The following is a 57,671-nucleotide window of genomic DNA, read 5'->3' as shown; positions in this document are numbered from 1 at the left end:
TTATTCTGAATGGTTCATGTTTTTGAACTCTTCGAATACTTTTACTTTTGAAGCATTATTTTGATTTGAGATACCATGAATTATGAGGCAATATGCAACTTCCCATAATTGATCTTATGTCGCATTAGCGCGAACCATGTATTGAGTGTACTCGTACATCGGTAACACATTAGATCACTCCCATGGGTGACAGGTTTTGGGCGCCTCGAATGGGTTTGCTGTTTGAGGTATTTTTCTAAAAACGACCGCGCTATCCGCTGCAATCTTTCCCTAAATTCAAAGATACTCATAATGTGAGTCCATAAGGGAAAGGATTTCCGCTACTATCGCTTGGCGTGGAAATTTTTGGTTTAATAAGGTTGAACGACGAAATTTATTTCGTACCACAAGTTTTTTTCTTAATGTCTTCACAAAGGTACGAGCCAACGAGCCGCTCCGCATCACACTGAAACTTTGCAGAAGCTTTGGCATCTGTCGTACCGGAAAGCGTAGATGATCTTTCTGAACAAAAAGCATACGACTGGTAGACAACAAGGGAACATGCTAAGTAGTCTAAATCGGCCCTTTCGCAAGCCTCGTAAGACGGGTTGGTTTTTGTACAATGGGATAGTAGAACCAAAAAGAATACTGAAACAATCAGGGAACGCACTGTCTCGTTTAGACAAATTTGGCCTTCAATCAGTTTTAGTTTTTTTCTCCAGTTTGGCATTTGCCTCCACATAACGAATCTGCGGATTCAGTTTCATCTGCAATTTCAATTTCTCCAATCCTGGATCACTAGTGAACTGAATTATGTAAGTAGGTTTATTTTTGATAATCATTTCCAAATGGTAGCTACCAAAACCTTTCAGGAGTTGATTCCATACTTCACTTGTTAACTCGATTTCCGTACCAACAATATATTCCCCATTCCCGTTATATTGCGAAATCGTCACTGGACTTGTTGGTTTTTTCCTCTCTTGCATCTCAGCTCTCATCCCTTCTGAACAACTAAAAAAAAGAATGAAGATACAAAATAGAGAAACCCTATTGAAGTGTAGCAGTAACACCTGTCACCTGATTCAGATGTTTCACCGAAGCATTTGCATTGATTGACTTACCATATTTAGAATTAGAGGCAATGGATGCGGTTGCAGAGCCTCCATCAATCAACTTTTGAATAACTTCAGTATGGTTTAATAAAGGGTTATAAGCGCGGATGAGTGCAACTACTCCAGCTACGTTCGGAGTGGCCATCGATGTTCCATTATAGAGACCATAGTTATTATTGGAAGGTGCCCATGCATAGAAAAAAAGTTTACTGACAAACATTCCACCCCAAGTAGTCTCATCTGAATTTGAATAATATCGGTATCCAATCGTACAATGAGTATTCCCAATACAGTTAGTTAAGAAATCGGTTTCATAATAGCTTACGAAAGGTTTTTCATCTTTTTCACAAAAAAACGAAGTGGCATTGTCATTTGGAAAAACCTGATTTTTGAAACTTAGATAAGAACTAAGGAATGGATGAGTATTACCTGGACCATACATTGCAAGTCCGTAGTCATTGCAGATATTGCTTGATGAATTTCTTTTAGCCTCCGCTACAACTTGGTGAGAAACTGTAATGTTAGTTGCTCCACTTGGTAGAGCGAAAGTTTTGTACGTACCTATTCCCATACTAGGATCAAGTTCAGTTGCATAAACATTCGTTTGAGTAAAAGCCCAATTAAATAATGTACAATCATTTGGGATCGTAAGAAGATTATAACCTGAACAATTTCTATTAACCCAAGAATAATTGGAAACTCCTCCGCTACCAGTCATTAACCAACCAGAATATCCGTTAGCGGCTTCATCAGACTTTAATTCTGTTCCAAATATACTATAAATATTTGTACCAGGGGCACCAAAGTCTACGGAACGATTATTCTCATTTGTTGTTGTATCGAAATTAGAAAAGTCAGCAAGTTCATAATTCTGGTCTAAGGCAGCAATGCAGATTAAGTTTGTATTCGTATTTTTACAAGGATACGAAGCACCAGTTTTTAAGTCTCTGGTTTCGTTACCCGCAGCAACCACAACAAGTACATCGCGAGTTCTTGCAAACTCAATCGCTTCATTGACTGCAGAGCTATCGTCGTTCCCTCCCAAACTCATATTAATTACTTTGGCACCATTGTGGACAGCAAAGTGTATACCTTGAGCAATAGAAGCGTTTGTTCCGACTCCACTCGCATCTAAAACTCTAACAGACATCAGTTTTGCTGATTGGCAGACTCCAGTAATTCCTTTGTTATTATTGCCAACCGCCCCTATTGTACCAGCAACGTGACTACCATGACCGTTTTCGTCTTTGGGATCATTGTCACCAGAGACAAAATCCCATCCATGATTTTGGCATCCACCACCAATATTGATCCCATCTTTATCCTTACAACTTACTGAACCATCCCACATATTCGCAGTTAAATCTTCATGGTTGTAGTTGATTCCTGTGTCTAACACAGCTACAATGATGGAACTACAGTTTGTAGATATATCCCAAGCGCCCAGAACATTCATATCTTTTCCAGAAGTACCAGGGTTATTGGTTGCGTAAGAAGGGCTCGAAATAGGTTGTCCAGAATTACTGAGTCCCCATAGTTTAGCGAAGTCAGTATCATTTGGAGTCGCTGCATGTGCATAATAGTAGTAAGTCGGTTCTGCATATTCAACTGACGGATCACGATTTGCACGAACCACAGCTTCTTCTACTGTTTCTGAACTCGCAATTTTTACCTTCGTAAAGTGTGCCCTTTTACTGACTTGTTCTACATTAAAACCTAGTGATCTTGAGCGAGAAAAAAGTTCATCATTTGGGATATGTTGTTTAAATTTGATAACAATTTCATCAGGTGCAAAGTGAGACCGACGGGATTGGGCTGAATTTGACACTAGGTTTGCTAATGAACTTTTAGATCGAAACGGTTGAGATAAAAAATTTTTCTCAACTGGATCTGAAATAATGACTGTTGATCCAACTAGGACAAGGATACCTAATATTTTTAATTTAGAATTGCGACTTATTATTGTTTTCATTTAGTTTTAACTTCCATTGCATTATGTAGATGGCACATTTATCGAAATTTGTGATGAAGGAATTCCACCCGTTGTATTGTATTTCCCGAAAGCATAGACTTTGATATACCAAATCCCATAAGTATTTACTGAAATGACTTTTGTGGTAGGTGTCGTTCCACCAGTATTTGCAACCGTATCACAGAAAATTGTTGTTCCATTCACATCGGAAGGGTTAAAGTCAACGGCCTTACTATAACAAACCTTATATCCACCATCAGTATCATTTGGTGCCTTCTCTTTTGCTCCTATCCAAGATACAGAGACTGCGGAACTCGCTTTTCCCGTTCCTTCCACTGTGATATCTGCTGAAGAAGCAACCCCATTGTTTCCATTATTACTTGTTACTCGCACTACCGCTGTTTTCGCACCATTTGCGGATGGTGAGAAGGTTACAGTAAAGCTCGTACTTTGTCCGGGAGTGAGTGTTGTCGATCCAGGAGCACTTGTAATGAACTGGTCCGTATCTCCGCTTTGTTCGTTTACTGCAAGCCCAGTCAGAGTTGCCGTTCCATTATTTGTGATGGTCACTGACTTTGCGTTGGAAGTTGTACCTGGCCAAAAAGCTCCAAAAGTTGGAATCGTTCCACCAGAAGTAAACGAACTAGAGTTATGCGAAATCGCGATGTTAGGCTCTGGTTTTATAGTAGCAGTTCCATTGAGTGTAAAAAGGAAATTGGATGGAGTCGCATTCACTGTAATCGTTGTTGATTTCGCCGTTGGAGTTGAATTGGCAGGTGAAAAGGTAACATTGAAAGTAAACGAACCATCCTTTGCTAAGGAAGATCCGTTCGCAGCTGATACTGCGGAAACTGTAAATTGTGTGTCTGAACTTTCCACCATAGGATTTCCCAGTGTAGAAGCAAGGCTTCCTGTATTGCGAACGGTAAATTGGATTGCCGATCCGGAAGATTTTTCTTCTACACTTCCCATATTAAAACTTCCATTGCTTACTATTTCTGTGGCTGATTGAGAAACTTCTAACCTAGCAGCAGGCGCACCTGCAGTTGCTGTAAAAGTCAGTTGGAATGCCGAAAGAGCTGGATCTGAAGTCTCCAAACGAATATTTGCGGTCTTTGATCCTTGAGTTGAAACAGGCTTAAATCGTAAAGTAAATGTAACGGAAGTATTTGGAGCTAACGTACTTTGGTTCGGTTGGGTTAATTGAAAATCATCCTTATCAGTGCCACCTAACGTAACAATCGGTGATCCAGGGAGCGACAGAGTGGCAGTGCCTTTGTTGTGAATGGTAAGTGAAGCCAATTTTCCATTCGTTGTATTCATAGGCTCTGATCCTAAGTTAATGGTTGCCCCACTTTCACGGACAACACCAGAATAAGTAATTTCTAACTTGGGGGCAGAAACATCTGTACCTCCACCACCTAATCCCATTAGGGCAAAAGCAGCTCCTCCACCCCCGCCGCCACCACCAGGGCAACCGATTGTCAATAATGGAATAAATGTCAGGAATATTAGTAGATTCAAGTTTTGATTTATAGGCAAATTACGCATACTGGTTTATCTATACTTTTTTTATATGGAATTCTATCAATCGTACCTTCAGTTAGCTGGTGACTGCAGACCGCTAAAAATGTTTTTATAAGGGATTTAGAACGTTCATTCTGGTTTGTAACAAAAATTTTTTTTTTAGGCCCAGAGAAGTCAATTCCGTCGCTCAAAATGGTTACTTTTGAATGGGAGTTCAGTCTTCTTCTGGAGGACTGACAATTCCTTTTTTAGGGATTTCCTTACGATGACGAATGTCATTTTCGCACTCCAAATGCCTGTAAGACGAGAGGGAGGGAATGGTTTTGTCAGTCATTTCGCTATGATCGAGATCGTATTCCCAGTATTTGGTGCGATTCCCTTGCCAATCATAAGGAACTGTTTTTTGAAATAAAAACTCACGATTAATTAACGTCTTTGTATGATGAATTTCTAATATTAGATTACCTCTAAAAAAGTTTGGGATCGGAAAAAAATACAAACATCCAACCAGTAACATTTCTTCGCGATATTCCGATTTCGAAGAAAGAGGCAAAAAAAAAGGTTCCTTTGGTTTTGCGAGTGGAAGTGGATAGATACGTAACCGTTGTTTTGTGGATTCTTGGTTACTTTCGAATGTTAAGTTCACAGGAATTTCTTCAACATTTCCTATCGATTGGTCTTTTCCTCGAACCAATCTTAAAACTAAATAACTCTCTTTATCTTCTAAGTTTGTGGGAGAAATTGGGATACTTTTCTCTTTCTCTAATATAGAATACGTTATACAGTTTGAGTCAAAAAGAAATAGAAAAAGTAAAAAACCAAAGGAGAAAGATCGATTCATCCAACTTACTGATTGCATTCTCTTTTGTTTCATGTTAAAATCAAGTATGGTATACTACTTAATTCTCACAACCATTCCTGTAGCCATCATTTCGGCATTTTTAATCCATTGGTATACGTTACAAGGGGAAACAAATCCACTCAAACGTTTAGAACATTCCCGTGGAATCTATCTGGGATTTTCCTTTCAAATCCTACTTTTTGCATGGTTATTATTCCAACTGGGCCATGCTAAGTTTTCTTATCCTTTATACGCCATTGGATTTTCCTTTTTGGGAGATTGGTTCAACCTTCAATTTCCAATTGCCAAAAAACAAATGGAAGACCCAGTCCTTGGTGGAATTTTTAGTTTTGCCATTGCCCAAGTTTTCTTTTTGTTATCCTTTTGGAAATTAGCCACTTGGAATGAAATTTATAATGGTGTTTTGCCTTATGCCGTAACCATTGTTTTATTGATTTTACCTGCACTCATTTTTTATTTTAGAGTCTACAATCCCAATCGTTCCAAATGGGTCATGGCATCTGCTTTTGTTTATGGATTGGTTTTGTGTTTTTTTGTATCTTTATGTTTTAACGCCTATCTAGTGTTTGGTGGAGTTTGGATTTATTTAGCCATTGGAGCCGGTTTTTTCCTCCTCTCTGATGCTGTAATGGGAGAAACAACGATCAATGGAACTAGGCACCCTAGGTGGGAATTTCAAGTTCCTTGGGTCACCTACCTGATTGCCCAAAGTTTTTTACTCGTGGGATTCTTTTTGGTTTCTCATACAAGGCATTTAGCTTAGAGAAAACGAAATTAGGATCTATTTGTTTTTTAGAATTTAATTTCAGTAATTACGACAACTCATTGTTTGGTGAAACAAGTTTGGATTGTTCCCAGGCAATGATCATTCGTTTTCGGTTAGGATTCCACCTATATCCGCCAAACAAACCTGAAGTTTGGATCACTCTATGACATGGAATTAGGTAGGCAATGGGATTTTTACCGATTGCGGTTCCCACAGCCCTTTGTGCAGATGGTTGTCTTATGGATTCAGCTATATCTCCATAAGTACAAAGATTCCCCATTGGAATTTTTAATAAAGATTTCCAAACTTTAAATTGGAATTCTGTTCCATAAAGATAAAGGGGAATGGGTGTTTCTGGAATTAGAAATTTCTGAAAATAGTCTTTTATCTTTTTGTGTTCCTCTGAACTTCCTTCTTTCCAAATCGCATTCGGAAATTCTTTTTTTGTATCTGAGATTCCTTGTTCTAATGTATCAATAAATTGAAGAGACTGAATTCCTCGTTCCGATGATACTAAAAGAATTTCTCCAAAAGAAGACGGAAATACTTCGTATTGCAAAATCAATCCTTCGCCTCCTCGTTTGAATTCACCAGGAGTCATTGCTTCCAATTTAACAAATAAATCATGTAACCTTCCTGTGCTTGACAATCCGAGAGAATACGTTGTATCCAAAAGATTTGATTCTTTTAACAGATGTTTGGCGTGAGTTACAGTCACAAATTGTAAAAACTCCTTTGGTGAAACACCGGCCCAAGTCCGAAATACTTTTTGAAAATGAAAGGGACTTAACGAAACTCGTTCGGCCAAAACATCTAAATTCGGTTGTTCTTCAAAATGTTCCAAAACATATTCGATGGAGTTTTTGATGATTTCGTAGTGTTTGTGATTGGAATCCACAAGGAAATCTTAACGAATTCGATGGATCTTGGAAACCCGATTCTTGTGATTTCAGAAAATAAAATACAAATTGTTTGATTTTTTCTTTAGGAATCCCATCCTCTTCCATAAGTATAAAAGTGTCACCTCCTTTGGATCCATTCCCCGTACTCACCGCCTTACAATCCATTGTCGATTCTATCCAAACAAATCCTGTCACCATCTTAGATGCTCCGCCAGGGACAGGAAAAACAACGGCTCTCCCGATAGAACTTTTGCGAGCGGGTGTTTCCTCTGGGAAAAAAATCTGTATTTTAGAACCTAGACGAATTGCGGCAAAAAGTGCCGCAAAAAGGATCAGCCAAACTTTAAACGAAAACCTAGGTGATACTGTCGGTTACAGAGTTCGGTTTGATACAAAAATCGGGGAAAATACAAAAATTGAATTTCTGACAGATGGGATTTTAACTAAAATTCTTCTCTCTGACCCGGAAATTAAAGATTACGGACTCATTGTCTTTGATGAATTTCATGAAAGGCGAATGGATTCTGATCTTTGTTTTGCTTTGGTTAGACGAACCCAAGAGGTCTTTCGCGATGATTTAAAAATCCTTGTAATGTCAGCCACTTTAGACGGACAAAATTTTGAATCACTAGGGATCCGGTCCAAACCAATTGAAGTTCGGGCGACCACCTACCCTCTGGAAATTTTCCACATGGGAGATTCCAATAAAAATTCAAATCAAAGATTATTGGATTTAATTCCTAAAGCCGTAGAACAAACAGAAGGTGATATCCTTGTTTTTTTATCAGGTAAAAAAGAGATTCGCGATTTAAGGAACAGTTTGGAATCCATCCCTGGAATCAAATCTAACGCAACTGTATTAGGATTATACGGTGATATGGATTTAGCCGACCAAGAAAAAATCTTTTTACCTTCTTTGCCTGGGAAAAAGAAAATCATTCTTTCGACAAATATTGCCGAGTCTTCCGTTACCATTCCAGGTGTCCGCGTTGTATTTGATTCCGGTTATGAAAAACACCTTCACTTTGATTCTGAATCAGGTGTTTCTCATTTAATCAAAGAACGGATTAGCTTAAGTAGCGCCAAACAACGTGCCGGGCGAGCGGCAAGAGAAGGAAAAGGTTTGGTTTACCGACTTTGGTCAAAGGAAGAAGAACAATCATTTTTAGATCGGACCAAACCGGAGATCCTATCTGGAGATATTGACCGTCTGGTTTTAGAAATTAAGTCCTGGGGCGAAGAAATCCAACAGTTATCTTTTTTAGATCCGCCAAACAAAGGATCGGTGATCCAAAGTACAACCAGATTGAAACTTCTAGGTTGTTTAGATTCCCATGAAAACCTTACCAATATAGGAAAAGAATGTTTAAGATACCCTCTACCGATACGGCTAGGGAAAATATTGGCCATCCTACCCCAAGAAAAAGAAAATCTAATCGCCGACGTAGTCTCGTTAGTTGGAAAAGAAAGTTCAGGAATAGAAGCAAAAAACTTTTCAGAAGAGACTTCAGCCTATCCCTTTTCCTATGAGTTAAAGGCAGTTTATGAGCAAATTTTGCGTATTTACAGGGAAAAAACTGACTTTTCTGTGATAAAACCAGATCAAAATCGACTTTATTATTTGTCCTCTGGATTCCCGGATCGGATTGCAAAAGGAAAAGTGGCAGGAGGGAAAAGTTTTAAACTTTCTAATGGGAAACTCGCCTCCTTAAACACAACGTCCATCCAAATCCCAGAATATATTATAGTTTTAGATACTTTTTCTTTCGGCCAAGAAATTTTTATCACTCAGTATCTGCCAATAGAAGAAACAGAAATTGAGAAATATTTTTCCGAGATCATATCAGTGAAGGTTACTTCAGAAAAAAGAACCAACCAAAGAGGAGAATCTTTTCTTTTAGTCAAAGAGGAAAGAAGATTAGGAGATTTGGTTTTAGATTCCAAAGAAACAAATCATCCAAACCAAGAGATACTGGGTTTGGCACTGGAAGAATATTTAGTTAAATCTTCCTTAGAGGAAGAATGGAAAAAAAATCCAGAATTAATGCAATTCTACAACCGTGTGAAATTTTTAGAACAACATGGAGTTCTAAACACAAAAACAGATTTCCATCATTTGAAAGAAAATTTCAAAGAATGGTTATTTCCTTTTATTAATTTTGATTCAGGAAAACTGTCATTAGACAAACTCCCTTTTTTGGAAGCATTCAAAGCCTATGTGGGATATGAAAATTTGAGTTTGATTGATTCAGAGGCACCAATCTCCATCCAAGTTCCTTCCGGTTCTAAGATCCAATTGAATTATGATGGAATCGAACCCGAACTTCACGTCAAATTACAAGAGTTATTCGGTCTAAAATCCTTACCAAAACTTGCGAATGGGAAGGTAAACATTCTCATTCACCTACTCTCCCCTGCAAGAAGGCCTGTACAAATTACCAAAGATTTAGAAAGTTTCTGGAACCAGGGATACCATGAGGTAAAAAAAGAATTAAAAGGAAGGTATCCGAAACACCCTTGGCCAGACAAACCTTGGGAAGCGGTTCCTACCAAACATTTAAATCACACCAAACGTTCGTAAGTAGAGACCCAACCTTTTTTGTTCACAAAAAATTTGATTTTGCAACTAGGACAGAGATAATCTCCCGCTAGTTTCCAACGCAGGAGAGTTTGGCACTCAGGGCAATGGATGGTTTTTTCTTCCGACTTGGGGGTAAGTTCATTGGCGGGAGTTTCGTTTAAAATCAGAGATTCTAAATAATGGATACAATCAGGTTCCGTTGGATGTAAAACGAGAAGGGAAGAAACTTCCTCGGAAACGGGAGCTGCCAGCCCAAATCCTGCCACATGGGAGCCTGTTTCTTTGCAACGTTCGGTAATCTTTCTGATAAATTCCAGACCCACTTCCGTTACTTCTTCGACTTCCGAAAAATCAAGGCAAAAAAGAGAGGGGGAAAGAGTTTCCTCCTTCAGTTTTAAATAGAGTTCGGAGCCAATTTCCGCCGAAAATGTTCCCGCTAAGCGGAAAAGAAGTGATTTCAAACAGGTTTTTCCTCTTTTCTATTCTTCGGAAGAGATTCTGTATTTACAAGGAATTTTGTTCCAAATACCTTTATTTATCAGATATGAAATCGATTCCGAGACGATACTGGGTTTTTCCTGTAGACATACTCTTTATGTTCTTGTCGTATTTTCTCGCACACCTTGTGCGTTTTGAAAATATACGATTTTTAGAAAGTTATCCAGACTTCTGGGTTTGCGCCACAATCGTTGTGGTTTCTCGCAGTTTGGTTTTTTTATTTTCCGGAATTTACAGATCTCTCTGGTCTTATGCTTCCTTACACGATCTACTAGCGATCATCAAGGCAACGGTTCTTTCGTCTCTCGTTTCCACTCTTGCCCTTCTATTTTATAACCGCTTCTACCAACTCTCAAGGATGGTTCCCATCTTAGATACACTCATCTTACTCGGATTCTTATGTTTGCGGAGTTTGAGTTGGAGAATGTTAAGAGAACAAATTTTTAGCTCTGAAAAATCTAAACATGGGACTCCTATCATTCTTGTGGGTGCTGGTAAACTGGGAAGTTCTTTCTTAACAGAGATCAGGCGAAATGTTGACTTAGACTACCAACCCATTGGATTTTTAGATGACAACCTTTCCAAAAAAGGTGGGTACATCCAAGGGGTTCCCATTCTTGGGTCCACAGATGAAATTGGTAAGGTTCTTGTCCAATACGGTGTCAAAAAAGTGATTATGACCGTTCCTCAACCTGACGGACGTGTGGTGAGTAAACTGAAAAAAGAATGTGAAGGTGCCGGTGTTGATTTTAAAATTTTACCAACGTTTGGTGAATATCTATCGGCAAAACCAAACATCACACAACTTCGTGAAGTACAAGTAGAAGACCTTTTGGGTAGACCCACGGTTGATTTAGAAATTGAATCCATTCGGTCATATTTGGAGAAACGAGTCATCCTAGTCACAGGAGCTGGTGGTTCCATTGGTTCAGAAATTTGTAGGCAAGTGGCGCTTTTTAAACCAAGTGTACTTGTCATTTTGGATGCCGCCGAAACTCCGTTATACGAAATTGATTATGAACTTAGAAAAAGTTTTGCCGATTTAAATATTGATATTCGGCCTGTTGTGGCAGATGTAAAAAACCTATCTCGTATTTCTGCCGTTTTTGAAGAACACCGCCCTTCTGTAGTGTTTCATTCCGCTGCATACAAACATGTACCAATGATGGAAATCAACCCATCAGAAGCCGTTTTAAACAATGTAATGGGAACTAAAAATGTAGCAGATGTTTGCCGCCTTATTGGTGTCGATCGTTTTGTTCTCATTTCTACAGACAAAGCTGTGAATCCTGTAAACGTTATGGGAGCCTCAAAACGTGCCGCAGAAATTTACTTACAACATATTTCTCAAAATTCTAGAACCAAATTCATTACCGTTCGCTTTGGAAACGTACTCGGTTCCAATGGAAGTGTGATCCCACGTTTCAGAGAACAAATCAAACGTGGTGGTCCCGTGACTGTGACTCATCCAGATGTCATTCGGTATTTTATGACCATCCCAGAAGCCACACAACTCGTGTTACAAGCTGGTAGTATGGGTGAACATGGCGAAATTTTCCTTTTGGATATGGGTGAACCGGTCAAAATTTTATCTTTAGCAGAAGAGATGATTCGTCTTTCCGGTTATACTCCTCACAAAGACATTGCAATTGAGTTTTCTGGGCTACGTCCAGGAGAAAAGTTATACGAAGAACTTCTCTTAAACCAGGAAGGAATTAAAAAAACACACCATCCAAAAATTCGGATTGCTGCCCCTTTAGAAAACTACAACCTACTTCTTTTCCAGAACAAATTAAACCGATTGTTTTCTCTTGCAAAAGCCAATAAAAATAGAGAAATTTTCGCTGCTTTCAAAGACATTATCCCTGAATATAAAATCCACGACGAATACATCGAGTGGGAAAAAACTTCACATGGTAAAAGGAATTTATGAGCCAAAACCTCACGCAGGAAGAAATCACAACATTACGTGAGTTTAAACGAGATTTATTCAATCTTTATTGGGAACGGTTTGGAGTATTTTATATCCATGTAATGCCTCATCCAAAATTAGAAATTGGAAAACGTGGTTTACTCAATGCAGAAAAAGAATCTGGCATCGTACTCGTGTTTGGTGACAAAGCGGTAAAAGTATTAGATAGCAAACCTGATTATTTATTTGCAGAACTTCAATTTGGATCGGCTTGGGAACCTACTGTGATTCCTTGGGATGCTGTATTTCGAATTTACGACAAGTTTCAAAATTCAGCAACGCAACTCAGATTTTTACAAGTGGAAGTGGCACCTGGTGCAGAAGAATCCAATGCTAAACCAAAAGTGACAAAACCTGAGATCACAGGGGATGGGAATGTAATACGTGTTGATTTTGGAGGGAAACGAAACGAATGAATTTTTTTACCATCACTAGAGGAGACCTCGACGGTTTTTTTGGTCTCATGGTAGACAACCTCATCCAAATTTTGGTTCTTTCTGCCCTTTGTATCGGAGTTTGTGGTTTCCCCCTGATTTTTGTTACCTCTGTAGTTTTACCGGGAGCTGCCGTTTCCTTACTCGTTGGAAATGTATTTTATGCATGGCAGGCTTGGAAATTAGGGCAAAAAACGAAACGAACAGATGTTACAGCAATTCCTTATGGAATCAATACAGTTTCCCTTTTTGCTTTTGTGTTTTTTGTTATGTTTCCCACCTATCAAGCTACAGGTGATTATATCTCTGCTTGGAAAGCGGGTCTACTCGTTTCCTTTATCTCTGGCTGTATTGAAGTCATTGGCTCTTTTGTTGCTGCAAAAATTCGTAAATATACGCCTAGAGCAGCATTACTCTCTGCTTTAGCAGGAATCGCCATCACTTTTATCTCGATGGACTTTTTACTTCGCACCTTCGAAAGACCGATCATCGCCTTTATTCCGCTAGGTGTTATTTTATTACAATACTTTGGGAAGGTACGTTTTCCATTTGGCATTCCCGGCGGATTACTTTCCGTTTTAATTGGAATCCTATTATCTTTCCTTTCTGGTTTTTGGGGAGATCCCATTTACAAACCGGGAGCCATCGAAAGTGGATTAGAAACTTTGGGGATTTATTTCCCAAAACTTTCCCTAAGCCCCCTACTCGATACACTAACCTACGCCAATATAAAAGCCTATTTTTCAGTCATCCTTCCTATGGGAATTTTTAATGTGATTGGTTCTCTTCAAAACATTGAATCAGCGGAAGCCTCAGGAGATAGTTTTGATACGAAGACTTCATTACTTGTGAATGGTCTTGGGACACTAGCGGGCACTGCCTTTGGTTCTCCATTCCCCACAACCATTTATATTGGTCACCCAGGTTGGAAGGCACTCGGAGCTAAACATAGTTATTCGATGCTTTCTGGCGTATTTATGACTTTCGTAAGTTTATTTGGACTTATGGGACTCATCCAAGCTCTCATTCCCATAGAGGCAGGAATGGCCATTGTCCTCTGGATAGGAATTGTGATCACAAGCCAAGCTTTCCAAGCAATTCCCAAACACCATTCTCCTGCTGTAGTAGTGGGACTTTTACCAGCCTTTGCTGGTTGGGCAGTCCTTATCATCCAAAATGTTTTTATCTTTTTAGATGGGAAATTACAATCAACCTTGCAAGAGTTAGGTGTAAAACAAACCATCCATTTTTCTTTATCGGACATTCCTCCTCATTTGACTTTTCTTCCTTATGCGTTAAGCGGTGTACTTGCCTTGTCACAAGGATTTCTCATCACTTCCATGATATGGTCGGCGATGGTAGTTTTTGTTTTAGAAAGAGAGTGGAATAAAGCTGCCATTTGGGCAACGATTGCCGCAATCCTTTCTATGATCGGCTGGATCCATGCTTACGAATTGCAAGGGAATGCCATTCTCAACCGGTTTACAGAATTAGCAAACTTTGACTTTCCGATTGCCTATTTATCCCTAACGACCTTATTTTTATTGGTTTGGTTCCTGGATGCAAAAGGAAAAGCAGGAAAATTAGAACATTAATTTGCTTGTAATCTTTTGATGAAACAATTACTGTTTCAGTCTAAAGAGTAGGTCTTACAAAGGACCATAAGGAGAACAATTTCCTATGACTTGGATCAAACGAATCGGTTTTTTCCTGTTAACTAATATATTGATTATGACTACTATCTCCATCGTGACCACATTACTTGGTTCAATGGGATTTAGTATCCGCGCCTATGGTTTAGATTTAACTAGGCTCATTGTATTCTGTTTAATGTGGGGTATGGCGGGATCTTTCATATCCCTTTTACTTTCTAAAATGATGGCAAAATGGACGATGGGTGTGAAAGTCATCGATCCTAAAAAAGCTTCGGCTCCTGAGATGGATGTATATCGTCGTGTGCAATCACTCGCACAAAGAGCCCACCTTCCTATGCCGGAAGTAGGGATTTACGAATCTCCAGAAGTGAATGCGTTTGCGACAGGCCCAAGTAAATCGAGTGCACTCGTTGCTGTTTCTTCGGGACTTCTGAATCGTATGAATGCGCAGGAACTAGAAGGTGTACTGGCACACGAATTGTCACACGTTGCCAACGGTGACATGGTGACACTCACTCTCATCCAAGGTGTTGTGAACTCATTTGCCATGTTCTTCTCTCGTATCATTGCCTACATCGCATCAAATGCAGTGAAAGAAGAAATGGCACAAATTGTAAGAATTGTTGTTACCATTGCACTAGACATTGTATTCTCCATTCTTGGTTCGATGGCGGTGGCTTACTTCTCACGCCAAAGAGAGTTCCGTGCTGATGCTGGTGGAGCCAAACTTGCGGGAAGAGAGTCAATGATCTCTGCATTAGAATCCCTTCGCCAAATGGTGGAGATGCCAGAAGATCCAAGAGGAGAGGCTTTGGCTTCCCTTAAAATATCTTCCAACAAAGGGGGGTTCCTTTCCCTATTTGCAACTCACCCTGCTTTAGAGGAAAGAATCTTAGCTCTCAAACAAATGAGATAAAAGTTTCAAAAGATACAGTATTTACGGTATCTCTGAAGGAAAGGTCGGCAATTTGCCGGCCTTTTTTTATTGCAAAGCCCTAGTCTTCTTTGGTTTCATCCTATTATGTCCATTGTTAAATCAAAGATTCGTACCATTCCCGACTACCCAAAACCAGGAATTCTTTTTCGAGATATTACTTCCCTTCTCATTGATCCAGAAGGTTTCCAACTCACCATTGGAATGTTTGTAGAACGATACCAAAATGCTAAATTGAATAAAATCGCTGCCATTGATGCGAGGGGTTTTATTCCCGGTGCAGCCCTTGCCTTCCAACTCGGGGTAGGATTTGTTCCGATTCGGAAAAAAGGAAAATTACCAGGAACCACAATTTCTGAATCCTATGCTTTGGAGTACGGGGTAGACCACGTAGAAATTCATACAGATGCGATTAGTCCTGGTGATAGAGTTTTGATTATGGATGACTTAATTGCAACAGGTGGGACTTTAGAAGCATCGATCAAACTCATTCAAAACCTAAAAGGTGTAATTCATGAATGTTCTACCATCATCAACTTGCCAGACTTAGGTGGTGCGAAACGAATTAAAGATACTTATGGGATTGATGTATTTTCGATTTGCGAATTTGAAGGACACTGATTCAACGAAGTAAACTAAAAAGATGATTCATTACAAAGAGTTTTGGTTAGGTTATGTAGACTTCCAATCAGAACTCTTTGTTTTATCCACTCGAATACTTACCTCGTTACCTAGAAAATTCCACCTTACCACAAATAATTTTTTTAAAATATGAATTCCCCTTCCCCCAGTGATCAATTTCCTATCTGATTCCGTGGGACTGGGAACATGCCGTGGATTAAATCCTTTTCCGCTATCGATCACATAAACATCGATATATTGACGTGATTCAAAAACATGAACGGTAATGATATCGTCTTCTCTTTTGCCTCCGTGTTCTAAGGCATTGTCTAAGGTTTCATCCACAAGAATCTGAAACCAAAAACTATCCATAATTTGGCGCCAATTCCTTTTGTCATACAAACTCCAAAGTTTTTCTTTGATGAGTCTTGAATGTGATCTTGTCGCAAGAATTTGGTCTTCAAAAATTTTTTTGGATCGTTCAAAAAGAAAGGAAAACGGATGAGTCAAATAATTTTCTGTGAACGAATAATGGAACATAAAGACCACGAAACAAGAAAGGAATAACAAATTTAAGAATAGGAAAAAGTGTAAAAAATACTTGGTAGTTAAAGGGATCCAGGTTGGGAAAAAACAAAGAAGTATAAAAAATACACAAGTGATAAAAGTAGCAAAATAAATATACTCCATAAACTTTTGTATGGCGGGGAAATTGTATTGGAGTTTAGCAATGATTAAATAAGCGAATGCCAAAAAAGCCAACACATAATAAGTGTTATAATAGTATTTTAATAAGATTAAACTAGCCATTGGATATACTTCGTTTAGAAGCCCCAAATCGATAAATAATAACATAATTCCCATTCCTAAAACAAAGGAACAAATAACGACCAAACGAGGAAAGTTACGAAAAAATGTGGGAAATTGTAATCCAAAATACAATAGAATAAAAGATTCAAATACAAGATAGGTAGAAATGGTATGAGGTTGGTTTAAGATTGAGTTTTCTAAGAACAAAGTGTCGCCAAGAATTGTCAAATCACCGATACAGAAAAAAGCTGCGAGAACTGAAAAACTTGTTTTCATCCTGGTCCGAGGATTCTTTCTAAAGGAGACAATACCGGCTATCAGTGAAAAAAAGGCGGTAACTCCGAATATAATGGATTCAAACAAACTCATGCAAAAACAGAAAAAAATTTTCCACTACCCGTCTCTCTTTGCGAGTACTATTTTATTTTTTATAAGTTTATTCCTAAGCCCACTGCAAGCCGAAGAATCCAGACAATCCATTGACGAAATCAGGAAATCTGTAGTTCAAATCCGAGTGTTTTCACAAGCGAAAGATCCCTTCTCTCCTTGGATGTCGTCTGGGATTTCCGCATCGACCGGCTCTGGTTTTTTAATTTCCAAAAACCGCATCCTTACCAATGCCCATGTGGTTTCCAATGCCAAATTTATGGAGACCCAACGGAACAACCAAACAGAGTGGTACGAATTAAAAGTATTATTTATTGCGCATGATTGTGATTTGGCGCTACTGGAAGTTTCTGACCCAGAATTTTATAATGATAGCAATTACTTAGAACTGGGAACTTTACCAGAACTTGCAAGTCCTGTAGACATCGTGGGTTACCCTATTGGTGGGAACAAAATCTCTGTTAGCCGAGGAATTGTTTCGCGTATTGAACAATCAACCTATGCTCATTCCCAAATTGATAGTCATTTGGTTGTACAAGTAGATGCTGCCATCAATCCAGGGAATTCCGGAGGCCCAGCCCTTCAGAATGGCAAGGTAGTGGGTGTCGCTTTCCAAGCATCCACCAAAGGAGAAAATATTGGTTACATTATCCCAACAGCGGTAATCCAACATTTTCTAAAAGACATTGAAGATGGAATTTATCACGGTTATGTTGAATTGGGAATCCAAACACAATCCTCTTTTTCTGAATCGCATAGACAATTCTATGGAATCCCCAATGGAGAAGAAGGTGTATTTGTTACAAAGGTATTAAACCAAGGATCTGCGGATGGATATCTAAAACCAAGGGATTATTTAACCGCTATCGATGGACGTAAAATTGGAAGGAATGGAAATTTATTAGAATCAAATTCCATAGATTTTTTAGAAGTTGTGGATAATAAGTTTGCGGGAGAAGAGATCCAGTTTGATCTAATTCGTGATAAAAAAAAGATGAAGGTAAAATTTGCGGCAAAAAAAATGCCACAAATGGAAAACCAAAGAGCACGATATGGAGTCAATTACGACTATCTTGTGTTTGGTGGCCTAGTCATCCAAACAGTCAATAGAGATTTACTGGAAGCATGGAGTAAAAATGGACAAACCCAAGGGGGGAGTCTCCTAGTTTATCGATTTTATGATGCCACGACTCTTTCCGATGGTCAATCAGAGGATGTTGTATTATATAGAAAGTTACCACATCCGATCAATTCCAATTCCGACTTTTATTTGAATATGGTTGTGGAATCTTTAAATGGTGTTAGGATTAAAAACTTAAATCACTTAAAAGAAATGGTGGCATCTTCGAAAGAAAAAACCTTACGAATCCAATTTTATGGGATCCAATTGCCTTTGATTATGGATCGAGAAGAAGCTGAACGTGCCGATCTTGAAATTAAAAAATTATACCACCTAACAGGAAATTGATCTAATGTTGTTTATAAATCGAATATCTACATTTACTTTTCTATTTTTTCTCTTTTTTACTGGAATTTTACATGGAAAATCGAATCCCGTTGCACCAACCGATAGCTCCATCCTTCAAGTAAAAGTAACAGTCCAATACCCCCATTTCATCCAACCCTGGAGGTTTAAAAATCCAGAGATCCGCCAATCCACAGGCATTTATATCGGGGAGAATAAAGTTTTAATCCCTGCCCAAGCGATTTATTTTTATACAAACATTGAAATTAAAAAACCTGATACTCTTAAAGTCTTTACTGCAGAATTAGAACGACTAGATCCTGATTTAGGTCTTGCTATTTTAAAACTCAATGATCCCAATACGGCAAAAGATCTCAAAGCAGTTACCTTCCCTAGTGAAATTTTTTTACCGGGGAATGGCCTTGTGATGGAAAGTAAAGACCAAAGAGGTTTGGAAGAGAAAAAAATAAGAATGATTCGTTTGGATATGGATTCTTATTCTAGTGGATATATAGAACTTCCTTACATCGAAGTACAATCGGAAGACAAACTAGATGGTGTGGGTGAACTCGTCGTAGATGCAACCGCCCGCATTCCGCAAGGTATCCTTTACCAATTTAAAGAAAATAATATGGGTAGAGTGATTCCTTCTTTTGCAATCAAACATTTTATCGAAGGTAAATCCATTCCATTCAAAGGTTTTCGTTTCAAACCACTGATCGATAGTGCTTCAAGAAATGATTATGGATTAAGAAAAGATGACCTCGGTGTTTTAGTAGCAGAGATCTATCCAGGATCATCAGCTGATGGAATTTTACAATTAGAAGATATTTTACTCGAAGTGACCAATTTTAAAATAGACCCTAAAGGATATTTTGAGCATCCCAAGTTTGGAAAACTTAATCTATCTTATTTGTTCCATAATGTAAATGATACCGAGTCTTTTTTTGGAAAAAAAATTAAATTAAAAGTATTCAGAAACAAAAAACCAGTTTCACTCGAAATGGATTTAAAACCGCTACCGGAATCTGCTATCCGCATTCCTTATGGGAATTCTAGATTCCAAACCCCCAAATATCTTATGTTAGCAGGAATGATCTTTCAAGAATTATCAGAACAATACCTAACAGAACATGGAAACCAATGGAGAAATCGCGTTAATAAAGAGCTTCTTTTTCTCAATGATTTTTACCGGATTAAAAGGAACAGCAACGAAGGGAAAATTGTATTTTTATCCCAAGTACTACCCCTTTCCGGAAACAAAGCCTACCATACGGCAAACCAAATGATTTTAAAAACAATGAATGGGGTACAAATCCAATCATTGGACCAATTGCGAAATTTGGTAAAAGAGTCAGATTCACCTTACATCCATTTTGTGACAAATGATGGTTTTGAAATGATCTTTAAAAAAGAAGAAATCCAAAAACTAAACGCAGAGGCAAAACAAAGTTTTCAAATCCAGAAGGATTCTAATTTTTAGAATCCAACTTGGTAATTTAACTGTCTAGAAATCAGTAATACTTTTATTAGAAACAAAACTAAAATCAAAAGAGTCATTAAAAAATATTCTTGTTTTCGAATGGTTCTATCTTCATTGAGTAACAATAGTAAAACGGGAATCGACAAGGTAAACATACGCGATACATTTTCATATACAGACCAAAAATGATAATACCCGGCGGTTCCCACCATAAACATGATAAACAAAAATGAAATTCGGAATTCCCAACCTTTTCGAATTTGTCCTGTAAATGGTAAAAACAATCCCAAAAAAAATAATATAACTAACGGGAATCTGGATAATAAACGCGCGAGATCTTTCCAATGAGACCCGCTACCTAACAACCTCCAAATTGACTCCATATAGGAAATCAAACCTTCCAATGGCAAAATAAAATCGGTAAGTCTACCGGGTCTCCAATTTGGGAAACGATATGCCAAGTACAAATGCCAACAAACCGGGATCAAAAGAACTGATCCGACTACAGCCATTCGTTTCCAATCTTTACGAAACAATGCGGCAAGGCCCAAAGGAAATAACAAAAACAAGGCTGGTTCTTTGGTTAAGATTGCCAAACTAGAAAAGAGAATAAAAGGGATATAATTTTCTTTTACATAATAGTAATAAGCGATGATTAAGATAGAAACCATCACAGAATCACTTACTAGTACATAATAACTTCCTAAAGCAAAAGGACTTAACAGATATAAAATCGCATAGGGTTTTGTATCTGCATTTAGCAGTTTACGTAAATAAAAATAGGAAACTAAAGTAAGAGAAATATTCCAGAAATACATACCAAAAATGGCGGATGTTTTTCCAAAAAAACCAAAAATTGCAACTAACAAAGGATAGCCGATTCTTGGGGCCCTGTACGATTCATCAAAACCTTTTGGCCAATTTAAATTAAACTCAGAAAGGGGCCTCGAAAAATAATAAAAAATCTGGCCATCATAACCCGCACCTAAATCTCCTTCTTCTCCTTTAAATAAAACAGCTTTCTCTGGAGTTTCTTTTTGGTTTTGCAAGGCAAACTCGTATCCGAAGTTCACCATAGAACTCGGGTTCCATTCATATTTTTTCCAATAACCTAAAGTGGCAATTCCCCAAACCAGAAAAAAAGAAAAAACCGTTAACCATTGTTTCGAATTGAAAAATAAAAAAATTGGGGATAAATGTTTTAAAATCATAAATTGACTCCAAATTAAGGATGTAGTTGAGAAATTGAGGGTTCTAAAGATTTAGAAAAAATTGAATTATAAAAATGAGCACCTTCGTATGTTAAATGGTGCGGATCAAAAAAATACCGAACATCACTTACTGCTTCCGTATGGTCGATCAAAGTCTGGCCCCTACTTTCTAAATGTTTTTTTAAATTAGAAATCCAATCCTTTCTCCACTTCGAATTTTTATAAAAATCAAATTCTATTGGATTCTCGGGACTAAGGATCAGTACAAATGGGATTTTGTTTTGATAAAAATAATCAGAAATCTGAAGAATGCGATTAAACTCCAACCAAGATTCAAAGGTGACTGAATTTACATTTTTTTTAGCTTCGCGAACAAAATGTAATCTCCAAAGTTCGTTTCGCGAACCGGAATCTCGGATCATTCGTTCATAATAATCCTCAGTAAAATCTTCGGTTGTCATTGTCACCAAACGAGTGTCATCCCAATAACTTCCACGTGAGTAAGATCGATTTTTTACATCCGAAGTTTTACAAAAAAAATGAGATAAACGAATCCCAACAGATTCATCTTTTCCATACCGAATGAGATTTACTTCTTTTGCAGAAGGTAATTCTGACAGTACTTGGATTTTTACCACAGACCAATTTTGCGTTGGATCGATCAAATCATTCCAAATTAAATCATTCCATCCTGAGCGATTAAAAGTTTTTTCCAATTCCAAAATAGGCTGTTTGCGAGTTAGCGAATCTTGATCAAAGTAAAAACTAAATTTTAATTTTGTATTTGGTTTTTGTGTGAAAATAGATTCTTTGGATTTTTTTTCCGAACAAACAAGTGTTGCTGTCTCCTTTGTCCATCCCTTAGACCAAATTCCTTCCCTTGGTTTTTCCCCTTGGTATAAATGATACTTTCTTCCACTTCGGAAATGATTATCAATATAAACTTCAATAGGATCCAAAAAGAAAACTCTAAACCGGCTCACATAAAAAAGGGATTTTGTTGCAAGTTTGGAAATGGTTTTTCTAGGTAATTCCTTCCAAAAATCTTTTAAATAGGCAGTTGGATAAATTGTTTTTGCAGGATAACGATCCCCAAATTCACGAACCCATTTTGTTTCATCAAATGAAAATTTACCGTCTTTGGCTTCTAAGTATTCCCACTGCAAATCAGCAAAATTATGAAGGTAAACCACCAAATCGGGGTTTGATGCCAAAAGATTTTCTTTGTAATAAAAAAGATCTGTGGGAGCCATCGCCACATGAGAAAAAAAGGAAAACTTTGTATTTGAATTGTACTTTTCGTTTAATTCATCTGGCAAAACAGAATATAAGGCAACGGAACTTCCGGTGATGATCGTTCTATGTTTATCTTTTGAAGATTGTAATTCTTTGGTTTTATGAATAAAGTTGTACCAAGGAGAAGAATCCCATTCCGTCTCATTGGGGAACAAAAAATAAAGTTCAAAAAAGAAAACTCGATCCAATAAAAAGATAGCACCTAATAAACTACAGGTGATGACAAAAACTTTCCATTTCAAACTGAAACGGGATTTGTTTACGGATATTGTGGGATCAGTTTCCATTTTCGTAACAAAAGTTTTTTCGCAAATTGAATTGCCAGTTTCAATACCTTACGGTTAAAGCTGCTATTGGAAAAAATATACCGGATTGGAAGTTCTTTGATAGTTCCATCATGATTTGCCACAATCGAGAGAGCTTCCATATGAAAATCAAATGCCACAGACTCTAATGGATACGTTGCAATTTTTTGTACCATCGGTTTCGAATACCTTCTGTAACCACTTGTGCAGTCTCGTAAATTGGCACCAAAAAGATTAAATATTCCTTTGGACAAACAATAGTTCATAACCTTGGCAGCAAGCCAGGAAATAAACTTACGATACAACGGTACGTTTACAGTGGATGTCCTGGAACCAATAACTAAATCACATTCAGGGAAAGATTGAAATTCCTTCAAATAACCAGCATCATGCGAAAGTCCCGCATCCATCGTAATCACCCAATCGTATCCCTTTTCCACCGCATACTTCATGCCGTCTTGAATTCCTTTGGGGATATGAGTGTTTTTTTCATGCCGAATCACATGAAGCCTTTGGCCAAACTCTTTCTGAAGATTGGCCAAAATGGTTGGTGTGGCATCTTTACTGGCATCATCTGTTACAGAAACATCTGCATAAACAATGGCACCCCGTACCACCTCTTCAATTGTTGCGGCTTCATTGTAAGCAGGGATGACAACCAGTGTTTTATTAGACATTCTACTTCCCAGAGATATTGAATACGTCTTTGTTCGCTTCAATCCATTTGAGAAGTCTAGTGACTCCTTCTTTAGGAAGAATTTTAGGATTAAAACCGAATTTTTTTGCTTCCGTGATGTCGCAAATAAAATAACGCATGTCACCTGGTCTTTCTACTTCAAAAAGAATCTCTTGTTTTTTACCGAGAATTTCACCAATGAGACCTATACATTCCAAAAGCGAAATTTTATGAGGGCTAGCACCACCAATATTATAAACACCAGGGATAGGATTCTTAAAGAATTCTAAATAAGATTTTGCACCATCTTCGGCATGCAAAATATCGCGAGTTTGTTTTCCCGTTCCAAAAATACGGAGTGGTAATCCAAAAACCGAACGAATCGCAAAGTTTGCAACCCAACCATGATCTTCACCACCAAACTGACGTTCACCGTAAATTCCCGTAAAACGAAAACTAGCTGCCTTTACACCATACATATCCGTGTAAGAACGGACATAGTGTTCCGCACTCATTTTCGAAGCATGTAGAGGAGAAATTTGACCCACCATTGTTGGTTGTGCCACGGAGATTTCCACTGGATTTCTTTCGTATGATGTTTTTCCTTCCGTCAAACTATCATTAATTGAGTTTCCGTAAACGTGAATGGAGGAAGTATTTACTACCGGGATTTTATGTTTCCTTGCTGCTTCCATTACGTTAAAAGTACCAATCACGTTGGTTGAAAAATCGAGCTCCGGATCTTCCCAAGAAATAGTCATTGCAGGTTGTGCCGCTGTATGAATGATATAATCACAATCAACAGAACGATCCATCAAATGTTCTAGGTTTCGAATGTCACCTTTTACCATTGTGACACCAAGTGATTTTAAATAATTCCAGTTATAATCACGAGTGGCATCACTTCCATAACCAGTACGTTTTAATTCATATTTTGTCATGTTGTCAAAACTAACAACATCCCAACCTTCTTTACGAAATAATTCACAAACATGGGATCCTAAAAATCCGCATCCGCCTGTTACCAATACTTTATTCGCCATCGCGATCTTCTCCTAGGTAAAACTTTTTAGATAAAATTAATTTCAATATGTGGATAGAATCAGAAATCATATCACGTAATCTGTATTCCACCTGGCCCACAGGTTTGAAATAAGATACAGGGATTTCAATACAACGCATATGAGACCTTACTATATCAATCATAAGTTCTACAATGAACTTACGGTCTTCTACAACAAGTTGGGGTTTAACTCGTTCATAAGACTCTCGCCAAACAGAAAAAAACTGACAATCCACATCGGTAAATCTTGGTTCTTGTCCCCACCAAAATACTTCTACCAACTTACCCATAAGTAAGTTCACCAAACGATACAAAGGTTTTAAGTTAGAACCTTGTTCGATCATCTGTCTTGTGGTGCGAGTTCCAATTACCATATCCGAATCTTTCATGTATTCGAGTAGTTTTGGAAAATCTTTGGAGCGAAAGGAACCATCGGGAGAAACGACTACGATGATATCACCTGTTGCGTATTCAATTCCCCTTCTCACTTGTTCTCCAAGCCTTGTAGGATCTCCATCACCAGGGAAGGTATAGGTTTTTACCTTTTCTTTTTTACTAAGCGTCAGAGTTTCGTCAGTAGATTCGTTATCGATAACAATGATTTCATTAAATTTATCTTTGAAATCAACAATCACATCTGTGATTGATCTTTCATTGTTATTTGTGGGGATTACCAAACTGGTTTTAAATTTATGAAATAAATCATTTCTTACTTCATAAACAGCATGGTAATAATCCTGCATGGAGTTGATGTTGAAGTAATCGCAACTGAGCTTGGTTGCATACACTCCCCCCTTGGACTCCTTTGCCATCTTATCGATAACATCCGTTATCTCTATCACACCTGATTTGGAAGATACTGGCGTTTTTTTAAAAAACTCAAAATACTCTGGTGTAAAAAAATAACTGCCCAAACCCAAAAGTTCATTGGGTGGGTTTTCTGGTTTTTCAACCAAATTTAGAATTTTATCATTCTCTAATACAACTGAATAGTTTTTACGAATTCTGGAAAGTAAGGAAGTTTTCACAACACCGATGGAGGCTGCCATTTGTGGGTGTTTTTTTAAAACTTTTAAAAAGATTTCATGATCAGTTCGGTAATAAAATTCATCACCGAGAATGGTTAAAAAAGGTTCATGGATGGTCTTTTCAAGACTGGCCACATCAGATGCCAATCCTTTCTCTGTCCAATTGACTGGTTCAATCACAACTTTGGGAAGTGCCAAACGAATATGATCAATTTCTGCGATGATTTGTTCTTTAAGATGGCCTACGAGAACATAGACTTTTTCAATCCCAAAGGTTTTGACCATAAGTTCCACATTGCGGTGGAGGATGGATTTACCTTCGATGACGAAGAGTGGTTTTGGAATGAAACTGGTTCGGGGAAATGCTCGGGTTCCTTTTCCGGCAGCCGCAATGACCCCAATTCTGATCTTTTTCAATGTAAAAGGAAAGTCCCTGAAACGGACCAGTGGGTCAATTAGAAAAGGTTCGTTTCCAACGGTAGAATTCCAATCCTTCCCCTGTTTTGTATCCTTGGAATGGTTCCCAGGTTCGCTTGGAAGGATTCCAGGTCCAGCCTGGGTTCTTTCCCCCAAGTCCGTTCAAATGAAAGCCCCAAATGCCTTCTGTTGTCATCCCACCTGCCTCAAATCGAACTGCCACAGGATTTCCCACAGAGTGGTCCAAAACAAAGGGCAAAACCACCTCTTTTTTGGTTCCAAGTAAGGATTCGGAAAGGACGAATTTTCCAGAAGGCAAAAGGTCCAATCGTAATTCTATATGATCACAATCAAATCGACGTAGCAGGGCCATTTTTTTACCCCAAGTCTCTGTGGCTCGGATTTGGCAGGCTTCTGGAACAAGAAGGATTTCATTCCCTTCCTCAGTAATTTTTCCCACAAATAAAACCTCTTCAAAACCACGGGAATTTTGAAAGCGAAGTTCCTGTGCGTTATAAAAAGACTTTCCCTTTTCTGTAAAAATTTCTATCCCTAGTATTAGGTAACCATTCTCTGTTGGCAGTCGCTCTGAAAAATACAATCCATCCAACGACTTTGCCTGGTTTTGAATCGTCAAAAAGAATGTAAGGATAAGAAAACTCAATTTCAGAAATTTATGCATTTAAAACAATTTGTCCTTATCCCTCTCATTTTCATAACATCATTCACTTTTAATTGCAATCTGCTAAATTCCGAAAAAGAAAAAAATGACGATCTCATTCTATTAGTTGGATTGTATTCACTACTCGGAGGAAGTTGTTTTACAGGTCCCGATCTTTGGGCCAGGGATTTAGTTTCGCAAAACAGTGTCTGCATTCCAGTCGAAATGGTAGGCGAAGGAAGTAATGTAGTCGTATATAAAGAAAGATCTTTATCCGTTAACTATGATTTAGCGAAATTTGCAAAAGATTTTGATACAATCACTTATCCAAAACTCATAACAACATTTGGAACACCGAGTGATGTGGACGGGGATGGCAAAGTAAAAATCCTTGTTATGGACATTAAGGATGGGGCCACAGCAAACAGTGCTTATGTGGCTGGATATTATGATCCTGTAAATTTTTTCCCTGACAATTTTTTTTCTCCCATTCGATCTAATTATGCAGAAGTACTATATTTAGATGGAAAAGAATTAATTGCAGCTCTTAGCAGAGATCCAAATGCTTTTGCTTCTACGGCTGCCCATGAATTCCAACACTTGTTACGATATCCAAGGATGCGTGCAGTCAACCAAACCGATGAAATATGGATCAATGAAGGAACAAGTGAAGTGGCTAGTGACATCGCAGGTTATGGACCTCAAACCAGTCGTTTGGATTGTTATTCCGGTGTAACTGATTCAAGGTGTAGTGATGGAATCAATGGAGTTTCTCTACTGGATTGGGATAATAACAGTTCTAATGTATTAAAACAGTATTCTTTTGCTTATGTGTTCATGCGTTATTTATATGATAGTTCTGGAACTACAGAAGCCGAAAGACAAACTTTCTTTCGCAACTCAGTCGTTGGTTCGGGAGGGATTCGGGCCAATTCTACTGGAAGTTTAATGAGTTTATTTCGGACTTCCGCCAATTTTAACTCTACCTTACTCGGTTCACAAAACTCAGAAGTATTTTTTCGAATTTATGCCCTACTTGTTACACAGAGTTTTGGACTGACAAACAATCTTTCCTCCGTAGAATATGTAAATGCCGATGGAGCCACTGCCACTACTGTCGATTTGTCATCGGCTTCTGGAAATTATCTTTTGGCAAACAGCACAACTCTCCAACGAATCATTACAAATCCTGTGACACCAACAATCAATCGTACCTCCATCAAACAAGGTGCGACAAACTTTTATACGACTTCCTTTGGGGGGACTCCTGCCATACCAGGAAGTTCAAGAAAAAACTATGGAAGAGTAACAAGTGGGGGAAACAAAGGTGTCTTTTTTTGGGCAGATTCTCCCTCAGGATTCAATGCGAGTGCAAAATACCTTCCCACTAGTGAGGAAGGAACCACTCTATCCGCCCCTAAAAAACCAAGATCCCTTAAATCGGTGATTGAAGAGACACCTACTTCGGGACCAACTCCGATTTGTGGAATCGAATTTATAAACGATTCGGCTCGTACTTTCGAAAGTATTCCAATAGAATAGAACGCATCAAACTTCGATAACAGTCCTTAGCTACGTGACCTCCATCTGCGAACGCATTACACGTATAAGATGGATCGTTCTTTAGTTTTAAAAGAGGAAAACCGTAATTGTTCGTAAGATCATCTATTTCTTTTTCCCAAGTTTTTACCAAAGTCTCTTTTTCCATTAAAGCTTCAAAATCTGGAGAAGAAAGGGGCCAAACAATAATAGTTTTAATTTTTTCAGATTGCAAACGGTTCAGAATTTTTTCATAAAACCCAAACTGCATTGGGCTACGCACGTAGGATGCAAATAACCAATCCAAAGTTCTATGGCTAGTCATCTGTAAGGAATTAGAGTCCTTTTCCATATAATTATCAACGGGAGACAATCCATTTCCATTATGACTGAGAATATAATCATAAGTGTCTTTATGCATCACAAAAGCATTTTCTAAAAATGGATTTTTATAATTTCTCCACATTTGATCTATATATGGTTTATAAGTTCCAACTGCAAAAAGTTTACGACCCAGATAAAAGGAAACATGATCTTTTCCAAACAAACTGATATTAGAAAGAACGTATGGTAGGTCGAAACTATATGTTAAATTAGAACTTTTGAAGACAGAATTCTGGTTAAACTGATTGGGATCCGTTTCCATAATGACTAAATCTGGTTTGATTCCTGCATCCAATACTTTTGTCAGTTGGTAATCGTAATAAGCTGGAGTTGTTACTGCAGAAGACAAATTATAAATTTCCCAATCTGGGTAAAAAGAAACTAGTTCGTCGTGATCAAAATAAAGAAGGCGAGAAGATCCCAAAATCAACATGATTTTTTTCGATTTTGGAGAATAGACACCTGGTTTTTCAGTTACCAGTTTTTTCAAGAAATCTGATTTGGCTTTATAGTTAACGGCAGTTAAATCAATTTTGGTAATGGTCTGAATGTATGGGATTCGAAATATCGAATCGACCAAAAACAAAAATAATAAAAGGATAACCGGGTAAAAAAGAAACCGTGCCTTGAGCATATCTGAAAGGAGAAAGGAAATGGATTTTATTGTAAAGCGAATTGAAGAAACTCCCCTGAGCTTTCGATCAAGGGAGTGGATCGTCTAAGCGACTTGAGTGCGAGCGAGTTTACGTTTCTTTTTGAGATTGGCAAACCAATCTTCCGAGTTACGGATATGACTTACTAATTTTTTAACATACTCTCTGTTTTCTGGGTTCAGAATTTCGCGTGCTTCTTGAATGATTTCTTCCACAGTCTTCACGTGGAAGGTAAAATAACTGGTAAAGAGTTCATAATACTCTCTGTCGGTATTTTCCCAATCCTTTGATTGAATGTCTGCGAAAAACTCAGATAACTGTGGTATGTCGATCTCAGGTGTCGCATCAAAATGATTGTTCATCATTGCGATACGGTCTGTTATATCAGTTAATTTCTGGAAATACGTTTCCAATTCGGGATATTCCATCTTCCAACCCTCCTTAACAACCCTTACTTTTACCAGGATTTTAGAAAGGCCCTAGAGATCAAGATTTTTTAAAAAATTTTGTAATGTCTGGATTCTTTTTTAAAAAGTCTTTTAACTGAACAGCTTGTCCATCCCATGCTTCTTTGGCCCCATCGATCCATACATCAGAACTCATCCCATCAGGGAATCCTCCATTAACTATCGTTAGCTTAGATTGGTTAGGGCCTAATGATTCAAATAATAATTGTAAATAAATGGATCCGCTTGGATCAGCGGGATGGTCTTTCCATTCCATCACCAATTCTTTTAATGGTTCAATTTTTTTATAAATACCGTGAGTGGTAAAATCTCCTTCGAGTCCCAATTTCCAAGTCCATGAAAAATCTCCACCGACCTTTGGCCTTCCCCTTACCTCGTCTGCCAACCAATGGACTAACACTTCATAGACGGTAACACCCGACCATAATTTCTCAATTGGTTCATCAAAGGTGAATTCGGATTTTGTTTCTCTCATAGACTGAGTAATAAAGATTTAGGTTTTCTTTGGCAAGATGTTTTTTAGAGCACAGCTACCGACAGTCTCCCTATTGATAGCTGTATTTAACAAAAACTCAGAGATTCAGGTTGTTTGGTCTTACATAAACAGATTGAACAACACTAATATTTCTCATTTGAAATGCTGCTGCACAATATGCCAAATAATATCTCCATTTTCTAATAAAGGTTTCGCTATAACCTTGGTTCCTTACCTCGGTCAAGTTCTCTTCAAAAGCCTTAAGCCAAAGCCTAAGTGTCTTCGCATAACTTAAACCCATATCTTCCAAGTGGAATAAATACATATCTCCCGTACGATTGATCGCTTGGTTCATACGACCAATGGATGGCAATAAAGAACCAGGGAAAATATGTTTCTGAATGAAATCGATTCCGTTTTTAAAAGAGGTAAATCTAGAATCCGGACAAGTAATCACTTGTAAGGCCATAATTCCATCTCTAGTTAAAAGGTCCTGGCACTTTTGGAAAAAAGTTTCGTAGTAGGCATCCCCTACTGCTTCCAACATTTCTACAGATACTATTTTTGTGAATTGTCCTTCAATCTTTCGATAGTCCTGGATCCGAATTTCGATTTTATCCGAAAGTCCTTCTTTTTCAATTCTTTCCTTAGCATATTTGTATTGTTCTTCAGAAAGTGTAACAGTTGTCACTCGGCAACCATAATTTTTCGCTGCATGAATCGATAAAAACCCCCACCCACTTCCAATCTCCAAAAGATGGTCGGCTGGGTTTAGTTTTAACTTTTGGCAAAGTTTATCCACTTTTTTTGTTTGGGCTTCTTCCAAACTATCTTCTAAGGATTCAAAATAGGCAGAACTATAAGTCATTGTTGGATCTAAGAATAATTTATAAAATTTGTTTCCTAAATCATAATGTTCTACGATATTTTTTTTACTTCCTGTTAAGGTGTTTTTTCTTAAAAAATGTAGGAATTTATTTCCTAAATTGAATAAATCCAGGTGGAATAATTTCTTTTTGGCTCCAGAAAGACTGGGGCTATCATCCACATTCAATATAAACCAAGAAATTACATTTTCAATGGAATCTGTTTCCCAATCTCCTGTTAAATAAGATTCAGAAAACCCAATATCACCATATAACACTGATTTCTTGAAGAAAAGAGGGTTTTTTACATGGATCAGTGCTGTATGAAATTTTGGCTCAAAAGATGAGTTTTGATCTCCAAAAATCACTTGATCTCCATTTGGTAGGATCATCCTAAGAGATCCACGTTTCATGGAACTCATTGCTTTAAAAAAAATTTTTCTGTAAATGGGGAACTGGTCTACGATAGACTTGTTCTTTAATTCGGTAAAAAGTTCTGAATCAATCGTGTCTTCTAAGAGGGACTGGTTCTGTGATTTTTCCAAGGGGAACTCCTGTTTGTTTCTCTAAGTTTTGGTGTTTTTGAATGTACGGAATTTTTTTGATCCAAAGTTTGAACGCTTGCCAATGAATCAATGTTATTACTTTGACGGTAATAAATGGAAATTCGATAAAAAGTTTTAACAAGTATTTTGAATGGAAGGGAATTTTTTTTCCAAGACACGAAGTTGTTAAAATTCGTTTTCCATTCTCAAAGGAATCGACACCAATCTGCAATTGATCTCCAGGTAAGTTCAATCGAAATTCAAATTCTGAATCTAAACTGATAAATGGAGAGACATAAAAATTCTTCGGCTCACGGATATAAACATCAGGATCCGCAATGGTACCCTTCGCTTTCTTAAAATAACCAACGTAAGGTTTGATTTCCCCAAAAGTATTCCCTACTTCTGCAATCGATACGAGTGGTTTGCCATCGGTATCATAACAGAAATAGAAACTGACTGGATTAAAAACATATCCAAGTACTCGGAGATTGGTAAGAAGATAAATCTTTCCAATGTTTCTGACTCCAGATGCCTCTAAAAAGGACTTAACATTTTCATATACTGTTCCTTTTTCAAATTGGATATGGTCTTTATCATAAAAAGAAAACAAATTCCAACGGTTCCTGGAAAACCAAAAACTTTCGTGGGACAACTGGTCTATTTCTGATAAGTCCAAATAAAAATTAAAAATTCGGTATTGGAATTTATTGGGTTTAGGAGCGGTACGTGCGTGAAACACGTCCGCTCGATACATACAAGAACTTAAGTCCACGGATCCCTCTTTAGAATTTTACGCGATACATTGACCGCTGATAAAAATCCGTCTTCATGAAATCCATACCTAAAGTAAGCACCCGCATAATAAATGGGTCCAGATTCATTTAATTCCTGCAAACGGTTTTGACCAAGAGAGGCTTCTACAGAAAAAAGTGGATGTTCATAATCTATTTTTCGAATGATTTTGTTTTTTGCGACACGACCCGGATCATTGATGGTCACAAAATAATTTTGTTTTTTAGAAACGTTTTGCAAACGATTCATCCAATAAATTGTGTATGGGTTTTGTTTTCCCGTTCCATCTTCCACAATTTTGTAATTCCAACTGGACCAACAAGAGGCCAGGTTTGGCATATCACTCGCATCTGTATGTAAGGTGGCGGTATTGTGTTGATACTTATAAAGTGGTAGGAGCTCCTTTTCCAAATTTGTAGGATTTCCTAACATTTTCGAAGAAATGTGGCCATGAGTGGCAAGTAAAACCTTATCAAAAATCTGTTTTTTCCCTTCACCAAACACAAGTTCCACTTTTCCATCAGCCGTTCGGTTCACTTGTTTGACGGGACTATTTAGTCGAAACTTGTCTTGGATCGGGGGGACGATACGTTTAATATATTCATGGGAACCGCCATCCACTGTATACCATTGGTGTTGGGTATTTAGCCCCAAAAATCCGTGGTTGTAAAAAAACCGAATGAGTGATTTAGCAGGAAATTCCAACATCAAATCGGGGGGTGTGGACCAAACGGCAGAACTCATCGGAATTAAATAAAAATTGAGAATATCTTTTCCATACCCGAATGCCTCCATGTACCGACCCAGGTTCCAATCATCATACTTAGGATCGTCTAAAATCTTTGGCGCTGATTTATTGAACCTATCGATTTCGAGTAACATCTTGAGATACCGAGGTCGAAATAGATTTTTTTTCTGAGCAAATAAACCCGATAGGCCTGATCCACAGAACTCTAGTTTGGTGGGATCATGTTGCACACTAAAAGACATATCTGATTTTTTAGTGGGAACATTTAATGTTTGAAAAAGCCTAAGAAGATTAGGATAAGTCACATGATTAAACACAATAAATCCGGTATCGATGGGGATCTGAATCCCATCTTCTTCCACCATCACTGTGTTTGTATGACCACCGATATAATCGGCACTGTCAAAAATCGTTAAATCAAAATCATTTTTTAAAAAATATGCGGAACCAAGACCTGCGATTCCTGTACCAACAATAGCTAAAGTTTCTTTCACTGATTTCCCTTTTGGTCATTAGACCGTTAGAGAAAGAGTTGGTTCATTTGTAGATGTACTTCTTCTGATTTCTTTTTTGCTACTTCACCAAAATCTTCTTCTAAAGAACTGAGAGTAATTCCCCGAGAAGAATTTATCAAGGAACGTTTTCCCGAAGCTTGCACTATCGATTTTAAATCCCCACCTTGCGCACCAAACCCAGGGATCAGAAAATACAATTCGGGATGGCGGACCCGTAACGACTGAATCTCAGATGGATGAGTACCTCCCACCACCAGTCCCACTTGGTCTGGGTACTCCTCCGCTAACTTTGCCATTTGGTCACTCACCTCTTCATATAAGTAGAGATCCTTACCCAAAAGTTTTTGTTTTTGGAAGTCCTGTGAACTAGGGTTTGATGTGAGTCCGAGAACAAAAATATAACCACCTAAGTCTAGGTACGGAACCAAACTATCTCGACCCATGTATGGATTGACCGTCAAGGCATCCACACCCAATGTTTCAAAAAAATACTTAGCATACTCTTTGGAAGTATTGGCCAGGTCCCCTCGTTTGGCATCCATCACAATGGGAACTTCTGGTGACACTTCTTTCATCAAACGAACCATATGTTCTAATGCAAAATACCCCTCTGCCCCTAACCTTTCAAAAAAGGCCACATTGGGTTTCCAAGCCGCTGCATAAGAATGGGTATAACGAATGATAGTTTCTGTAAAATGGACAAGAGGAGCTTTGGAATCCAAACTGATTTTGGGTAACTTTTCCAATTCGGGATCGAGACCAATACATAATAGAGATTTTAGTTGGTCTCTGCGAGCATTGAATTTTTGAATGAAGTTAGATCTTGGATTTAAATTCACTGGTTTTCCTTAATTTGGATCTTTTGTTTTCGTTTTTCTAATTCTTTGTCTATATCTCGTTTTTTATAACGACCATAAATATGCCCAGGAATTACAGTCAGTGCAGTGATAGGGTTTGCGGCCACATCTCCAATTGCTCCCCCTACGTAAGTTGAATAAGCAGGAGTGAGTAATTCATAAGAAGAATCAAGTTGCTCTTTGTCATTTTTTTCGGCAAAATAATTAATGGCGTCATCCGATGCCCTTGCTTCATGATACAAGGCTCCAACCACAGGAATGGCATAAACAGCCGCATAAAGTGTTCTTTTTTCTCTTTGTGCAAAGTCTTTCGCATGCCCTCCTTCATGGATGACTACAGGCGGCAAATCTGAATACACATTGATTGTATTCGTAAAGGAATTATAGTGATCTCCACCGATCATTCCCGCAAACAAACGCCCTGGTAAAAAAGTATAAGCTAACAAAGAAATGGATCCAAAAAAATATCGAACCACTGGATTGATGTTTTTATTTTTAGGAAGGCGTTTCCATTCCGAAAGTGGTGCATATTGGTTGAACCGCACTTTAACATCTCTTAAATTATTTTCTTTGATATAACGGATCAAATATTCTTTGGTTTCTTTTGAAATATGATGATTGTCTGCTTTAAGGTTCCAAAGCACTAGTTTGGAAGGAAGAGAAAAAATCCAATTCCCAGTTTGGTCCAAAATCCATACTGGCTCTCCTTCTTCAAATTGAGGATCGTCTTCTGTAAATTCTGGACTTGGTAAATAAGGGTTTCCGTAATTGTATTGTTTTTCTAAAGAATAACACTGCGTTACACTAAAACCAATCCAAAATAAAATGAAAAGAACTTGAAATTTCATAAACTCTCAAGAATTTCCTTTAATTTCGGATCCACTGGTTCTTGTCTTGTGGGACTTTGTTTTGGTTTGATCGGCAATGTCTCCTTCATATCTTCCAAAGGTAATCTCCCGTTATATCCTGACAAAGATTCCAATTTAGAAAAAAATTCTGACAAGGAATTTCGTCCCAATTGATTCAATTGGTCTTCCCTGTTCCCTCGAAAACCATTATAAGGGACATACCAAATTAGAGGTACAACAGTTACAAGACTACCCGTTAAATAACAATTGGTGACATGCGAGTTTATTTCATCATAAAAAGAAAATTCTTCCTCTGCATAACCAACAATTTGAATCCTTGCTTTCAAACGAACAAACGTTAAATTCTTGGAACATCTGTCAACAGAAGCTAACTGGAATTCTTCGACAAAAATTTTCCCGCCACGGTCGAGTAACAATGGGAACCTTTCCCCACGGATTGACAACTCCTTCCGTATCAAATAGGAAAGTGGTCCGTATTCATTGGGCAATCCTTCTGGTTGGAAAAAATACCCATCATAAACACCCATCTTCATACGATTTTCGTCTTTAACTTGAATTTGGATATGGTCCATTTTTTTTACAAAATCGAAGGATTTTTCACTAGGGAAAGGACGATAAACTCTTAACGAAATACCGCAACCCATCCCTAAAAAAGAAACAAGTAAAATGGATATCGAATAAAAATGAACTCTAAAACACATAAGTATATCCGAAGAAAAAATTCGCGATAGAATAAATTCGAGAAGAACGTTTGTCTAATCCATCTGCCTCGTAAAACGCAGAACTAAGAAAATAATCCCTGACACCAGAAAGAAAAGACTCTTCATTTACAGCACGAATGCCTGGTGCAGAAGATTCATTGGCTCTCCAAATGTATTGGATTGTTTGAAATCCAAAATGAAATTTATGATGTGTCAGAGGAGTCCAATTCGCCTGGGCCAAAATATCTAACCCTACAACAGATGTTTGTAAAGGTTTTTCTGAAAATAAAGAATATGCCTCCCCTCGCGACACTTGCGATTCCACAAATCGAGTTAGACCTCCGTTCTCCGTCATGATATCCCGCCTATAATTGAGTCTACCAATAGGAGTCACAAACATATCTCCACCTACATCATAAGAAAATTCCTCTTGCACCCTATGGTAAAACCGTAACCCAGCGCTAGGTGCTAAAAACCACATCGAATCTCGCATAAGTCCTGTTTGCCCCAAAGACTGTGAAGAAAATACAGAATTTGTTTGAAATGACCCTGTTCTAATCCCAAAGTCCCAACTATACCCAAACTCTTTCGAATATTCTTCGTAAATTTTTACAACTAACTTGTGCTCTGCGCTACTTAACCGATCCGAATGATAAGAAAACCTCGGTCCACCAATAAAACCGTAAGCCAGAAAATCATTAGATGTTTGGAACTGAAGATAAGTATATTCTAATCCCCATTTAGAAGATTTATGTTTGTAAGCCAATTTTGGAGAAAACGAACCAGATCCTTTTTGTTTTTCTATGTCATAAGTAAATGGGAGGGTTCGAATATTTTGATAACCAATCGCCGAACGAGGAAAGTACGGTGTACCTGCTTGAAATGCGATGCGTCCATTATCATCGGCCCAATCATTTCCGGAAGTAAAATAGCCAACCTGTCCTAAAACTCTGAATCCTATCTCCCAAGTTCCTTGGTTAAAAATAACATTACCATTGTTTGTTGCGGGGATATTGGATGTGATAGGAAAATTCGGTTCTACCTGTTTCTCGCGAAACTGATTTTCGCGAATCCGTTTTACCTTGGAACGGAGTTCCTCTGCCTTTTTTTTGTAACCACGTTCCTCATAGGATTCCGCTTCTAATTCCAACTTCGTTGCTTTTGTTTCCTGGGCCCAAAGAATATGAGACTCAAGGAAGAAAAAAACAAAGAGAAGGAAAAAGAAGGAAGGAATCTTTTTCACAAAGTTTTAGCCTTTTCTTTTGATATAAGCTTTTGCAAATTCAGGAAGAACAAAAGCCGCTTTGTGAATTTCAGGACTGTAATATTTAAGGCCTTTAGGAACTCGTTTTGGATCTGGTGTTACCGAATAAGGATCAATTGCATTCGATAAAAAAGTAAATCCAATGATTCCAGAAGGATACGTAGGAATGGTTGTGTAATAGTAACCATACTCCGGAAAAATTTTTGGAATAAAATCAAAGAGGGAAGAGATCACATCTCCATGATACCAAAAAGATTCTGCTTGTGTGGCAATGATTCCCGTTGGTTTTAAGGCACTTGCCATATCTCGAAAAAACGGCTCTTTGAATAAAACTTCCGCAGGACCCACAGGATCACTAGAATCCACAAGGATCACATCAAAACGACCTTTGTTATCACGAGCAAATTTAGCTCCGTCATCATAATGATGAATTACCTTTGGATCTTTCATTGCATCAGCACATTCAGGAAAATACTTATAACTAATATCTACAACCGCTTTGTCAATCTCGCATAACACAACTTCTTTGACAGATGGGTGTTTTAAAACTTCACGAACGGTTCCCCCGTCTCCCCCACCGATCACAAGGACTGATTCCGGATTGGGATGACTCATCATTGGGATATGGGCAATCATTTCATGATAAGAATGTTCATCTTTGTTAGTAACCATTGTTACACCATCAAGTGTAAACATTCGTCCAAAGGATTGTGTTTCAAAAATATCGATTTTCTGGAACGGAGATTGTAGGCTTTCGATTGTTTTTGTTACCCGGTAACTCACAGCTCGCCCTTTTTCTAATTCCAATTTTTCGGTATACCAAATCTCCATTAATTTCTCCTAAGGTTTCTCTCTTTAAACCAGATTTGTTATGGGAATAAAGAGGTGTAGTTTTTTTTAAACTTTCTTTGTTTATAAACAATGAAAAATTCAACTTGGCGGGAACTGGGTGTTTCGTTTCCATTGCCTTGTATGCAGAAATATTCCCGTGTTTTTTACCTACTTGGTTTTTTATCCATGCCACTTTTCATTTTATTACTTGTGTTTGGTTATATTAAAATCAACGAAATGGTTAGCCAAGAAATTCACTGGGGCCACAACAAATCCTTTGCTTTTGGACAAGCCTCCAGAGAAGGAAAACTCATCCTCCTTGCTGTCACCAAATCCCGATGCGAAATGTTGCAAGGTTTGGAATGCGGCGAAGGGAAACCAGACCTTGGCACTTATGTTCTCCTCAACTACACCCCAAGGGAACCAGAATTCCAATCATTGATTTTGGATGACAGATTTGCTTCTCTAAAAACAGAACCTCTCCCCCAATACTTTCTCCTCAATGCCTCTGGGGAAATCCGTTTTATGTCAAAACAACTTCCCAGCGTGGAAGAAATGCAAAAACTTCCTAAAAAAGAATGATCTTTTTCCTCACTTAAGTAAAATTCTCTTGCAAGTTCCTTGATCCCATATACCCTATGGGGTATAGACCCAGCGGAGGATTTATGTTAGGACTCACTGTTCACAGAAAAAAAAGTTTTGAAGAAACTATCGCCGACACAACCGAAGCCTTAAAAAAAGAAGGTTTCGGGGTTCTTACCACCATCGATGTCAAAAACACTCTCAAAGAAAAAATTGGAGTGGATTTCAAACGTTACACCATCCTTGGAGCATGTAACCCTGGTTTTGCGCACAAAGCCCTCCAAACCGCAGACGAAATTGGATTATTACTTCCCTGCAACGTAGTGGTCACCGAAGAAAAAAACGGTGAAACCAAAGTTTCCATCTTTGATCCTATGACCATGACCAAACTGGTCCAAAATCCTGAACTCGAAAAAATTGCCAAAGAAGTCCAAGAAAAACTAATCCAAGTCATCCACCTCTTACACGAATGATTTTGTTTTTTTGGTAAATTTTGCGGGCACCTCGCCAGTGGGGGTCAGTTTTCACATACTGTCCATTAGGCGATCCCGCTGTCCGCTCCAATCTTTCGCTTTGCGAAAGGATTTCCGCTACCATCGGTGGCGCGGGGAGTTTCATCTTAACAACAAAACTCTATTTGTAACAAAACTTTTTTCACTACTTACAAAATGTTGGAGGGTTTTGTTTGGCACTCTTAACACGAGTATAACAAACCGTAACTCCTTCTGTAGTCATTCCAAATAAGTTCAAAGGGCCACCCACCGGATATTGTGCAGTTGATGCAGGACCTTCTGACCAATCGATATTGTAGTTTCCTTCACTTTGTTTGATGAGTGATCCCTTCACAACAGAACTAGTTTTTTTATAACAAGATTTGATATCCCGGTTGTTGCTGATGACAAGCCATGCGGTGGCATTTGGACTTGGGTCTTTGGTGCAATTGTTTGTTAAAATCCAATTCCCCTCTAAGATCGTCCTCGAATCTTCAAGGGTAGCTTGATCGCCCGACTTACAATGAAAAACGGTAATAGAGACTGCTAACGCCAAAATGAGACTAATTTTTTTCACAACGAACTCCTCTTGTAGAAATATATTATTTCTACAAGAGGATAGTAGAGACTAGAAAACGAGAGGATTGTCAAACAGAAATGTAGGAAAAGATAATAGTTTTGTTAATGAATCCATGAGAAGCAAATTACAAAAGGGAACTTCTAGAAGAATTTTTTTCCCAGTTCTGTCACAACTCTCCTTTATTTGTGTATCCAATACAGAGGTCGAAAACCCTCTAAGGAAACACTGATTATGTTAGAAAGTTTAAAAAGCCAAGGCCAAGATTTATTAACCCTGGAAAGTTTACCACAAACGACTGCGATTGAAATCGCCATCGTAGAATGTGCCATTGAAGATACAGAAAAATATCACCAGATGCGGAAACAAATGTTACCACTTTTGCAAAGCCAACCAGGATTTTTGGCATGGCGAGCATTCCGATCCAAAACCAGAGAAGGAATTCTTTTGGATCTTTTATACTGGGAAAATGTAGAAGATTGCCATAAGGCAGGAGAGACACTACAGAACTCAGAAACGGGAAAAGAATTTTTCGCCTTGATGAAACAGACTTTGGTCTTTGAAATGTTTGAACGGCAAACACTCTAATGAAAACAAGTAGTGAAGAAGAACTAAACCTCATCGAAAGGGCACGGACGGGAGACCGCCGTGCTTTGGAATCTCTACTTTCCAAAGTACAATCTTGGATTTATAATGTCATTCGTCGTATTTTATTAAATCCACAGGAAGCGGAAGATCATACCCAAGAAGTGCTTCTAAAAATTGCAACGAACCTTGCCGCATATGATCCAACACGAGCCAGCTTTAAAACATGGGCCTATCGTATTTCCATAAATCACGCGTTAAATGGGAAACGAGGACGACTGGAAGAAATAACAACTGGTTTTTCGGATTACGCAAACGAACTGGAAAAAATGCCAAATATTGAAATCCCGGCAAACGAACTTTCTCGGCCAGAAAACTTAGTTTTAATAGAAGAAGCAAAGGCCTCTTGTACTTTGGGGATGTTACTTTGTTTGGACAGAGAACAACGGATCGCTCTTATTCTAGCCGACTTAATGGGACTAAGTGATCGTGAAAGTTCGGAACTACTAGAAATATCAAATGAAGCTTTTCGCAAACGATTGAGTCGAGCCAGAAAAGATCTCTATACATTTATGGATGATAAATGTGGACTCATAAATGAAAAAAATCCCTGTCGTTGTTCCAAAAAAATGAAAAGTTTTCAAAACAATGGATGGATCGATCCTACGAATCCTCGTTTTTCTATGCCACTCCTTCGCCGCCTAAAAGAACAGGTGGAAGAACTACATTGTGAATACGAAGATTTCAAAAGACTTGAGTACCAAGAAATATTTCGAGACCATCCGTATTTTGAAACTCCTCCCAAAATTTTGGAAGAGTTACTGGCAAAATACAGTCCAAAAATTTAAGTTTAAACATCTCTTTAGGAAAGAGGAGAATTCTTAAATCAATTTCTCCTCTTCTCTTTTCCCACTCTCCGCTTGTTTTCGAAATACTTCTAAAATTGCACAAAAAAGAATCACACCACCACCTAACCAAAGCCTATCGGGTGGAACTTCTCCCAAAAAATACCAGGCCGCCAAACTCCCGTAAATGGGACTTAGTGTTGACAAAGTCCCAGCCGTTGTGACAGACAAATTGGACAAACTACGAATCCAAATGGTATGTGCAAGAGAAGTAAACACTCCCGCAAGAACCACTTGGAATACTAGGTATTTGGGTTCTGCAAGCATCACAAAAAGACCATCCGCAAAAGGAAGGAGGACAAGGCTTGTGGCAATCAGTTGGGTAAAAAGAATTTGGGCACTCGGATAATGTACATGCATTTCTTTGGTAAGCAAATTGCGAATGGCATAGAGAACTGCAGAGACCACTCCCCAAACAACTCCTTGGAACATTTGGTTGTCCCAAGATAGATCAGGTACAATTAAAAAAAGTCCAAAAAAAGAGAAACAGGCGAGAAAGAAAGCAAAAGGGTCGGGACGTTTTCCACCAAACATTGGTTCTAAGATAGCAGAAAACACAGGATAGGTGAAAAGTGACAACATCCCCACTGCCACAGTGGAAACCTGGATGGAGTGAAAATACGTAACCCAATGCAGAGCAAATAAAATCCCAATCCCAAATACAAACGAAAAGTCTTTAAAACTGCGATAGGAGACTGACTTTCCCCGAATCCAAAAAAACAAACCAAGGATAAGAACAGAAAACAGTGCACGACCAGAGATAATTGTGACAGCAGGAAAGGGAAGGAGTTTGGCAAACAAAGTGACGTTCCCCATAATGAGGATCGTCAAATTGAGTTCTAAAACAGATCGTAAAAAAGTAGGAGAAGAAGACTTCACTTCTACTTAGGATTCAACCCCCAAAAATTTGGCGATGGATTTTCTGTCTTTTTCTAAACTATGTTTGTGAATTTCTTCAATGGCCTTTTCTACAATGGGCGAGACAAATAGAAGACTAGAAACTACATCCACATCGTAAGAACGTTTCGACTCTGCCCCATTCGCTTCGTATTTACTTTTTCCTTTGATCACAAATACATTGTCTTTCCCTGGAGGAGAGATTTTAAATTCATGAGTGTTGGTAGTAATATCAAAAGTAGATTCTTCCAAAAGCGAAAGGTCATTGAGAGCTGCCGAAAGTACGGCAGGCATGGATCCTTCCAAACTCACCTTTCGTTTTTGGCGAATGATATTCCCCTCTTTAGTTTCTTCTAACAAAGTTACATTTTTTAAATCAGGAAACTGATCTAGATGTTTGTATCTTTCCTCCCTTGCATGTAAAAGTTTTTCAAGGGAAACGGGAAATGTATGAGTTACTTGGTATTTCACTATTTTTTCTTACCTTTTTTCTTCGCTGGTTTTGCTTTTTTAACAGCTTTTTTCACTGCCTTTTTAGCGGCTTTTTTCGCCGACTTCTTGTTTGCCGGTTTAGAAGTTTTTTTAGCCGAAGGTTTTGTTTTTACTGTTTGTGGTTTTGATGCCGGTTTCGTCACTTTTGGTTTTGAAGCGGCTTTTGCAGAACGATTCACCTGCTCCAAAAGTTCCTCATCTTCCCAATAGAAAACTTGGTCAGCAGGTGCCGACTGTTCCATTGCCATGGCTTGTGCTTCTAACAATGAATTGTTGGATTCATTAAAATTTGCCAACTTTTGGAATAACAAATTGATTTTTGGATCTTGGAACTTATTACGAATCGTCGCATAAAAATTACGTGCGTCTTCCCCTTCTCTGATGGCAAGTTCTAACGCTTTTCTTTCGTCTGCTTTGACTTCTTCGTTTTTGTTTCGATCCAGTCTTTCCATTACCTTTTGGATAGTGGAAGAATGAAATTTTTCAATTTCAGAAAGTTGTTTTAAGTTAGGAAGTTCCTTCCCTTCTGCACTTTTATAGATTTCTTTGATGAATTTAATATGTTCATCACCATCTAACGCAAGTTGACTGAATAATTCTCTGATTTGACCTTCTGGCAAACTTTCGGAAAGTTTTAGATAAAAATTGAAACATTGAACCTCATGTTCAATCGCAGCCGCAACTGCTTCAATAAAGGATGTTTTTTTTAGCGATTTCATAATCCCATTCCCTGGTTTTTAAAAACCATAAGTACGATACTCGTGAGTGGTAGGTGAATCAAGTATTTTTCAGGGTTTGATGATCAATCTCTTCGACCTTTGTCGCAGAGTAAATCAATAGTTGTGCAATATAATACGTTACCATAATTCCCATAGAAGCGGTAAATCTGTCCATATCAGGTTTTAGAAACATCGAATAGGCAATGATCGAATCTGAGAGAATAAAAACCAATGCACCTACCAAACCTAAATAAAAAGCTTTGGAGTTGGAATTCCTAGCAGCAGCACGCCAACCCATTAGGCAAATGGCGGAGATATAAACTCCAACAGGAACAAGTAGGGATCCTAACTTTGGCACCAGTATTAGAAAAAAGGAGCACCCAAAAAGTAAAAAGGGAATGGCAAGGATGGGTTTGATTTTAGAATCCAAGGTAAAAGCGTAAGAGTAAATCAATTGTGCAATCAGAAAAGACCCGAGCCCAAAAACAAAATATCCCTGTTTAGGTAATGCTAAAAAACTATCTCCAAAAAGTGAAAACACAAGGCCAATCGCAATCAATTTGCCCCGTTTTCCCAAACTGGGGAAGTAGCGAAAGAGGGCTACATTCAGAATCAGTATGGGAATAATTTTCGAAGGGAGATACAAAACATCTTCTTTTGTGATCGTTGCGATCGCAAAAAGATGCACAATAGAATAGAGAACAAACAAAACAATTTCTTTAGCCATATTTCTTACTTTACAGGGATATCATTCTCGAGATTTCATCAGATGAAAGCCCGAGTGATCAGCCTATGAAACAAACACGACCCTTGTCCATCCTTTTCTTAATTTGTCTCTTATGGACCCAAACTTTATCCGCAAGAGAAGTGCCCTCTGGTGGCGAAATGTTGATTGATTTGATTTTAGCGCGCCCGATGGGACTTGCAGGAACCGTATTAGGAACTGCTGCTTTTATTGTAGCTTCCCCTTTTACGTTAATGTCAGGTACGTTTTTACAATCAGGCAGACGACTAGTTGTTTATCCGGCAAAATTCACCTTCACACGTGGGTTAGGCGACTTCCCTGGGTATATGGAAGATTACCAAATCGTAGAGGAATAAATTGAACGAATTTTTATTTTCAGACTTCCCTGAAGTTTCCACTGAGGATTGGAAAAACCAAATCCTAAAAGATTTAAAAGGCAGTCCTTGGGACAAAGTCACTTGGGAAACAGAAGAAGGTTTCAGAATTGAACCCTTCTACCGCAAAGAAGACCTTCCCGAACTCCCCCGAGTATATAAAAGAAAACCCGGTTGGCATGTCACAGAGACCGTAACTGCAGAATCCGAACTCACTGACCTTTCCAAAAAAGGGGCAGATGCAGTGGTCCTTGTTGCCAGTGGACAAACTCCCCTTAAACCAGGATTAAAAATTGGATCTTCTGCAGACTTAGAAAGGTTAGCAGCTCTCACTGGGAATCTACCTTTGGTAGTTTCTTTAGAAGAAAAAACACCTTCCTTTTCCGACTCTTTAAAGAAACTCAGCTCTTCGCATAACATTGTACTCGGTGACTTTGATCCATATGGATCTGCTTTAAAAAACGGAGAATTAGGAACCGAAGAAAATACCATTAACAAATCCTTTGCCTCTCTTTCTGGAACCAAAGGTTTTGCGGGAGTGGGCATTCATAGTTATTTTCTTCGGGATGCAGGTGCCTCCATTGGCCAAGAACTAGCATACTCTCTATCTTGGGGAGTGGATTATTTAAACCGCCATTTAAATGCAGGTGTTTCCATTGAAGACGCAAGTTCCAACCTTTGGTTTTGGATGGGAATTGGTTCGGACTATTTCACAGAAATTGCAAAATTCCGTGCATTCCGCATCCTTTGGACAGAAATCTTAAATGCTTATCAAGTTGGACTTGGGGAATCTCTTCCTGCCCTAATTGTCGCAAGAACCTCCCATTTTCAATTCACGGCCTATGACCCACATGTGAATATGTTAAGAGGAACCACTTCTGCCATGTCTGCCGTAATGGGTGGGGCTGACTTTGTGACCGTTTTGCCATTTGATTCCGAATACTCCGCACAACAAGAGTTAGGCAAACGAATCGCAAGGAATTCCCAACTCCTACTTCGATACGAATCCTTCCTCGACAAAGTGGAGGACCCAGCTGCTGGATCCTATTACTTAGAAGTGCTCACAAAAAAACTGGCAGAAACTGCTTGGGCCCAATTCCAAACTTTGGAAAAAGAGGGTGGGTTTGGAGAAGCACTGAAAAAAGGGACCATCCAAAAAGAAATTAGTGTCCGTGCAGAGAAAAAAAGAAACGCTCTTGCCAACAAAAAAGAAATATTACTCGGAACCAACCAATACCCTCTCGCGTCCGAAAGACATCCAGAACTAAAAACTTCCTTAGAAAGAACAAACGAACAAATCGCTACGAAAAAACAAAGTACCTATTTGCCACTTCTACCGGTTCGTCTCTCCTTTGAATTTGACAAATGGAGAAATCTCACAGATAATCATGTGGCAGCAGGGAAAAAACTTCCGAAAGTTTTTTTACTCTCCATTGGGGATCTGACCATGCGAAAAGCTCGTGCTGGTTTTAGTTCCAATTTCCTCGGTTGCCTTGGGTATGAAATCATAGACAACTTAGGATTTGCTTCTGTGAAAGAAGGAGTGGCGAAGGCCAAAGAACAAGGATGCGAAATCGTTGTCCTTTGTTCGTCTGACGAAGAGTATGCGACCTACCTTCCCGAATTTGTCTCGGAAATGAAATCCCAACTCACCAATTCTTGGAAACTTCTGGCAGGGTATCCCAAAGACTTAATCACCCAAGCAGAATCACTCGGAATCGACGACTTCATCCATATGAAACGAAACATCGTAGAATTTATGGAAAAAGCCCAAACCAAATGGATCGGGAAATAAACATGAACAAACCTAATTTTGCAAATACTCCCCTTTCTTTTAGCGAAGGAAAACCGGATCCCAAGTCCATTTCCCTTTGGCAAACAGCAGAAGGAATCTCCATCCAATCTCGTTATGCGAAAACAGATTTGGAAGGAATGGAACACCTAAACTATGCGGCAGGGATTCCTCCTTATTTACGTGGCCCTTATTCCACAATGTATGTGAATAAACCTTGGACCATCCGCCAATATGCTGGGTTTTCCACAGCGGAAGAATCCAATGCCTTTTACCGTAGAAACTTAGCTGCCGGACAAAAGGGACTTTCTGTTGCCTTTGACCTTGCCACCCACCGTGGTTATGACTCTGACCATGAACGTGTGGTGGGAGATGTGGGAAAAGCAGGTGTAGCCATCGATTCGGTTTTGGATATGAAGATCCTCTTCGACCAAATTCCTCTCGACCAAATGTCTGTTTCCATGACGATGAATGGCGCTGTCATCCCAGTCCTTGCCTTCTACATAGTAGCTGCCGAAGAACAAGGAGTTTCGAAAGACAAACTCTCCGGTACCATCCAAAATGATATTCTGAAAGAGTTTATGGTGAGGAACACTTACATTTACCCACCGAAACATTCCATGAAAATCATTGCTGATATCTTTGGTTATACTTCCAAGTACATGCCTAAGTTTAACTCCATTTCCATTTCGGGATACCATATGCAAGAAGCGGGTGCTACAGCAGACTTAGAACTTGCCTACACACTTGCCGATGGATGGGAATACATCAAAACAGGAATTGCGTCCGGGCTTTCTGTAGATGAATTTGCCCCTCGCCTATCTTTTTTCTGGGCCATTGGAATGAACCATTTTATGGAGATTGCCAAGATGCGTGCGGGAAGGCTTCTTTGGGCAAAGATCGTCAACCAGTTCCAACCCAAATCCACGAAGTCTTTGGCACTTCGGACACACTGCCAAACCTCTGGTTGGTCACTCACCGAACAAGATCCTTTCAACAACGTAGGAAGGACTTGTATCGAAGCGATGGCCGCAGCTCTTGGGCACACCCAATCCTTACATACAAATGCATTAGATGAAGCCATTGCCCTTCCCACCGACTTCTCGGCAAGGATTGCAAGAAATACTCAGATTTATCTCCAAGAAGAAACCAACATCCACCGGGTCATTGATCCTTGGGGTGGTTCCTTCTATGTAGAAAAACTCACAAACGATTTAGTCCACAAAGCTTGGGCCCTCATTACCGAAGTACAAAAGTTAGGCGGTATGGCAGAGGCAATCGAAACAGGAATTCCTAAGATGCGAATTGAAGAAGCCTCTGCAAGAAAACAAGCCCGTATCGATTCTGGAAAGGATGTGATTGTTGGGGTCAACCGGTTCCGTTTGGACAAAGAAGCCCCTCTCGATATTTTAGACATTGATAATACTGCCGTTCGGATTGCCCAAATCAAACGATTGGAACAAATGAAAAAAGATAGAGATAGTTCTGCCGTAGAAGCCGCGTTAAATGCCATTACCAAATGTGCCGAAACCGGTGAAGGGAACCTTCTCGAACTCGCTGTGGATGCCGCAAGGAAACGTGCTTCTCTTGGTGAAATTTCTTATGCTATGGAAAAAGTATTTGGGAGGTACAAAGCTGTGATTCGTTCTATCTCTGGAGTGTATTCCTCTGAAATTTCCGAAGACAAAGGCTATTTAGAAGCAAGAGACCTAGCAGATGAATTTGCCAAATTAGAAGGGCGTCGCCCAAGAATCATGGTGGCCAAAATGGGCCAAGATGGACATGACCGTGGAGCCAAGGTGATCTCCACAAGTTTTGCTGATATGGGCTTTGACGTTGATATCGGGCCTTTGTTCCAAACACCGGCCGAGGTCGCCAAACAAGTCGTAGAAAATGACTGCCATATCTTGGGAGTGTCCTCTCTTGCTGCCGGTCACAAAACCCTTGTTCCCCAGGTGATTGAAGAGTTAAAAAAACTGGGTGCAGAAGATGTACTCGTGGTTGTGGGTGGGGTGATTCCTGCACAGGATTACGACTTCCTCTACAAATCAGGAGCTACGGCAATTTTTGGACCGGGCACTGTGATTTCAGAAGCTGCGAAACAAATTCTGAACATCCTTCTTGGTGAAAGAAGAGCTGCCTAAGTTCAAACTTAGCCAAGGGATCAATCCCACCAAACACCGGTTTACTGAAATCCATCAGTGGATCGGTTTTGGTTAGGATCTTTCCCAAAGAATCAACTAATATGGAAACACCAAACGAGGACATAGGCAAAAAGAATCAGGATTCCGTTTATGCGAATCCCAAATCCGCACTTTCTGTCAATCCCGGTGTCGCCGATGCCCCTGCCATTTCTCCTTACATTCGTGACCAAAGAAAAACTCTGAGCCGAAAAGATATTTCGGCAGAAGAACTTGCGGAAGGAATTCTTTCTGGGAACCGCACCCACCTTTCCAAAGCCATCACACTTGTAGAAAGTAATTTAGAAGCACATAATGACAAAGCCCAGGCCATTTTGGAGCTTGTGATGCCAAAGGTAGGCAATTCCATCCGGATGGGAATCACAGGTGTTCCCGGCGTTGGTAAGTCTACCTTTATTGAAAGTTTTGGAAGTTACCTTTTAGAACAAAACCGTAAACTTGCAGTCCTTGCCATTGATCCGAGTAGCCAAAGAACCAAAGGTTCCATTCTCGGCGATAAAACAAGAATGGAGATTCTTTCTAAATCAGAAAATGCCTTTATCCGACCCTCACCTAGCAGTGGTTCGCTTGGTGGAGTTGCAAGAAAAACAAGAGAGTCCATGTATCTCTGTGAAGCAGCCGGATTTGATACCATCATCATAGAAACTGTAGGTGTCGGACAATCCGAAACCCAAGTCCATTCCATGGTGGACTTTTTTTTATTACTCATGTTAGCCGGTGCCGGAGACGAACTCCAAGGAATCAAACGGGGAATTATGGAGATGGCTGACCTCATTGCCATCAATAAAGCCGACGGGCCCAATGAACCCTTTGCGATGCGAGCACGTGTGGAGTATGAATCTGCCCTCCACCTTTTCCCTGCCCCAGAATCCAAATGGACACCTAGGGCCACCACTTGCAGTGGGATCGGTGGAAAGGGAATTGATGAAATCTGGAAACTGATTTTAGATTATATCTCCACAACAAAATCAAACGGATATTATGCGAAAAATCGCGAGAACCAAACCCGGATGTGGTTTGAAGAAACTCTAAGAGAAGCGGTTTTAGAAAAGTTTTTTATGCGCCCTGGTAAAAAAGAGGCAATTACGGAATCGGAAAAAAAATTGATGTTGGGCCAGTCCACACTTCTAAAAGAAATCAAACGATTGATAGACTGATCTTTCACCAAACCCAAAATAGAATCAGAAGAAAAATTTTAATCCTGCTTGGTATTCGTTCCAATCCAGTTCTTTGGATTGGATTTGTTTGTATTTTAATTCCAATGATAGATTTTCAAGTATAGTCCAATTGATCTGAGATACAAATTCAGGGAAGTTTCCTCTTTCTCCCGCTACATAAGAACGATAATCTCCCGAAAATATCAATCCAAAAGATTCATAAATACGTATGAGAAGGCCAGTACTACTCACTCCACCTAAACGATATCCCCTTCCCCAGATGGGAGATTGGTCTACCCTGAGATCCAAAAAAGAAAACAAAACAAATTGATGTCTAAAAAAAGGATAAAATGGTTCAAATGAAACTCCATACCCTCCACTCGCATAACCATAGTATTCCGCTATTGGTTTTATGTAATTTTTCTCGGTATACAATGATTTAAGGCCTAAATCCAAACGCCAAGAGGGTTTCCAAATTTTTTGTCCAATGGGGTTTAAAGAAGTCATTTCCAAAACATGAAACTCTTGTATGACAGTTTGTTTTGTGTCTTCATAGAAACGTGCGTTCGTTCTTAAAAAAGAAATTTGATTGTATGGAGAATAACCAAGATAAGAATCTGTAAAATCTCGAAGGACCGGTCTATATTGAATTTCACTATAACCTCCATTTGTCGAATTTCCATGAGCCATTGTTATTTGTGATGGTGCATGGCTAAGAAGCGGATTGGATAATTTATCAATTTGGAAATAATTTGGTAACGAATTTAAAACTTGAACATCTCCTCTTTTATGTTCCGCTTCTGCATATAACTGTTGGTCTATGATTTCCATCTTTCCATAAGCTTTAATTTTATGAATGACTAGATGATCGATATAAATATCAAATAATAGTGTTCTTCGAACAGGATCTAATTCAAAGGCAGAATCCATATTCCCATCTACCATTTGGTCTAAAATCTTTTTTTCTGAAGAAGTTAAATAACCATATTTGTGTCTGTATCTTTCAATAATCGAAGGTCTAAACTGAACTTGTTCAATGAGTCCTGATTGTTTGGAAAGAATTTTCAAACTTTCTGTTGGCAGTAACATCACTGAAATTCGATCCGTAAGTCGCAGCGTTGGTCTTGCTACTTCGAGAAGTGTCAAAATGCGAAAGGAACAGTTTTCATCTAAAAAATAATAATCAAAATGGTTTTTAGACATCTCCCAAAGGTGGCGAGTCAACTGATCCACCTCCTCTTGATTCAAACTAAGTTTGAATTCCCAAAGATTTCGGTTTTCAAATTCATTATATTCATGAATTTTATATAAATATTTTTGGATTTCAAATGATCCGTGAAATCCACCTGCCATTCCATAAATCACAAACGAAATTGGATCGATGTTTCCAGGTACAGTTGCCGCATAATTTAATATCAAATCATCAGAAACAACTCCATTGGGTTTTTCCTCATTAAATTTGAGCATGGTGTGTCCAAAGAGAGAGGCAGGATGTTCTGGATGGAAAGACGCAAAGACCACAGAAACCGACTTGGCTCGCATTTGGTTTTTAAACTCAGGCCACTTAGGGCATTGGTTTTCCCAAGTTGGATCGGCGGGAAAACCAAAACGTTTTCGAATCCAATGGAACCTGGCAGGGAATTTGCATTCCATTCTGTATAATTCGTCTTTTGTTTTTTGAAAAATTTCCAAATGGGCTTTTAATTCTGAAGTTGGATTGGTTACTCCCTCCGGTGATAAAAAAAACGAAGGACCATCTGCCAAACTTTTATACTTCTTTGTCCATTTTGAAGATTGGTAATGAAGCAGAACAAGCCAGTCTCTTTCGAATGAGGCTCTTTCAATGGAATCTAAATCGGGGAAGTTTGAATCAGAAAGAATGGGTGATGCGAAAAGACAAAAGAATAAAAATTGGAAAATAAAAAATTGATAAAATTGGTTCAATGAAAGAGGAGAGAAGTTGGACTGACCAACAAAAGCCGAATCAGTCCAACAAAAAACTTACTTAACGCCAGTTGCTTGGCAAGCTTCAGTTGTAGAAATACGGCTTGTAGTGAACAAACCCTTAGTCGCAGGACCTTTTGCGTCAACAACTTGTGTTACACCTTCTTTGTTTAGGTCATCTAAACAAGCAGTAACAGGTGCTCCCCACATAGTAAAAATAGCTGGGTTCATTTGTGTAGCTGTCACTACTTCTTTTCCGCCAACTTTTGTTTTGTCGATGCTGTAACAATTTGCAACGAGTGCAGCAACTGCAGCCATGAGTAAAATTTTCTTCATAAATTCTCCTATGAAAGTGTAGCCAAGCCTATTCCTAGATTTTCTTTAGGCAATATTTTTTCGTATCCGAGACATTACAGAATAGTAAATTTTTAAATCTATTGTAAGAATTTTTGCCACTTAACTGGGATTTTCCCTTTCTTTTGGGGATAAAAAAAACCACCGTGGTCTCGGACACGATGGTATCTGCAGAAGCAAATTGACAATGAATGGAAATTGTTTGCTATTACCAATCAAAGAATAGGAAAGACTGGTATTAAACTCTCATTTTATCGCTCAAAATGAAACCTGTCTATGTACCAAATGGTATAAAAAAGGAGTAGAGGCAGAATTGAGAAAAACAGTGTACTTAGAAGAAGAACAGGGCTCGTTCGGGTCAAAACCTTTCAAACGGGTTTAGAGGATTACTTTTATATAGATTCGTTTATCGAATCCAATTCATTAAGAATACCAACACTAAAAAAGCAACCAACCACAGGAAAAGTCTTAGTTTGTGCCAGAAAACAGGAATCCAATCGAAGGAACTGAAACGCATCTTTTTCTTAACAAGGAAGCTGATGCGAACAGTGTAACCGATCTTAGGATATTTGTCCATTTACCAAATGGTATAAAACAGAAAGTTGTATCAGTTCAAAAAATTCCAAATTGCCGAGCTTTTTTCAACATTTGAACTCGAGTGTTCACTTGGAGTTTTTTATAGATGGCTTTAATTTGTTGCCTGACAGTTCCTACTGTGGTTCCAAATAGAGAAGCAATCTGGTTAGGATTATCTCCTTCTACAATTAGTTCCAGAATTTGTCTTTCTCTGGGAGTAAGAACTTCTACCCCACATAAGTCTGAATGGATTTGTGGTTTACGAAAACTTAACAAAACTTTTGCTGCGATCGAAGGAGAAATCACACTCCCACCATCTAATATTGTTTGGATGGTCTCAGGTAAAGATTCAAGTTCCGATTTCCATATATAACCAGAAGCTCCATTCCGAAGAGCGGAAAAGATTGCGTCATCCGTTTGTAAGGCGGAAATCACAAGGCTTTTTCTCGATTCCACTGCATGGTAAGTTTTGAGAACATCAATCCCACTCATCCCAGGAAGACCAATATCCAAAATGAGCAAATCCAAGTCCTTAGATTGTCCACTCGTCCAAAAATCTTCAGCCGAATTCCATGTGACAAAATTTAGATGAGAATTTTGTTTTAAAACACCACATAACGATTGCAAAAAATCTAAATTGTCTTCGATGATACCAATGGAAATAGATTTCATATTTGAAATAAACTCATTGGAAGTTTTATATCGATTTGATAAGGAAAATCGGTGATTTTAATATAGCCATTTAAAGCTTTAATTCTTTGGTATAACCCATGTTCACCGATTCCAAACTCAGACAAATCACTTTGATTTAATTTAAGTTCCTTAGTAGAATTTTCATTTTTTTGAGGTTGACCAAACCCGGCAAAAAACTGGAACTGTAAGTGATCTTGTGTTTTATCTACCTTCCAAGTCGAGGTCCCTTCTCCATGTCTTAAATCATTTGTAGTGATTTCTTTAAAGATTTGCAGAATATGGTGTGCCATCTCTGGATCTTTGATTTTGATGATCGGATCCTCTCCCAAACTCATCCACTCCAAGTTGATTCCACGACCAACTAATTTGTACCTTTTTTTTATAGACAACTTTAAACCATCTAACAATGATTCTTGGAACAATTCTCTTTGGTTTTCTTCTTGGACTTGGGTTCGTAAGGACTGTAAAGCGGACTCAGATAACTGTTTTATTTTTTGGATTTGGTTTTCCGAAACTTCTGTGGGAGACCTTTCCATCTTCTTAGCGAGTAAAACTAAATCCGTCAATTGTGAACCTAAACTATCATGAACGTCTTGGAAAAAAGTTCTACGTTTTTCTTCGAGTAACATCCCCCGGTAAGCAGCAATGTAACGAGTGCGAAACCACCAGTGGTTTAAAAAAAAGGCAACTAGAAACAAAGGGAAAATGGTGGACATCTCCCTCCATGTTTCGATCGGTATCACCGTTTGGTTGGCAAAGTAAACACGAAGGAGATAAATCAAGAGTACAAAAGACCATTCTAAAATGTACTGCCAAACAAGGCCTGGATAAAAGAAAGAAGATGTAGCAAGTAAGGCTGTGATAGTTAACCAATTTCTAGGATCAAAATAAGGAATCGTAGGATCGTGAAAACCAGTTTCAATTTCTACTAATACCAAAAGAAAAAAAGTCAAACGAACAATGATGGGAGCAAAACCAAAAAAACTTCTATAAAAAAAGGAAGTCAATACCAAGAGAATACTAAATACAAGTTGGATGGCAGATAAAATACAATTGGTTTGGTCTATTGCATTCCATTCCAAATAAACACTTTGGAGATACGCCAAACAATAAGCGAATCCAAGAAAATACAATTTGCTGATAATTTCAGAATAAACTGCGAGTAGAGAAATCGGTTCCAGAGGAATCCCACGAATGAGAGTAAAAAACTTTTGCAGCATGGGTGTTACCTGAGATTAAAACCGTTTGACGGGAAAGAACCTAACTCAAGCTAAATGGCCAACCGGCCAATATGTTCCAATAGAAGTTTTTGGTCGTCATCAAACATTTGATTGAATTCAAGACCTACTTCATAAAAAGCCCCTTCTCCAAATTCTTCCAATCTTACCACTTTTGCTTTTGGATATAAAACGTATTTCACATCAGGGAATCTTAATTCTAATTCCAATCGAGTTCCAAGGGGCATAGGTTCTTTGGTGCGAAACAAAAGTCCCCCTTCGGAAATGTCTTGGGAATCCCCTTCCCCTTTGTCTTTTGGTAAAAACTGGGCCGCGCCTGCCCCCGATTGGATCACACGATATGTGAGATGGACTTTTTCAGAGATTCGTTTGTAGATTCGGCGTTCGCTGGACATGATAGCAAGAGAACACCGAATTCAAAGTTTGGGCAAGTTTAAATTTATGCCAAAGAACTTACTAGGATAAAGGTCTAATCCTCTAAATCCTCAGGGCGAATTTCATAATCTGGGCGGAAAGCACCTTCAATTTTTTCGCGGATGCGGTCAATGTATCCAAACACGGCAGGCACTACAATGAGTGTGATAAGTGTGGATAATACAAGACCCCCGATGATGGCAATCCCCATAGCAGTTCTTGATTTGGATGCTTCTCCGATTCCCAATGCAATTGGCAAAGTTCCTGCAATCATCGCAAGGGAAGTCATAAGAATCGGACGAAGTCGTTTAGATCCTGCATCAAAAATTGCTTCATCCCTTGTCATTCCATGTTCTCTCATAGCAAGCATCGCATGGTCCACAAGCAGAATGGAGTTTTTAGCAACGAGTCCCATAAGGAGAATGAGTCCGATCATACTAAATAAATTCAACATCTCACCAGTTAAAGCAAGAGCAAAGAAGGCTCCCGAAATGGCAGGTGGGATAGCGAATAGAATTGTAATCGGTGTGATAAAGGATTCATATAGAGAAGCTAACACCAGATAGATGAAGATAAGAGCCATTCCAAAAGCAAGGACTATGTTTTGTAAAAGTTCCTTAAAGTCTTCCGATTGTCCCACAAAGGAATAGGTAATTCCTGGTGGTGGTGGAAGTTTGTCTTTTAGGATCTTTGTGGCTGCTTCCGAAGCCGAGGCAATCGCTCCCCCTGGTGCCAAGTTTGCATTGATAGGAACGACCCGTGACCGGTCTTCCCGGATAATCCGTGCAGGGGAACTACTTTCTTTTCCATCAGCAATGGCATTCAGAGGAATGAGTCGGTTTTGGATATTGGGAACTCTTGTTTCATAGAAAGACTTACGTAAGTTTCTTTGGTCTTCTTTCAAACGAAGTCTTACATCATATTCAATTCCATTTTCTAAATACTTTGCCACTTCCCCACCTTCGATATGGTAACGAAGTTCTGCTCCCATGACCCCGGCCACAACCCCAACGGTTTGCATTTTGGATCGGTTTGGTACAACTTGGAATTCAGGTTTCCCTGTTCTGTAAGTTGTGTCCACATCTGTAAGATCTGGGATTTTTCGTAATTCTTCCATTACTTTGAAAGAATATGCTTCTAAGTCTTTTAAGTTTTCACCCTTTAAGTTTAAGTTGAATGGATATTGAACTCCACCACCGATCGCCGAATAGTCGTTCACTTTCGGTCTTGCTTGTGGGTATTGTTTGAGGTATTCGCGGATTTGGTCTTTGACATCACCTGTAGTGCGTTTGCGGTATTCGGAAGGAAGGAGTGCCACACCAATGGTTGCAATATTGGATTCACCATCACTATTTCCCACAACCGTTGCCAAAAGTTCCAATTCTGGAACCGTTTTAATGATGGCATTTTGAATTTCTTTCACCACTTCTGCTGTCCCTTGTAAGGAAGTTCCTGGAGCCATCTCCACATTGACCATAAACTCACCTTGGTCGTTTGCAGGTAAGAAGGTCTTTTTTACAAAAGCGAGAGAAAAAATACTAGTAATCAATGTAAGGAAGGTTAACAAAATCACGGCCCAAGGTTTTTTTAGGGCAAATTTCATAATGATTCCGTACATTTTGTCCAGAAAATCTTGAAACTTATCAAAATTGCGGAGGACAATATTCTTCTTTTTATGGATATCCGTTTTCCCTGCAAAATAAGCAGATAACATTGGTGCTACGGTCAAACCATCAAATAACGAGATGATCATCGCAAAAACAACGGTGAGTCCAAACTGTTTGAAAAACTGACCTACAATTCCAGATAAAAATCCAATCGGTAAAAATACTGCAATCACCGTTAAGGAAGTTCCAATGACGGCAAGGGTTACCTCTTCCGTTCCTTTCCTTGCTGCAACAATCACCGATTCCCCTTCTTCTAGTTTGCGGAAAATATTTTCCCGAACCACAATGGCATCATCAACAAGAAGTCCCACGGCAAGTGAAAGAGCAAGCAAGGTCATTACGTTCATGGTAAAACCCATTGCATACATAATGATAAAGGCACCTAACATAGAGTTGGGGAGTGCCATTCCGGTAATTAAGGTGGAACGAACGTTCCCGAGGAAAAGATAAACTACGATGACTGCAAGTAAGATCCCAAGGATGATGGCAATCGTCACATCTTCAATATTTGCCCGAATCCATTTGGATCCGTCCCGAATCAGAATGACCTTTGGTGCTCCTTTTAAATCTTTGATTTGTGCGTTGATGGTATCAATTTTTCCGAGGATTCCATCGGCCACTTCTACTGTGTTGGCACCTGACTGTTTGTACACATCCAAAAAGAGAGCAGTTTTTTGAATTCTTTCTTTTTTAGGTGGTTCGTATTTGAATAATAACTTCCCGATGACAGAGGGTTCTTCGTGTTCTTCTGCACTAATCGGTGCATATAGCATACCCAATGTTTGGCGGTCTTGAAGAGTGTCCTTAACTTGGCCAAGGTCTTTGACTAAAACCCCTCGCCCAAACTCTCCTCCGAAGGAGACTACCGTATTTTCAATTTGCGATAAGGATTCATACTTAGCAACGGTCCGAAAGGAAGTTTCTTTATCACCACCTTCCACCTTTCCTGCCGGAATGTTTACGCCAGAGTTTTTGATCTGGTTTCCAATGGCTATGGCTGGGACTTGGTAGGAATTGATTTTGTTACGATCTAATTCAATATGAATTTCCCGACGAGAACCCCCTATGATTTTCACCGCACCAACGTTATTCACTTGCTCTAGTTTGGTTTTGATTTTTTCTTTTGCCAAATCATAGAGTTC

General features: G+C 38.8%; 54 protein-coding genes (1 of these 54 only partly in view). 18 read left to right on the top strand and 36 right to left on the bottom strand.

Features of this window, described 5'->3' with window-relative positions; genetic code table 11:
* Nucleotides 1–373 precede the first annotated feature (373 nt).
* From EHR07_RS03225 to EHR07_RS03205, 5 genes are all read right to left on the bottom strand, one after another.
* Entirely contained in the window at nt 374–709 is a 336-nt protein-coding gene (locus EHR07_RS03225) for a hypothetical protein (protein WP_244288908.1), read from the bottom strand.
* Entirely contained in the window at nt 675–977 is a 303-nt protein-coding gene (locus EHR07_RS03220) for a hypothetical protein (protein ID WP_238778517.1), read from the bottom strand. Before EHR07_RS03220 ends, EHR07_RS03225 begins: the two co-directional genes overlap by 35 nt.
* Before the next feature lie 49 nt (nt 978–1,026).
* Nucleotides 1,027–3,063, bottom strand: coding sequence for a S8 family serine peptidase (locus EHR07_RS03215; RefSeq protein WP_135743746.1), 2,037 nt, complete (start codon nt 3,061–3,063; stop codon nt 1,027–1,029).
* 21 nt (nt 3,064–3,084) lie between these two features.
* Nucleotides 3,085–4,587, bottom strand: a complete 1,503-nt coding sequence (locus EHR07_RS03210) for a choice-of-anchor D domain-containing protein (RefSeq protein ID WP_338092137.1) — start codon at nt 4,585–4,587, stop codon at nt 3,085–3,087.
* Between the two features lie 217 nt (nt 4,588–4,804).
* On the bottom strand, nt 4,805–5,431 hold the full coding sequence (locus EHR07_RS03205) for a hypothetical protein (protein WP_238778515.1): 627 nt from the start codon (nt 5,429–5,431) through the stop codon (nt 4,805–4,807).
* A 46-nt stretch (nt 5,432–5,477) separates the two neighbouring features.
* Here EHR07_RS03205 and EHR07_RS03200 point away from each other — a divergent pair, with 46 nt between their 5' ends.
* Nucleotides 5,478–6,215 carry a lysoplasmalogenase family protein gene (locus EHR07_RS03200; protein WP_244288907.1) on the top strand — a complete coding sequence of 246 codons (738 nt, stop codon included), beginning with the start codon at nt 5,478–5,480 and terminating at the stop codon, nt 6,213–6,215.
* A 49-nt stretch (nt 6,216–6,264) separates the two neighbouring features.
* Here the strand turns inward: EHR07_RS03200 and EHR07_RS03195 are convergent, their stop codons facing one another.
* Nucleotides 6,265–7,116, bottom strand: a complete 852-nt coding sequence (locus tag EHR07_RS03195; protein ID WP_208739685.1) for a methylated-DNA--[protein]-cysteine S-methyltransferase — start codon at nt 7,114–7,116, stop codon at nt 6,265–6,267.
* Between the two features lie 119 nt (nt 7,117–7,235).
* Between EHR07_RS03195 and hrpB the strand changes: the two genes are divergently transcribed.
* Entirely contained in the window at nt 7,236–9,701 is a 2,466-nt protein-coding gene (gene hrpB / locus EHR07_RS03190; protein WP_135743741.1) for an ATP-dependent helicase HrpB, read from the top strand.
* Here the strand turns inward: hrpB and EHR07_RS03185 are convergent.
* Nucleotides 9,683–10,162 (bottom strand): hypothetical protein, encoded by a 480-nt coding sequence (locus EHR07_RS03185; protein WP_135743740.1) that lies wholly within the window; start codon nt 10,160–10,162, stop codon nt 9,683–9,685. The two genes, hrpB and EHR07_RS03185, sit on opposite strands and share 19 nt — an antisense overlap.
* An 83-nt stretch (nt 10,163–10,245) precedes the next feature.
* Here EHR07_RS03185 and EHR07_RS03180 point away from each other — a divergent pair, with 83 nt between their 5' ends.
* The 5 genes from EHR07_RS03180 to EHR07_RS03160 all read left to right on the top strand — a co-directional run bounded on the left by EHR07_RS03180 (nt 10,246) and on the right by EHR07_RS03160 (nt 15,815).
* Nucleotides 10,246–12,132 carry a polysaccharide biosynthesis protein gene (locus tag EHR07_RS03180; RefSeq protein ID WP_208739683.1) on the top strand — a complete coding sequence of 629 codons (1,887 nt, stop codon included), beginning with the start codon at nt 10,246–10,248 and terminating at the stop codon, nt 12,130–12,132.
* Nucleotides 12,129–12,587: a ClpXP protease specificity-enhancing factor SspB gene (locus EHR07_RS03175; protein ID WP_135743739.1), complete on the top strand. Its 459-nt coding sequence runs from the start codon at nt 12,129–12,131 to the stop codon at nt 12,585–12,587. The genes EHR07_RS03180 and EHR07_RS03175 overlap by 4 nt, the downstream gene beginning before the upstream one ends.
* Nucleotides 12,584–14,200 (top strand): NCS2 family permease, encoded by a 1,617-nt coding sequence (locus EHR07_RS03170; protein ID WP_135743738.1) that lies wholly within the window; start codon nt 12,584–12,586, stop codon nt 14,198–14,200. The genes EHR07_RS03175 and EHR07_RS03170 overlap by 4 nt, the downstream gene beginning before the upstream one ends.
* Before the next feature lie 85 nt (nt 14,201–14,285).
* Complete coding sequence (htpX, locus tag EHR07_RS03165; RefSeq protein WP_135743737.1) at nt 14,286–15,176, top strand: protease HtpX; 891 nt, start codon at nt 14,286–14,288, stop codon at nt 15,174–15,176.
* 105 nt (nt 15,177–15,281) lie between these two features.
* Nucleotides 15,282–15,815, top strand: a complete 534-nt coding sequence (locus EHR07_RS03160) for an adenine phosphoribosyltransferase (protein WP_100744998.1) — start codon at nt 15,282–15,284, stop codon at nt 15,813–15,815.
* Nucleotides 15,816–15,866: 51 nt separating this feature from the next.
* Here EHR07_RS03160 and EHR07_RS03155 read toward each other — a convergent pair whose 3' ends face one another.
* Entirely contained in the window at nt 15,867–16,901 is a 1,035-nt protein-coding gene (locus EHR07_RS03155; protein ID WP_135743736.1) for an ATP-binding protein, read from the bottom strand.
* Between the two features lie 31 nt (nt 16,902–16,932).
* Between EHR07_RS03155 and EHR07_RS03150 the strand changes: the two genes are divergently transcribed.
* Both EHR07_RS03150 and EHR07_RS03145 read left to right on the top strand, forming a co-directional pair.
* Nucleotides 16,933–18,480, top strand: coding sequence for a S1C family serine protease (locus EHR07_RS03150; protein ID WP_135743793.1), 1,548 nt, complete (start codon nt 16,933–16,935; stop codon nt 18,478–18,480).
* Between the two features lie 4 nt (nt 18,481–18,484).
* Nucleotides 18,485–19,960, top strand: coding sequence for a PDZ domain-containing protein (locus tag EHR07_RS03145; protein WP_135743735.1), 1,476 nt, complete (start codon nt 18,485–18,487; stop codon nt 19,958–19,960).
* Here EHR07_RS03145 and EHR07_RS03140 read toward each other — a convergent pair.
* Genes EHR07_RS03140 through EHR07_RS03115 form a run of 6 tightly spaced genes read right to left on the bottom strand, consistent with a single transcriptional unit; the run spans nt 19,957 to nt 26,638 of the window.
* A complete protein-coding gene (locus EHR07_RS03140; RefSeq protein WP_135743734.1) occupies nt 19,957–21,171 on the bottom strand; it encodes an AZOBR_p60025 family cell surface glycopolymer formation protein in 1,215 nt (404 codons plus the stop codon). The two genes, EHR07_RS03145 and EHR07_RS03140, sit on opposite strands and share 4 nt — an antisense overlap.
* 14 nt (nt 21,172–21,185) lie before the next feature.
* Nucleotides 21,186–22,754 carry a hypothetical protein gene (locus tag EHR07_RS03135; RefSeq protein WP_238778505.1) on the bottom strand — a complete coding sequence of 523 codons (1,569 nt, stop codon included), beginning with the start codon at nt 22,752–22,754 and terminating at the stop codon, nt 21,186–21,188.
* Complete coding sequence (locus EHR07_RS03130) at nt 22,727–23,449, bottom strand: glycosyltransferase family 2 protein (RefSeq protein ID WP_135743733.1); 723 nt, start codon at nt 23,447–23,449, stop codon at nt 22,727–22,729. Before EHR07_RS03130 ends, EHR07_RS03135 begins: the two co-directional genes overlap by 28 nt.
* Nucleotide 23,450: 1 nt before the next feature.
* Nucleotides 23,451–24,491, bottom strand: coding sequence for an NAD-dependent epimerase/dehydratase family protein (locus EHR07_RS03125; protein ID WP_135743732.1), 1,041 nt, complete (start codon nt 24,489–24,491; stop codon nt 23,451–23,453).
* The gene (locus tag EHR07_RS03120) at nt 24,481–25,956 is read right to left on the bottom strand and encodes a nucleotidyltransferase family protein (protein WP_135743731.1); all 1,476 of its coding nucleotides are present in this window, start codon (nt 25,954–25,956) and stop codon (nt 24,481–24,483) included. Before EHR07_RS03120 ends, EHR07_RS03125 begins: the two co-directional genes overlap by 11 nt.
* Nucleotides 25,957–25,990: 34 nt before the next feature.
* Nucleotides 25,991–26,638 carry a hypothetical protein gene (locus EHR07_RS03115; RefSeq protein WP_135743730.1) on the bottom strand — a complete coding sequence of 216 codons (648 nt, stop codon included), beginning with the start codon at nt 26,636–26,638 and terminating at the stop codon, nt 25,991–25,993.
* Between EHR07_RS03115 and EHR07_RS03110 the strand changes: the two genes are divergently transcribed.
* A complete protein-coding gene (locus tag EHR07_RS03110; protein WP_208739681.1) occupies nt 26,633–28,159 on the top strand; it encodes a peptidase MA family protein in 1,527 nt (508 codons plus the stop codon). The two genes, EHR07_RS03115 and EHR07_RS03110, sit on opposite strands and share 6 nt — an antisense overlap.
* Here EHR07_RS03110 and EHR07_RS03105 read toward each other — a convergent pair.
* The 11 genes from EHR07_RS03105 to speE all read right to left on the bottom strand — a co-directional run bounded on the left by EHR07_RS03105 (nt 28,113) and on the right by speE (nt 38,126).
* Nucleotides 28,113–29,174: a DUF1574 domain-containing protein gene (locus EHR07_RS03105; protein WP_135743729.1), complete on the bottom strand. Its 1,062-nt coding sequence runs from the start codon at nt 29,172–29,174 to the stop codon at nt 28,113–28,115. The two genes, EHR07_RS03110 and EHR07_RS03105, sit on opposite strands and share 47 nt — an antisense overlap.
* Before the next feature lie 84 nt (nt 29,175–29,258).
* A complete protein-coding gene (locus tag EHR07_RS03100; protein WP_135568496.1) occupies nt 29,259–29,621 on the bottom strand; it encodes a PLU-1-like domain protein in 363 nt (120 codons plus the stop codon).
* A gap of 58 nt (nt 29,622–29,679) precedes the next feature.
* Entirely contained in the window at nt 29,680–30,135 is a 456-nt protein-coding gene (locus tag EHR07_RS03095) for an SRPBCC family protein (RefSeq protein WP_135743728.1), read from the bottom strand.
* Between the two features lie 97 nt (nt 30,136–30,232).
* A complete protein-coding gene (locus EHR07_RS03090) occupies nt 30,233–31,546 on the bottom strand; it encodes an SAM-dependent methyltransferase (protein WP_135743727.1) in 1,314 nt (437 codons plus the stop codon).
* Entirely contained in the window at nt 31,503–32,303 is an 801-nt protein-coding gene (locus EHR07_RS03085; protein ID WP_135743726.1) for a DUF1365 domain-containing protein, read from the bottom strand. Before EHR07_RS03085 ends, EHR07_RS03090 begins: the two co-directional genes overlap by 44 nt.
* Nucleotides 32,304–32,311: 8 nt before the next feature.
* Entirely contained in the window at nt 32,312–33,583 is a 1,272-nt protein-coding gene (locus tag EHR07_RS03080; RefSeq protein ID WP_135743725.1) for an NAD(P)/FAD-dependent oxidoreductase, read from the bottom strand.
* A 26-nt stretch (nt 33,584–33,609) separates the two neighbouring features.
* Nucleotides 33,610–34,443 (bottom strand): orotidine-5'-phosphate decarboxylase, encoded by an 834-nt coding sequence (gene pyrF, locus EHR07_RS03075; protein ID WP_135743724.1) that lies wholly within the window; start codon nt 34,441–34,443, stop codon nt 33,610–33,612.
* The gene (locus EHR07_RS03070; protein WP_135743723.1) at nt 34,440–35,309 is read right to left on the bottom strand and encodes a hypothetical protein; all 870 of its coding nucleotides are present in this window, start codon (nt 35,307–35,309) and stop codon (nt 34,440–34,442) included. The genes pyrF and EHR07_RS03070 overlap by 4 nt, the downstream gene beginning before the upstream one ends.
* On the bottom strand, nt 35,306–36,031 hold the full coding sequence (locus tag EHR07_RS03065; protein ID WP_135743722.1) for a hypothetical protein: 726 nt from the start codon (nt 36,029–36,031) through the stop codon (nt 35,306–35,308). Before EHR07_RS03065 ends, EHR07_RS03070 begins: the two co-directional genes overlap by 4 nt.
* Entirely contained in the window at nt 36,021–37,274 is a 1,254-nt protein-coding gene (locus EHR07_RS03060) for a hypothetical protein (RefSeq protein ID WP_135743721.1), read from the bottom strand. The genes EHR07_RS03065 and EHR07_RS03060 overlap by 11 nt, the downstream gene beginning before the upstream one ends.
* Nucleotides 37,275–37,280: 6 nt before the next feature.
* Nucleotides 37,281–38,126: a polyamine aminopropyltransferase gene (speE, locus tag EHR07_RS03055; RefSeq protein WP_004787861.1), complete on the bottom strand. Its 846-nt coding sequence runs from the start codon at nt 38,124–38,126 to the stop codon at nt 37,281–37,283.
* 141 nt (nt 38,127–38,267) lie between these two features.
* Here speE and EHR07_RS03045 point away from each other — a divergent pair, with 141 nt between their 5' ends.
* Both EHR07_RS03045 and EHR07_RS03040 read left to right on the top strand, forming a co-directional pair.
* Nucleotides 38,268–38,708, top strand: a complete 441-nt coding sequence (locus EHR07_RS03045) for a hypothetical protein (RefSeq protein ID WP_135743719.1) — start codon at nt 38,268–38,270, stop codon at nt 38,706–38,708.
* 83 nt (nt 38,709–38,791) lie between these two features.
* Complete coding sequence (locus tag EHR07_RS03040; RefSeq protein WP_135743718.1) at nt 38,792–39,181, top strand: DUF302 domain-containing protein; 390 nt, start codon at nt 38,792–38,794, stop codon at nt 39,179–39,181.
* A gap of 184 nt (nt 39,182–39,365) precedes the next feature.
* Here EHR07_RS03040 and EHR07_RS03035 read toward each other — a convergent pair whose 3' ends face one another.
* Nucleotides 39,366–39,776, bottom strand: a complete 411-nt coding sequence (locus tag EHR07_RS03035; protein WP_135743717.1) for a hypothetical protein — start codon at nt 39,774–39,776, stop codon at nt 39,366–39,368.
* A 234-nt stretch (nt 39,777–40,010) separates the two neighbouring features.
* Here EHR07_RS03035 and EHR07_RS03030 point away from each other — a divergent pair, with 234 nt between their 5' ends.
* Nucleotides 40,011–40,364, top strand: a complete 354-nt coding sequence (locus EHR07_RS03030) for an antibiotic biosynthesis monooxygenase family protein (RefSeq protein WP_135743716.1) — start codon at nt 40,011–40,013, stop codon at nt 40,362–40,364.
* Nucleotides 40,364–41,209, top strand: coding sequence for an RNA polymerase sigma factor (locus tag EHR07_RS03025; RefSeq protein ID WP_135743715.1), 846 nt, complete (start codon nt 40,364–40,366; stop codon nt 41,207–41,209). The genes EHR07_RS03030 and EHR07_RS03025 overlap by 1 nt, the downstream gene beginning before the upstream one ends.
* A 33-nt stretch (nt 41,210–41,242) precedes the next feature.
* Here the strand turns inward: EHR07_RS03025 and EHR07_RS03020 are convergent, their stop codons facing one another.
* The 4 genes from EHR07_RS03020 to EHR07_RS03005 all read right to left on the bottom strand — a co-directional run bounded on the left by EHR07_RS03020 (nt 41,243) and on the right by EHR07_RS03005 (nt 44,101).
* On the bottom strand, nt 41,243–42,082 hold the full coding sequence (locus tag EHR07_RS03020; protein ID WP_135743790.1) for a DMT family transporter: 840 nt from the start codon (nt 42,080–42,082) through the stop codon (nt 41,243–41,245).
* 69 nt (nt 42,083–42,151) lie between these two features.
* Nucleotides 42,152–42,634 (bottom strand): DUF2505 family protein, encoded by a 483-nt coding sequence (locus EHR07_RS03015; protein WP_135743714.1) that lies wholly within the window; start codon nt 42,632–42,634, stop codon nt 42,152–42,154.
* On the bottom strand, nt 42,634–43,374 hold the full coding sequence (locus EHR07_RS03010) for a ferritin-like domain-containing protein (RefSeq protein ID WP_135743713.1): 741 nt from the start codon (nt 43,372–43,374) through the stop codon (nt 42,634–42,636). The genes EHR07_RS03015 and EHR07_RS03010 overlap by 1 nt, the downstream gene beginning before the upstream one ends.
* 58 nt (nt 43,375–43,432) lie before the next feature.
* A complete protein-coding gene (locus EHR07_RS03005; protein ID WP_135743712.1) occupies nt 43,433–44,101 on the bottom strand; it encodes a lysoplasmalogenase in 669 nt (222 codons plus the stop codon).
* A gap of 65 nt (nt 44,102–44,166) precedes the next feature.
* Between EHR07_RS03005 and EHR07_RS03000 the strand changes: the two genes are divergently transcribed.
* The 4 genes from EHR07_RS03000 to meaB all read left to right on the top strand — a co-directional run bounded on the left by EHR07_RS03000 (nt 44,167) and on the right by meaB (nt 49,643).
* Nucleotides 44,167–44,475, top strand: a complete 309-nt coding sequence (locus tag EHR07_RS03000) for a hypothetical protein (RefSeq protein WP_135568512.1) — start codon at nt 44,167–44,169, stop codon at nt 44,473–44,475.
* Between the two features lies 1 nt (nt 44,476).
* Nucleotides 44,477–46,288: a methylmalonyl-CoA mutase family protein gene (locus EHR07_RS02995; RefSeq protein WP_135743711.1), complete on the top strand. Its 1,812-nt coding sequence runs from the start codon at nt 44,477–44,479 to the stop codon at nt 46,286–46,288.
* Between the two features lie 2 nt (nt 46,289–46,290).
* Nucleotides 46,291–48,429: a methylmalonyl-CoA mutase gene (gene scpA, locus EHR07_RS02990; protein ID WP_135743710.1), complete on the top strand. Its 2,139-nt coding sequence runs from the start codon at nt 46,291–46,293 to the stop codon at nt 48,427–48,429.
* Between the two features lie 101 nt (nt 48,430–48,530).
* A complete protein-coding gene (gene meaB, locus EHR07_RS02985) occupies nt 48,531–49,643 on the top strand; it encodes a methylmalonyl Co-A mutase-associated GTPase MeaB (protein ID WP_135743709.1) in 1,113 nt (370 codons plus the stop codon).
* 24 nt (nt 49,644–49,667) lie between these two features.
* Here meaB and EHR07_RS02980 read toward each other — a convergent pair whose 3' ends face one another.
* From EHR07_RS02980 to EHR07_RS02955, 6 genes are all read right to left on the bottom strand, one after another.
* Nucleotides 49,668–51,587: an Lnb N-terminal periplasmic domain-containing protein gene (locus EHR07_RS02980; RefSeq protein WP_135743708.1), complete on the bottom strand. Its 1,920-nt coding sequence runs from the start codon at nt 51,585–51,587 to the stop codon at nt 49,668–49,670.
* 57 nt (nt 51,588–51,644) lie between these two features.
* Complete coding sequence (locus EHR07_RS02975; protein ID WP_135743707.1) at nt 51,645–51,923, bottom strand: hypothetical protein; 279 nt, start codon at nt 51,921–51,923, stop codon at nt 51,645–51,647.
* A 630-nt stretch (nt 51,924–52,553) separates the two neighbouring features.
* On the bottom strand, nt 52,554–53,189 hold the full coding sequence (locus EHR07_RS02970; protein WP_135743706.1) for a response regulator: 636 nt from the start codon (nt 53,187–53,189) through the stop codon (nt 52,554–52,556).
* Nucleotides 53,186–54,430 (bottom strand): histidine kinase, encoded by a 1,245-nt coding sequence (locus EHR07_RS02965; RefSeq protein ID WP_135743705.1) that lies wholly within the window; start codon nt 54,428–54,430, stop codon nt 53,186–53,188. The genes EHR07_RS02970 and EHR07_RS02965 overlap by 4 nt, the downstream gene beginning before the upstream one ends.
* A gap of 50 nt (nt 54,431–54,480) precedes the next feature.
* Nucleotides 54,481–54,843, bottom strand: coding sequence for a PilZ domain-containing protein (locus tag EHR07_RS02960; protein WP_135743704.1), 363 nt, complete (start codon nt 54,841–54,843; stop codon nt 54,481–54,483).
* Between the two features lie 74 nt (nt 54,844–54,917).
* On the bottom strand, nt 54,918–57,671 hold the 3' portion of the coding sequence (locus EHR07_RS02955; RefSeq protein ID WP_135743703.1) for an efflux RND transporter permease subunit. Its footprint extends 450 nt past the window's final position; 2,754 of the gene's 3,204 nt are visible here — the last part of the coding sequence; its start codon lies beyond the right edge, outside the window; its stop codon occupies nt 54,918–54,920.

The sequence above is a fragment of the Leptospira bandrabouensis genome, assembly GCF_004770905.1.
GTDB classification, from domain to species: domain Bacteria; phylum Spirochaetota; class Leptospiria; order Leptospirales; family Leptospiraceae; genus Leptospira_A; species Leptospira_A bandrabouensis.
The sequence above is the reverse complement of the archived record's forward strand: the minus strand, read 5'-3'. Positions and strand labels throughout refer to the sequence as shown.

What these genes read in the sequence shown, in the direction of transcription:
- EHR07_RS03200 (WP_244288907.1), top strand. Translation starts at nt 5,478, where the DNA reads ATGGTATACTACTTAATTCTCACAACCATTCCTGTAGCCATCATTTCG.
- EHR07_RS03170 (WP_135743738.1), top strand. Translation starts at nt 12,584, where the DNA reads ATGAATTTTTTTACCATCACTAGAGGAGACCTCGACGGTTTTTTTGGT.
- EHR07_RS03125 (WP_135743732.1), bottom strand. Translation starts at nt 24,491, where the DNA reads ATGGCGAATAAAGTATTGGTAACAGGCGGATGCGGATTTTTAGGATCC.
- EHR07_RS03030 (WP_135743716.1), top strand. Translation starts at nt 40,011, where the DNA reads ATGTTAGAAAGTTTAAAAAGCCAAGGCCAAGATTTATTAACCCTGGAA.
- speE (WP_004787861.1), bottom strand. Translation starts at nt 38,126, where the DNA reads ATGGAGATTTGGTATACCGAAAAATTGGAATTAGAAAAAGGGCGAGCT.
- EHR07_RS03070 (WP_135743723.1), bottom strand. Translation starts at nt 35,309, where the DNA reads ATGAAATTTCAAGTTCTTTTCATTTTATTTTGGATTGGTTTTAGTGTA.
- EHR07_RS03040 (WP_135743718.1), top strand. Translation starts at nt 38,792, where the DNA reads ATGTTAGGACTCACTGTTCACAGAAAAAAAAGTTTTGAAGAAACTATC.
- EHR07_RS03065 (WP_135743722.1), bottom strand. Translation starts at nt 36,031, where the DNA reads ATGTGTTTTAGAGTTCATTTTTATTCGATATCCATTTTACTTGTTTCT.
- EHR07_RS03095 (WP_135743728.1), bottom strand. Translation starts at nt 30,135, where the DNA reads ATGAGAGAAACAAAATCCGAATTCACCTTTGATGAACCAATTGAGAAA.
- EHR07_RS03155 (WP_135743736.1), bottom strand. Translation starts at nt 16,901, where the DNA reads ATGAAAACAAGTTTTTCAGTTCTCGCAGCTTTTTTCTGTATCGGTGAT.
- EHR07_RS03175 (WP_135743739.1), top strand. Translation starts at nt 12,129, where the DNA reads ATGAGCCAAAACCTCACGCAGGAAGAAATCACAACATTACGTGAGTTT.
- EHR07_RS03045 (WP_135743719.1), top strand. Translation starts at nt 38,268, where the DNA reads ATGCAGAAATATTCCCGTGTTTTTTACCTACTTGGTTTTTTATCCATG.
- meaB (WP_135743709.1), top strand. Translation starts at nt 48,531, where the DNA reads ATGGAAACACCAAACGAGGACATAGGCAAAAAGAATCAGGATTCCGTT.
- EHR07_RS03005 (WP_135743712.1), bottom strand. Translation starts at nt 44,101, where the DNA reads ATGGCTAAAGAAATTGTTTTGTTTGTTCTCTATTCTATTGTGCATCTT.
- scpA (WP_135743710.1), top strand. Translation starts at nt 46,291, where the DNA reads ATGAACAAACCTAATTTTGCAAATACTCCCCTTTCTTTTAGCGAAGGA.
- EHR07_RS02975 (WP_135743707.1), bottom strand. Translation starts at nt 51,923, where the DNA reads ATGAAGAAAATTTTACTCATGGCTGCAGTTGCTGCACTCGTTGCAAAT.
- EHR07_RS03220 (WP_238778517.1), bottom strand. Translation starts at nt 977, where the DNA reads ATGAGAGCTGAGATGCAAGAGAGGAAAAAACCAACAAGTCCAGTGACG.
- EHR07_RS03205 (WP_238778515.1), bottom strand. Translation starts at nt 5,431, where the DNA reads ATGAATCGATCTTTCTCCTTTGGTTTTTTACTTTTTCTATTTCTTTTT.
- EHR07_RS03160 (WP_100744998.1), top strand. Translation starts at nt 15,282, where the DNA reads ATGTCCATTGTTAAATCAAAGATTCGTACCATTCCCGACTACCCAAAA.
- EHR07_RS03020 (WP_135743790.1), bottom strand. Translation starts at nt 42,082, where the DNA reads ATGGGGAACGTCACTTTGTTTGCCAAACTCCTTCCCTTTCCTGCTGTC.
- EHR07_RS03135 (WP_238778505.1), bottom strand. Translation starts at nt 22,754, where the DNA reads ATGGAAACTGATCCCACAATATCCGTAAACAAATCCCGTTTCAGTTTG.
- EHR07_RS03180 (WP_208739683.1), top strand. Translation starts at nt 10,246, where the DNA reads ATGAAATCGATTCCGAGACGATACTGGGTTTTTCCTGTAGACATACTC.
- EHR07_RS03115 (WP_135743730.1), bottom strand. Translation starts at nt 26,638, where the DNA reads ATGCATAAATTTCTGAAATTGAGTTTTCTTATCCTTACATTCTTTTTG.
- EHR07_RS03085 (WP_135743726.1), bottom strand. Translation starts at nt 32,303, where the DNA reads ATGTATCGAGCGGACGTGTTTCACGCACGTACCGCTCCTAAACCCAAT.
- htpX (WP_135743737.1), top strand. Translation starts at nt 14,286, where the DNA reads ATGACTTGGATCAAACGAATCGGTTTTTTCCTGTTAACTAATATATTG.
- EHR07_RS02965 (WP_135743705.1), bottom strand. Translation starts at nt 54,430, where the DNA reads ATGCTGCAAAAGTTTTTTACTCTCATTCGTGGGATTCCTCTGGAACCG.
- EHR07_RS03140 (WP_135743734.1), bottom strand. Translation starts at nt 21,171, where the DNA reads ATGATTTTAAAACATTTATCCCCAATTTTTTTATTTTTCAATTCGAAA.
- EHR07_RS03110 (WP_208739681.1), top strand. Translation starts at nt 26,633, where the DNA reads ATGCATTTAAAACAATTTGTCCTTATCCCTCTCATTTTCATAACATCA.
- EHR07_RS03225 (WP_244288908.1), bottom strand. Translation starts at nt 709, where the DNA reads ATGCCAAACTGGAGAAAAAAACTAAAACTGATTGAAGGCCAAATTTGT.
- EHR07_RS02970 (WP_135743706.1), bottom strand. Translation starts at nt 53,189, where the DNA reads ATGAAATCTATTTCCATTGGTATCATCGAAGACAATTTAGATTTTTTG.
- EHR07_RS03130 (WP_135743733.1), bottom strand. Translation starts at nt 23,449, where the DNA reads ATGTCTAATAAAACACTGGTTGTCATCCCTGCTTACAATGAAGCCGCA.
- EHR07_RS03010 (WP_135743713.1), bottom strand. Translation starts at nt 43,374, where the DNA reads ATGAAATCGCTAAAAAAAACATCCTTTATTGAAGCAGTTGCGGCTGCG.
- EHR07_RS03105 (WP_135743729.1), bottom strand. Translation starts at nt 29,174, where the DNA reads ATGCTCAAGGCACGGTTTCTTTTTTACCCGGTTATCCTTTTATTATTT.
- EHR07_RS03000 (WP_135568512.1), top strand. Translation starts at nt 44,167, where the DNA reads ATGAAACAAACACGACCCTTGTCCATCCTTTTCTTAATTTGTCTCTTA.
- EHR07_RS03215 (WP_135743746.1), bottom strand. Translation starts at nt 3,063, where the DNA reads ATGAAAACAATAATAAGTCGCAATTCTAAATTAAAAATATTAGGTATC.
- EHR07_RS02960 (WP_135743704.1), bottom strand. Translation starts at nt 54,843, where the DNA reads ATGTCCAGCGAACGCCGAATCTACAAACGAATCTCTGAAAAAGTCCAT.
- EHR07_RS03025 (WP_135743715.1), top strand. Translation starts at nt 40,364, where the DNA reads ATGAAAACAAGTAGTGAAGAAGAACTAAACCTCATCGAAAGGGCACGG.
- EHR07_RS03145 (WP_135743735.1), top strand. Translation starts at nt 18,485, where the DNA reads ATGTTGTTTATAAATCGAATATCTACATTTACTTTTCTATTTTTTCTC.
- EHR07_RS03100 (WP_135568496.1), bottom strand. Translation starts at nt 29,621, where the DNA reads ATGGAATATCCCGAATTGGAAACGTATTTCCAGAAATTAACTGATATA.